Here is a 57,671-nt window from a genome sequence, read left to right as displayed (position 1 = left end):
GTGACAAATCCATGGAAATAGTTGTATTTAAACAATTGGGACACGATATACTTGATCATCTCACGCATCTGCATTTCCGGTTTACCATCTTTGATTGTATCGGCAAATTCAGAAAAATTTTCTCTGGTTTTCAGTACCCGATACTGATAGAGGTAAGACATCATTTTTTCCTTTGAGCCAAAGTAATAGGAAATCATCGCGACGTTGATATTGGCCTTTGAGCAGATATCTCTTACAGAAGTTCCTTCATACCCTTTTTTAGCAATAAGTTCTTCGGCAATATCGAGTATGTGAATCTGTTTTTCTGTAAATTTTTTTTTCATAAAGTGCAGTTTGAGTAAAGTTAAGAAATTTTTAACACATTTATAAACGTATGTTTAATAATTTTCTATTAACTGCAAATAATATTATTTTTGAAAATGGAGTTTTTTGATTTTCACCACCATAAAAATTATGTCAGAGACGGAATTTACAATTTAAACATTGGGGAAATACCACCGGATATACCATATTCCATAGGCATTCATCCTAATGATATTGATATTCGCCATAAAGAACAGCAGGTTGACTGGCTGAGAACTACCATGTTTGAAAATTGTTTTGCGATAGGTGAATGCGGCTTAGATTCATTGGTTCCTATTGATCAGAAAATACAGGAAGATTTTTTTTTACAGCAAATAAAAATTTCCAATGAAGTAAAAAAACCGCTTATCATACATTGTGTGAGAAAATTTTATGAAGTCATTTCTTTCAAAAAGAAGGCTGAACAAGCCATGGTGATACATGGTTTTAACAAAAAAAAACAAATTGCAGAAGATCTTCTCGCTCATAATTTTTACCTGAGTTTTGGAAAAGCTGTTTTGTATAATCTATCTTTGCAGGATATTTTAAAAAACACTCCAACGGAAAAAATCTTTTTGGAAACTGACAATGAAGATTTTAAAATCGAAGAATTGTACCGGAAAGTTTCTGAACTGAAAGGAATTTCTTTGGAACAACTCAATAAGCAAATTGTAGAAAACTTACATACGATAACAAATGGATAAATACTGGCTGGAAAGAACGGAGCTATTGGTAAAGGAGAAAGGATTGGAAAAGCTTAAAAAAGCCAACGTCCTGGTTGTAGGACTGGGTGGTGTAGGGTCTTTTGCCGCTGAATTCCTTGCCAGGGCCGGAGTCGGGAATATGACGATCGTAGATGGGGATACCGTAGATATTACGAACATCAACAGGCAGCTTCCTGCATTGCATTCCACAGTGGGGAAGCATAAAGTGGAAGTGGTAGCAGAAAGGCTTCTCGATATCAATCCGCAGCTTAACCTTATCAAAATCAATGAGTTTCTTAATCCTGAAAGAATGGATGAAGTGCTGGATTCAGAAAAGTTTACTTATATTCTGGATTGTATCGACAGTGTTACACCTAAAGTCTGCCTGATGAAAGCAGCAAGAAGGAGAAAAATCAAAATTGTAAGCTCAATGGGAGCAGGTGGGAAGGTTGATCCAAGTAAAGTTGTGGTAAGAGACATCAGTAAAACTCATAATTGCTTCCTGGCGAGACAGGCGAGAAAACGATTAAAGAAGGAAAAAATAAATAAGGGAATAAGATGTGTATTCTCCACGGAGATTCAGAACGAAGAAAGCCTGAAAATGACCGACGGAACAAACTACAAAAGGTCTTTCTACGGAACCATCAGCTATATTCCTGCTATTTTCGGGCTGTATGCTGCTGCTGAAGTAATTAATTATTTAGTGAAAAAAGACTAATGCAGAATTTTAAATATCCAGTCGCCGAAAAACTCAAAAAAAAGATCGAGATCGGTTTACTTTTCGAAAAAGGTAAATGGCGAACCTCCGGAAATCTGAGAATAATTGTTCTGAAAGACAAACCGGCACTTCCCGTAGAAGATGGCAAATTTGGAGTTTCTGTTTCGAAAAGATACTTTAAGAAGGCCGTTCACAGAAATCGTGTAAAAAGGCTTCTCAGAGAATGCTACCGACTGCATAAGGATATATACCGGGAAGCTTTCGGTGAAAAAACGCTGGCCATGTTATTCTGGGTTTCTGCAGAGATGCCTGAAAAGTTTCAGGATGTGGAAGCACAGTTTTTAAAGCTTTGTGAAGCACAAAAGAAATAATCATTTTTAGTACAATATTGGTCTACCTGCTGTTTTTACGGCAGGTTTTTTTGTAATGTAATTTCCTTCAATATGGCTTACATAAAATGTATAGATTTCCAAACCGGTACTATTTATTATCTTTTTAGCCAGAAGACAGGGTACGTCACCTATTGTCCTGATCGTGGTATTCTTACGTTATCTTTTCTTTTGCGCATTGTATATCACTTACTTTTTGTAATTTTAAGGAAAACAATAAATCTGAAAATTAATATGTTAGACAATATTCCCTATTTTTCGTATATCATCAGTGCCTTTATAGGTATCGGATTGGCGGCTGCTACAGGTTTCAGGGTCTTCCTCCCTATGTTCATCGTCAGTCTTGCATCTTACTTTCACTGGATTCCGATGAATCAGGAATTTGAGTGGCTTGCAGGGTTACCAACCCTTATCACCACAGGAATTGCCACGGTAGCAGAGATTCTGGCATATTATATTCCTTTTATAGATCATTTACTGGATACTATTTCCATTCCTTTGGCAACTGTAGCAGGCTCTCTGTTATTTGCCAGTCAATTTGCAGAACTGGGAACCTTTCCACAATGGGCACTGGCATTAATTGCCGGGGGAGGAACTGCTGCAACCATCAGTTCGGGATTTGCCGGGATACGGGCCGCATCTACTGCAACGACGGGAGGGCTTGGAAATTCTGTAGTAGGAACCACTGAAACGGCGGGGGCAGGAATTATGTCTGTTCTGGCGATGGTGATGCCCGTTATAGCAGCTGTTTTTGCTATAATTCTATTAATTCTCGTCATTGTTTACGGACGAAAAGCGTGGAGGAAATTAAGACATAAAAAGAAAATCACTGATCCGTCATAAATAAAAAAGGTGCAGTTTTATTACTACACCTTTTATTTTAGTTTTTACTTCTGAAATCTTTTATTTCCTGAATTTTAGATTCAAAATACTTCTTTTTCTCAGGATTTTTCTTAATTAATATTTCAAATGCTTTGATCGCTTTTGTGTAAAGCTTTTGCTCAAAATACAGATTAGCCAGTGTCTCGGTCATCAAATGTGAAATATCATCATTTTTTTCTTTAACAACGTATGAGCTTTCTTCTTTTAACTGACTGATTTTTGGATTATTTTCGATGAATGTTTCGATCGCTTTTTCCTTGATGACTTCTTTTTCCTTTTCAATTTCATCGGTTCTGCCGATCTTCAGCCAGCTTTGCCATGTATTGATAAAACCAGGAACATTACTATCAACAGGAGAGGTGGTATTTTTCATAGTTACTTCCTGCTCTTTTTCATTTTCTGCAGCTTTTTCTTCACGTTCCTTCTTCTTCTCTTCAACGTTTAACGTTGAAATATCTGTACTAAAGAATGAAACGTTCATCACTGGTGCTTCCCCTTTTATACTTTCTGTATCGGAATTTTGTTTACTTTCTGCACTACTTTCCGGTTTCATCTCCGGAGCATCGGTTATTTCCTGGGACGCCGGAGCTTCATGGGAAGGCTTTACATCAGCAACAGGTACTTCAGGTGTTTCTTCTGCTTGTTTTTCAGGATGGGAAGGAGCTTCTTTTACCGGTGAAGCTTTTTCTACAGGAGCTGGAGTTTCCGTCTTTTTATGAATTAATGAATCAGGCATATTAGATTCTACATGCATCGGTCTCCAACCGGTTGACACTTCAGGTTCAACCTTTGCCGGCTCTTCTGCCACTTTCGGCATAACTTCTTCCGGAGATGCCTGCACTTCATTATTTACTTCTTCTTCAGGTTCAGATGGCGGTTCTTCGGTCTTTGGAGCTTCTTCTTTCTCTGTAGACCAAAAATGGAAACTTTGGGTATCTGCAAAACTGATTTCATGATCTTCAACTAATTCCGGATCTGCCTTTTCTTCCAGAGAAACGGATTTAGTTTCTTTCATTTTTTTCTCAACTTCTTCAATCAGACGTCTCATTTCGTCTTCATGTTTATTGATATTCTGCTGAGAAATATCGGCAAAGCCAGTAGTTTCTTCGGTGTTGACCTGTATTTTAACGTCAGGCATAAATTCCTCCGTTTTATGAAAACTCAGCTCAGCATCGGATTCTTCAGCTTCCTGTTTCTGATCAACAGGTGAGAAGTCTTTATTTTCAGCAGTGGTTTCAGGTTCTACAACTTCTTCAACTCCAGTTTCTTCAGTATTTGTTTCAGGTAATAAAGATTCTGTTTCGTGAAAACTTACATTCTCTTCATTATTGATTTTTTCTTCCTCTTCTCCTGTAGAAATCTGATCTTCATTGACGATGGTTTCAGCGCTGAAATCTTCCCCGGCAGCCTCTTCAATTTTCTGTTGACTGTCTTCTTCTAAAGGTTTTTCTGCTGTAGGTTCTGGTTTCTGGGTTACCAGCGTTCCAGATTCCAGGGTAGATTCAATATCTATGGTGTCAGTATTTTTATCATCAAGGAAATTTTCTTCCCCTTCAAATAGAATTCTGTTACGTTCGCCGTTCACATAGATGTGTTCTGCTTTATTCAGCGTTGGTACTATACACTGTTCTTCTTTTACTTCTTCAACAGGCGCAGATTCCTGTCTTTTAATAGGGAATCCTTTATAATAAGGATGTTTGGCAGGTTTATCATCTGCTTTAACAGGTTGTTTCTCCGCTACGGACTCAGCTGGTTTAGGCTCTTGTGTGATTTTACCGTTGATCAGCTGATAAAGAATCTTTTTATCTGTAGTGTACGCAGCCGTTGTAGAAAGTTCCTTCTGATAATTTTCTTTTTCGTACAGATGAACTCCATACAGATGAAGTGCCCTGATATTTTGAATATAAGGAAAAGCATGAATTTCTTCTTTCAAAAGACCAAGATCTTCCGACTGAATATTTTTCGGATTTTTTATTAACTCTAATACTCTGGGATTCATCTTACCAATTCGCTACAATATCGTTAAATATCTTATTTATAATTCTTTCGGTCACAATCTTCACTTGGGAAGCTTCGATGTCACTTTGTGATAAGTTGCTGTTAAAAGCGGCTTCATCACTATAGGTTCTGTCAAAACTGGAATCCGGATGTATTTTATTTTCATAATGTACTTTCACCGTGATTGTCAGTTTGTTCTGAGCCTGTTGTATTACTCCTCCGGATGGATTAGTCGTTGTATTGGAGCTGATTGTGGTGGCCCCTATGGTATAATCTGTAATTTCTCCTTCGATGAGAATATCAGGATTTTCTTTCGTTCCTTTCAATGTAGTTCTCTGAAGAAATCTGTTCTGAATATCAGTAGAAAACTGTTGTGACAATGCAGGGTTTACAAGAGAAGCATTGTTAGGAAACTCATTGATCTGAACCGTTTTCTCATCGGTCAGTGAGGATCCTGTAAAGCTATAGCATGAATTTAAAACTCCCAGCAAAGCAAAGAGCATCACCATTACTAATGGCTGTTTCAGATTTATATTTTTTATTCTAGTATTCATTTTTAGATCCGATTTCAGTAATTTCATCATGCTCGATTTGGTGGATAGCATCTTCATAAGCAAAATAATTGGCGGTATACATAAATGGCATCGTCAGAAAAATCCCTATACCACAAGCCAGAACACCTATCTGTGATAAAAGACTCACAACCAGCGAAAACAGAAAAATAGAAAGTAAATTTCCTTTGGTCATCACCTTTGAAATATTCCAGGCTGTTTTGATATCATTCATTCCTTTTAAACTGATTAATGGAACGATGTAAAATGCCTTCAGCACAAAATAATAAATAGCCGCCACCATAATAAATATATACGGAAAGACAAAAATCATAGCCGCAGGATTGGGATTATCCGGCTGTGACATCGCTCCTGTTAATGCCAATATAATAATCAAAGGAATATACAGCAATGCTATTCCTCCAAAGATAATAAGCTGCAGTATAAAATACGGCATAAAATCTTTAAAATCAAAAATATCCCCGGGACTTGCAGGTTGGTTTCTATGGATTCTCTGAAGGTATTTATATAGATTACCCATCGCTAATACTGCACAAAAAGGAATAATGGACATAATACAGCATACCAAAAATGCTACAAAAATATTTCCGAAATCTTTCTTTAACAGTTCAAATCCTTTATTAATGTATTCTCCGAGTTTAAAATCGACCGGTTTAGGCATTACATTTACTTTCATTATTTAGTGTTTTGTTTAATCTTCCAGGTTGTACTGTTTTATTTTTCTATATAAAGTTCTCTGTGAAATTCCCAGTTCGTCGGCGGCTCTGTTTCTACGTCCCTTATGCTTTTCTAACGCTTTAATAATCAAATCCTTTTCATTATTCTGAAGAGAAAGAGATTCCGGTCTGTTTTCTTCAACTTCAATATCTTCCACATCTTCATAGCTGTCATCAGGATTTGAAATAATCGTTGGATTCTGCACTACCGGCTCTTCATTATTTTCAAAATAGAGCAAAGATCCTGAATTTACCTGAGGCTGGGTTTCAGGGGTATAAATTCTGTTGATCAGATTTTTCTCATGGCTGCTCAGATCTCCTGTTCCTCTGTTCTTTATCAATTCCGAAGTTAAGGATTTTAAATCATTGATATCATTTCGCATATCAAAGAGAATTTTATACATAATTTCCCTTTCACTTCCGAAATCGGTCTGTTTTGATGTATTGGGCGTATTCAACACCATTGGAAGGTGGGTTTCCATCGGAATATACTCGGAAAGTTTTTCTGCACTGATATTCCTGTTTCTTTCCACAACGGTCATTTGCTCAACAAGATTTCTCAGTTGTCGGATATTCCCCGGGAAAGCATAATTTTCGATGTAGTGGACGGCACTGGGCTCCAGTTCCAGTTCAGGCATTCTGTATTTTTCTGCAAAGTCAATTGCAAACTTTCTGAAGAGCAGATGAATATCTCCTTTTCTTTCCCTTAAAGGAGGCATATCAATCTGTACGGTATTCAAACGATAATATAAATCTTCCCTGAATCGTCCGTCATGAATAGCCTTCATCATATTGACATTGGTGGCGGCTACAATTCTGACGTTGGTTTTTTGAACCTGTGATGAACCCACTTTCATAAATTCACCGCTTTCCAGTACCCTTAAAAGGCGAACCTGCGTTTGTAAAGGAAGCTCACCTACCTCATCTAGAAAGATGGTTCCTCCGTCCGCGACTTCAAAATATCCCTTTCTTGTAGTTGTTGCCCCTGTAAATGCTCCTTTTTCATGTCCGAATAATTCGGAGTCTATAGTTCCTTCAGGTATGGCACCACAGTTTACGACAATATAGGGTTGGTGTTTTCTTCTTGATTCTGAATGGATAATTTTTGGAATAAACTCTTTTCCTACTCCACTTTCTCCTATTACAAGAACAGAAATATCCGTAGGCGCTACCTGAATGGCTTTTTCTAAAGCCCGGTTAAGTGCCGGGAAATTCCCGATAATTCCGAAACGATTTTTTATGCTTTGTAACTCGTTGCTCATAAGTAAATTTTTGATTATTGATTTAATGGTAATCTACAGTTCTTCAATCTGTTTTCTGTAGATTTTGTTAAAATGATGCGTGTAGCCATCTTTCATGGTCTTACCGGCATCGTACGTCTGCAATGCTAACGTTTTTAAATCCAAATAATCCTTGTTTCTGATTTTAGAAACTTTACTTTTAAAGTATATATTCTCGGCAAAGTCGTATTCTCTGCTCTGTTCTTCAAAATTTTCAAGGGCTTTGTCATACCTTCCCAACTCGAAATAGGTCACTCCCAGTTGGTAATGGTCATACATCCCTTTTACATAGGCTTTTCTAGCCAGCAGCCTTTCAATAATCCCGGCAGCTTTCTCTTTTTGCCCTAAGGCGCTGTAAGACATAGCCTTTACTAAGCCTAGATTATAATCTCCATTCTGAGACCTTCCAAGATCTTCAGGATAGTATTTTTTTAAGGCTTCAAGATCCCTGATGGCACCACTATAATCACGAAGAAACTGGAATTTACACCAGCCCCTGTAGCCCAGGTTTTTCTGAGGATCCAGCTCTACAGCTTTATCAATGAGTTTTTTCCAGGTTACAAAATCTCCGGATTTAAGGTATGGAACGGCTTTTTCTTTAAAAGCAAAATCATTGGTAGGGCACAATTTTATCGCTTCGTCAAACAACTCCTGCGCATATTGTGTCCACTGAATTTTCTCAGCAAAATTAGATTTCTCACAGGATTCCCTGCACTGGTCTGTTGTAAAAGTATTACAATTGACCTGCGCCAAAGAAGTACTGTATATCAGTAAACCTAAAAAACTAAGGCAAAACTTCAACGATTTCTCCATTTTCTATTTTATAGGTCAAATATTGATAATAATCTATTTTTTTACTTTCCATTTGCTTTATTACCCAGCCATTCAGAGATTTTGTAAAGTTTAACAAGTTTGTTGCTAAGCTTTTATCTAATTCCCTTTCTTCATATTCCGGATTCATTTGCTGAACTCTGAATAGTCCGGATTTTCCTTCACAATTTACTAAAAATCTGACGGTAATATATCCGTTAGTATCTTTATTTCCTTTTATTTTTGATTCCTTAAGCTGTTTTTCAATAGAAATTTTTTCTCCTTCATACTCAAATCCCTTAGAATCATTATAATACTGACAGGTAGTATCCGGATCACAGATTTTAAAATGAATATCATCTTTCTTTTTATCAAACTCAATATCACCGACATGTCGATTATATTTTGATAGTTTACCAGCAATCTGACAACTTACCGTAGTGATGAAGATAAAAAGAGAAACAACATATTTTAAAATCATGCTTCCAGCCTGCCTAAAAGCGTACCCTGTGTGTTGTCATAAACAAAAACATCCACGAGGTCACCAATTTTCTGGCCTTCCAGTTTATCAAAAACACAGACAGCATTCTGAGAATTTCTTCCTTTCCATTGGTTTGCGTTCTTTTTGGAAGTTCCTTCAATTAAAATCTGATGTACTCTTCCTACGTAAGACTGCATTCTTTGTCTTGAAAGCTCTCCCTGTAGTGCGATCACTTCCGCAAGACGTCTCTGCTTCACCTCTGCTGGAATATTATCTTCCATCTTTTTGTGAGCAGGAGTTCCCGGTCTTTCTGAATAAGCAAACATATAACCGTAATCATATTCTACTTCTCTCATCAGACTTAAGGTATCCTGATGATCTTCTTCTGTTTCGTTGCAGAAACCTACGATCATATCCTGAGAGAAAGCTACTTCAGGCACAATTTCCTTAGCTTTTCTGATCAGATCAAGGTATTCTTCACGGGTATGCTGTCTGTTCATCGCTTCCAGCATGTTGTTGCTACCACTCTGAACAGGAAGGTGTACATATTTACAGATATTATCATGTTTTGCCATCATTCTGAATACTTCAAGGCTCATATCCTGAGGATTGGAAGTAGAGAATCTGATTCTTAATCCAGGAACTGCTTTAGCGACCAGATCAAGAAGTTGTGCAAAATTGACAGCCGTAGCTTTCTGCATTTCAGAAGCTTTGGCAAAATCTTTTTTAGGACCTCCTCCATACCATAAGTAGGAGTCTACGTTCTGTCCTAAAAGGGTAATTTCTTTATATCCGTTATTCGCCAGATCTTTACATTCTTCTATGATGGAATGAGGATCACGGCTTCTTTCTCTTCCTCTGGTAAAAGGAACTACACAGAAGGTACACATATTATCGCAACCTCTCGTAATAGTTACAAAAGCTGTAACACCATTTCCTCCCAAACGAACCGGATTAATATCGGCATATGTTTCTTCTTTTGAAAGAATAACATTAATGGCATCTCTACCATCGTCTGTTTCTTTTAAAAGATTGGGAAGATCTCTATAGGCATCAGGACCTACTACAAGGTCGACAAGTTGTTCTTCTTCCAGAAATTTGGTCTTTAGCCTTTCCGCCATACATCCCAAAACGCCTACCGTCATATTCGGTTTCTCTTTCTTAAGATTTTTGAACTGTGAAAGACGCATTCTTACGGTTTGTTCCGCTTTTTCACGAATGGAACATGTATTTAAAAGGATAAGGTCTGCCTCTTCAACCTTCATTGTAGTATTATACCCTTGTTCATTAAGGATAGATGCAACAATCTCGGAGTCAGAGAAGTTCATCTGACAACCGTAGCTTTCTAAAAATAGTTTTTTAGAGTTTTCAGGTCTTTCAGCAATCGCAAAAGCTTCCCCCTGTTTTGTTTCGTCTATATATTTTTCCTGCACGATAATCAATTTAAGGTCCGGAATTTAAAACTCAGGAGATTATATAAGATGAATTTTAAAATACGAACAGATAAGTTTGCAAAGATACAAAATATTGTGACAGAATGGCAGCGGTATCTTTTTCTAAATATTGCAGGAAATATTTGCCGGTATTCTATTGAAATTTAGCTGTATACTTTTATTTTAACTGAATATCGTTAAAAATGCATTTTACTAATAACCATTCCCAAAATTAAGAACTATCCGTAGATTTGTCTGTACCGGAATCCCATTTTTCGTTGCAGGAATCCATTTCTGTTTCACCTTTTTAAAAGCAAATCTGATTTCTTCCATCAGTTGTTCGCTATTGGCTACTTTAGGTTCTATATCGCGAACCTTGGTTGAACCGTCTGTTTCAACAGTAAAGAAAACCGTGAATTTCCCATTAATTTTGTAAGCATCAAAATCAACATATCCTTCAACATTTTTACGGACTTCGTCACTGAATGACAACACTCCGTTGTTTGGAGGAAAAGATGCTCTACTTATAAAATGACCGGTATCATAATTTTCTTTAAAGTTTTCAAAAAAATCGGAAGGAAAAAAAGGAAAATCGAAATAAGCCGTTACTTTCTTTTCATTAATTTCTGCAGGTTGCCAGTTTCGAAGTTGACCTAGTGCTTTCACAATCAAATTATAGGCACATTTATTTTTTTCAGCTTTTTCTATATCTGTTTTTTTACGTACCAAAGCCGGTTTAGAATTCTCATCAATTCTTAAAGTCACCCAGTACATTTCCTTTTTATTCTCACAGCCGGACATATTGTTTTTAACAAAAACATCCTGAATATCTTTAAACATCTGAACATTTCCTCCCTTGTAGGCATTCTGGCCCGGAGGATAGTCTCCAATCTCTTTCCTTTGTGCTGAAATAACAAAAAGAGAAAATATTGAAAGAACAATAGTTAATAGTTTTTTATTCATACTTATATATTACATATCTACTGAAACAGAAGTAAAGTTCATTTTAAGTTTCAAATCAGACTTTACAGGTTGTCCGGCACATGTTGCAGGTTTCCAGTCTTTCTTAATTCGTCTTATCACGTATTGCATATCATCGAAGAATACCTTACTGTTTAAAACTTTGGGAGATCCGGTAATATTACTCACCTTCCCCGCTTCATCAATCGTTAAGGTAAATGTAAAATCACCTGTCAGGGTATAGAAATCTGCATTGAGATAGGTGTACATATATTTACTCAAAAGATCTTTATATGCGGCAACACCTCCTTCAAAAGACACAGGCTTAAAGTCATTACATTTAACGGCGATCTGCAGGAAAGGTTCCTGAATGTCAATTTTAAAAAGATTCTTATTGCTCTCCACGATAAAAGAATCATCCCTTTCCTCAATATCCTGGGCAAAAGAAAAATTTGCGACGCAAAGAGCAAAAAATAAGAATATAGTTTTCATAATTTAATTTGGACCATTAATTATTGAGCAAAGGTAAATATTTACCGGGCTTATTAAAAAGAAAAACTTCACACAAAGTATGAAGTTTATATGGATATGATTGAAAATTAAAATTGTAATCCTATTTCTGAGTTATTACAAAAGACCTTTTATATGTTTATAGTTGCTTTTTACCGTCTCGAATACTTCGTCCATTTTTCCGCCGAGCATCAGTTGTGCCATAGATTTGGTCATTCCCAACACCTGATCAAATTCAATTTTAGGAGGCAGGGCCAGCGCGTTAGGGTTTGTAAATATATTCAGAAGATAAGGGCCATTATAATCCAGGCATTCCCGGATGGCATTTTCCACCTCTTCGGGATGATGTACATTTTTTCCCGGATATCCCATTGCCTGTGCGACCATAGCAAAGTCCGGATTGATCATGTCGGTTTCATTGTCGGGCATCCCTCCTACTTCCATTTCCAGTTTTACCATTCCAAGGGCCCTGTTGTTGAATACAATTAGTTTTACCGGAAGTTTATACTGAAAAATTGTTGCCATATCTCCCAGCAGCATAGAAAGTCCACCGTCACCACACATGGCAATAACCTGCTTGTCAGGATGAGCTAGTGAAGCTCCAATTGCCATAGGCATCGCATTAGCCATAGATCCGTGATTAAAGGAGCCAAGCATTTTCCTCTCTCCGGTTCCTGTAATAAATCTGGCACCCCAGACACAGCACATCCCCGTATCTACTGTGAAAATAGCATCTTTCTTCGCAATTCTGTCTAAAGTATGAGCAACATATTCCGGCTGGATCGCATTCTCTTTCCCGAAATCTTTAACATATTCGAGTTGATTTTCTTTTACTTTTCCATAAAATTCCAGTTGTTCATTGAGAAAATCAGCATCCGTTTTTTCATTCAATAAAGGAATTAATGCTTTAAGGGTTTCTTTGACATCTCCCGCAAGCCCAAGCTCCAGTTTTGCTCTTCGTCCCAGTCTTTCAGGGCTTTCATCGATTTGTACAATCTTATTTTTTACGGGCATAAACTTCTGATAAGGGAAATCCGTTCCCAGAAGAATCACCAGATCCGCTTCATGCATGGCGTGATAAGCCGAAGGAAATCCCAATAGCCCTGTAAGACCAATTTCATTAGGATTATTAGGCTGGATCGCCATTTTTCCACGAAACGAGTACCCAACCGGAGATTTTAAGAGCTTAGACAGTTGGATAACTTCAGAAGCTGCTTTTTCCGCGCCTATTCCACAATAAAGGGTCACTTTTTTACTTTCATTGATCAAGCCGGCAAGATTCTTCAATTCATCATCTGACGGTCTGATGACAGGATTTGTTTTGAAGATTTGAGTTGAAGTCGTTGCCTCTTCCGCATCCAGTTCTGATACATCACCGGGAAGGCCGATCACAGCAACCCCTTTTTTAGAGATAGCATGCTGAATGGCCGTCTGGACGGTCCTCTGCACTTGTGCAGGCCGTGTAATCATCTGGTTATAGTGACTGCAGTCGTCAAACAATTTGATGGTATTGGTTTCCTGGAAATAATCCATTCCCATTTCATCGCTGGGAATCGTAGAAGCAATCACCAACATCGGAACATGGGATCTATGGGCTTCGTAGACGCCGTTAATTAAATGAACATGCCCCGGGCCGCAACTTCCCGCACATACTGCAAGACCATCAAGCTCCGCTTCTGCAGCAGCAGCATAGGCACCTACTTCCTCATGTCTCACATGAATCCATTGGATGCTGCTTTTTTTCACTGCTATATTAAGGTGATTAAGACTATCTCCTGTTACCGCATAAATTCTTTTCACATTAGCTTCTTCGAGCATTTCAACGATCTGCTCTGCAATATTTTTAGCCATAATTCTTTGATTTGATGATTATTTCAGGTAAAACAACGTCATTAAAAGTTGTCTTTCTATCAAATTTAGCTAATTAAATTGAACCTGCCGTAGCGTTTCAATGTTAAAAATTTGTAATTTTTCCAGTATTAGATCTACTATGTTTTGAAAACCTGTTAGGTTTAGCACCAGAAATATCTGTTACTATAATCAAGATTCATCATAATGAAACAATCAAAGTGGGTATTGAAAATAAAAACGGCTGCCCGATGGGCAGCCGTTTACGTTATATTTTTATGTTTTAGATAACTTCGATCTGGTTTCTCAACAAATCTTCGAATTCATCTCTTTTACGGATCAGGTGAGCTTTTCCGTCAAGGAATAAAACCTCTGCAGGCTTCAATCTCGAATTAAAGTTTGAACTCATCTCAAAACCATAGGCTCCTGCATTATGGAAAGCAAGAATATCTCCTTCTCTTACTTCGTGTAATTTTCTGTCCCATGCAAATGTATCTGTTTCGCAGATATTTCCCACTACCGTATAAATTCTCTCTGCTCCTTTTGGATTGGATAAGTTTTCGATCATATGGTAAGAATCGTAGAACATCGGACGGATCAAATGATTAAATCCGGAATTTACTCCTACGAAAACAGTGGCTGTCGTTTGTTTGATCACATTAGCTTTTACCAAAAGGTATCCGCTTTTTCCAACTAAAAATTTACCCGGTTCAAACCAAAGCTCGAATTTTCTTCCTGTTGATTTTGAGAAATCGCCTAAAACTTTTTCTACTTTTTTACCTAAGGTTTTAACATCAGTTTCTTCTTCCGTATCCTGATAAGGAATTTTAAAACCACTTCCCATATCCAGGTATTTCAGATTTGGAAAATGCTCGGAAAGCTCCAGCATAATGTCCAGGGCCTGTAAAAATACATCGGGATCTTTAATTTCACTTCCCGTGTGCATATGAAGTCCCTCCACGTTCACGTTTGTACTCTTCATCACTCTTTCTATGTGACGAAGCTGGTGGATGGAGATTCCGAATTTGCTATCGATGTGTCCTGTTGAGATTTTATAGTTTCCTCCTGCAAAAATGTGCGGGTTGATCCTTACAAAAATCGGGTATGAATTCCCGTATTTATTCCCGAATTGCTCAAGAATAGAAATATTATCAATGTTAATATGAACTCCGAAAGTCATGGCTTCCTCTATTTCAGCAAGATCAACGCAATTGGGAGTAAACAGTATTTTTTCTTTTGGAAATCCTGCCTTTAATCCAAGCTTAACCTCATTAATAGATACACAATCCAAAGAAGCACCCAGGTTCTTGACATACTTAAGGATATTGATGTTTGTCAACGCTTTTGCTGCGTAGAAGAACTTTGTGTGTTTTAAAAAAGAAGATGTAAGTTTCTCGTATTGACCTTTGATGGATTCAGCATCATACACATACACCGGGGTGCCAAACTCATTGGCAATCTTTAATAATTCTTTTGAATTCATAATTTCATTTTAACATAAAAAAAGGCAGATCCTTCGAAAAAAGAGTCTGCCACATTGATTATTTTTTATGCAAGACAACTCTTTTAAATATTCCAAACCTTAGAAAACCTAACGGCTCCCTTTTTTCCAGTTTTAATTTGTTTAAAATTTTGCATTGCTTGTATTTATTTTTTGCAAAAATACTATTTATTTTTTATTTTTAGAACATTGATTTGAAAAGGATTGGCCCCGGATCAATTTCTAACCTCTCAGTTTTTCTATTATTTAGGTAGCGGCAACGTTTCAAAATCACCCCGTAGCAGAGCCAGTTGTAATTCATTATTCAGGTCAGCGGAAGACATCGGAAGGTCGATTTTGAGTTTTGCCAGCTTACTCAGCGTTTGAATCTGTGTAAACAGCTCATAGAAGCCAAAAGACAGAACTTTTCCGTTTTCAATGATCAAAAATAATTTTTCACCCAATTTTCTTCCTGTACCCAGCCATAATTCATTTCTTTTTTTGAATTCTATTTTTTGCTTAAGCACTGTAACCTCGTTAAATTCTTCTTGAGCGCCAATAAACTGAACTGCTTTTGTTCCCTGAGTGAAAGACCTGAACTTGAGCAAAGGTTTTTCCGTTTTATTCAGGTTATTTTTTTCAACGACGTATTTATTGTTTCTGAAATAAAGACCGAACGGAAACACTTCTTTCTTTTTGATATTTTTAGAATTAAGAATAAGCTTGGCAATAATATCCGTGCCGGTAAGTTCAAAGTTAATCTGCTCTACACCACTCTGGATTTTTTCCCATTTTTTGGATTTGGAATTAAAAACTTTCTTTGAAAATTTATTAATGTCCTGAACGTAATCTGAGAAAATGATTTTTCCGGCTTCATCCTGAAAATAAACAAAACCTTTATCATTTGGAAGATCCTGGGTTAATACTTTGATCTTGTTTATGTACGTTTTTGCATTGGTCTCCTCATGCTGCTTCTGAATGATCTCGTTTTCGGTATCTTTTGATATCAAAAGCTTAAACAATTCCAGGGTAGCCCTTGCATCGCCTTCAGCCCTGTGATGATTGGTCAATGGAATACCCAGTGATTTTACAAGTTTTCCCAGTGAATAGCTCACCTCATCAGGGATCAGTTTTTTCGCTAAAGGAATGGTATCTAAAGTATTGATTTTAAAATCATAACCGAGTCTTTTGAACGACTGGCGAAGCATTCTGTAATCAAAATCAATATTATGACCTACCAGCGTCGTATTCTGAGTAATTTCAATGACTCTTTTGGCCAGTTCGTGAAATTTCGGAGCAGTTTTAACCATTTTGGGAGTAATACTGGTTAATTTCTGTACAAAGGGAGTGATATCACTTTCAGGATTTACCAAAGAGATAAACTGGTCAGTTATTTTCTGACCATCATACCTGTAAATGGCAATGTCTATAATGCACTCATTTCTATAACCTGCACCATTACTTTCTATATCTATAATCGAATACATTGATTTCCCGTTAACTGCTGTTTTATTTATTTAATTTCTTACCTCTACCTTTTATGCCTGAATATGGCAATATTTTTCCCTATCAGTAAAGTATAACCTGCTAAAATAACAAAAAATATATCAAATACAGCAGGCTATAAGACTTTATATCCTGAGACTTACCTCCTTCTTCCTCCTAAACCAAACATTCCCAGAATGGCTTTAGCTCCTTCTCTCATTAAGGTATTGGTAAAAGTTCTTCCTGCCTGACTCTGTAAAACCTGCTCAAACATGCCTGGTTCTTCTTTTACAGGTTTGGTCTTTTGTGTGGGTGCAGAATTTTGTACTGCCTGTTCCATTCTGCTGGTTAGCATTTCATATGCAGATTCTCTGTCAATAGCTTCTTCATATTTTGCTACTAATGCAGACTTCCCCGTTAGTTCGGATATTTCGGCCTCATTCAAAACATCCATTCTTGATTCCGGAGAGATCAAATAGGTGTGCACCAATGGTGTCGGAATACCTTTTTCATCCAACGCTGTAACAAAAGCTTCCCCGATACCTAAACTCTGAATCAGTGTTGAAGCATTATAATATTCTGTTGTAGGGTAATTTTCAACCGCCTTGGAAATTTCTTTTTTATCTTTAGCCGTAAACCCTCTCAATGCATGTTGTATCTTTAAACCTAACTGAGACAGTACATTTTCGGGAACATCACCCGGAATTTGTGTAATAAAATAGATTCCGACACCTTTGGAACGGATCAGTTTTACCATGGTTTCAATTTGTGACAGGAGAGCTTTTGACGCTTCATCAAAAATCAGGTGGGCTTCATCAATGAACAGCACCAGTTTGGGTTTTCCGCTGTCTCCTTCTTCAGGAAATGTCATGTAGATTTCTGCGAAAAGCGAAAGCATAAAAGTAGAGAACAACTGTGGTTTATTCTGAATATCCGATACTCTTAAAATATTAACGACACCTTTTCCATCTCTTGTCTCCAGTAGATCCTGTACATCAAAGCTCAGCTCGCCGAAAAAGTCTGCTGCTCCCTGCTGCTCCAGTGCCACAATAGATCTTAAAATTGCTCCCAGAGAAGCTGACGCTATTGATCCATAGTTGGCTGCAAGTTCTGCTTTTCCCTGAGCGTTATCAGTCACATATTGCAATACTTTCTTTAAATCTTTAAGATCAATCAATGGAAGACCTTTGTCATCGCAATATTTGAAGACGATAGACATAATGCTTTGCTGGGTATCATTAAGCTCAAGGATCTTACTGAGTAACACCGGTCCGAATTCTGTAACCGTTGCCCTCAACTTCACCCCTTTTGCTCCTGAAATGGTCATTAATTCTACCGGAAATCCCTGCGGAGTATAAGGCAGCTGGGTTTTTGCATATCTTTCTTCAATAATGGAATTCATCTGGCCGGCTTCTGCAATCCCGGAAAAGTCGCCTTTTATATCCAGCACCATCGAAGGAATTCCCTGATGTGAAAGTTGTTCTGCAAATACCTGCAAAGTTTTTGTCTTTCCTGTTCCGGTAGCTCCTGCAATAAGACCGTGGCGGTTAATGGTTTTCAAAGGAATCGTAACGTTGACTTCAGGAACTACTTCCCCGTTCAACATTCCTTTACCCAATATAATATGATCTCCTTTTGGAGTATATCTAGCATTTAGTTCTTCAATAAATTGTGTTTTGTCTGCCATCTGATCACTTTTTTTAACTTATAAATATAAAAGTTTTTGTAAAATATTTGGTGATATTTCCCGTCGAAATTCTATTACCATTGGAAATATTTCGCATGACATAAGCAAAATCCAAACCATCTCTGCTGAAATATTGATTCCAGCCGTTAAGAAAGCATTTATAAATATTGAACATGATAAAAAACAGTATTTGTAAATTGTCACTATGTAAGGCATTCTTTTTGCTTAAAAACAGGGATCATTAAACATTCGTTTAACATAGTATTGAAAGAAACTATCAATGGAATTTAACATTTCATTTAGAATCTATCTAATACTTTGTATCTTTAACTATTAAAAATAGACCCAATGAAAGTTGAACAAATATATACGGGCTGTCTGGCTCAGGGAGCTTATTATATTGTATCAGAAAATGAGGCGGCCATTATTGATCCGCTCAGAGAAGTCACTCCTTATCTGGATCGTCTGAAAAAAGACAATGTCACTTTGAAATATATTTTTGAAACGCACTTCCATGCAGATTTTGTCTCGGGACACCTGGATCTGAGTAAGAAGACAGGAGCTCCTATTGTATACGGACCTACTGCTGCTCCGGAGTTTGATGCTATCATTGCGGAGGACGGGCAGATTTTTAGCATCGGAAATGTAAAAATAAAAGTATTACATACTCCCGGCCACACTATGGAAAGCAGTACTTATCTTTTAATAGATGAAAATGGTACTGAAACAGCTATTTTTACAGGAGATACTTTATTTTTGGGTGATGTAGGGAGACCGGACCTTGCTCAGAAGGCTACCAATCTCACTCAGGAAGATCTTGCAGGAATTTTATACGACAGCCTTCAGAATAAAATCATGCCGTTACATGATGATATTACTGTATATCCGGCCCATGGTGCAGGATCTGCCTGTGGAAAAAACATGCAGAAAGAAACAGTAGATATTCTTGGAAATCAAAAAAGAACAAACTATGCCCTTAACCAGCCGGACAAAGAGTCATTCATCAGAGAAGTGCTGGATGGACTGACGGCTCCTCCGAAATATTTCGGAATGAATGTAGCCCTTAATAAAGGCGGATATGAAAGTCTGGATGTTGTGATGGACAAAGGATTACAACCCGTTGCACCTGAAGATTTCGAAGCTCTGGCAGAAGAAACAGGCGCCTTGATTCTCGATACCCGCGGAGCTGCTGAATTTCATAAAGGTTTTGTACCCAATTCCATCAATATAGGCCTAAAGGGAGATTTTGCACCCTGGGTCGGAACATTAATTGTAGATGTAAAACATCCCCTGTTACTGATTACCGATGAAGGAACCGAAGAAGAAGTTATCACAAGGTTAAGCAGAGTCGGATTTGATAACGTTGCAGGTTATTTACAAGGAGGATTTACAGCATGGAAAAATGCAGGTAAGGAGATTGACGAGATTAAAAGAATTTCACCTTCAGAATTTGCAGAGCAATTTACAGACAAATCAACTGTAATCGATGTACGAAAATTGACAGAATATTCAGCAGAACATATTGACAACGCTTACAACAGACCACTCGATGCTATAAGTGAGTGGGCACGTACTATTGATGATTCGGAACATTTTTTCCTTCACTGTGCAGGAGGATACAGAAGTATGATTGCGGCCAGCATCCTTAATTCACATGGCATCAGGAATTTCACTGAAATCGAAGGTGGTTTTAACGGAATTAAAAAAACAGAAAAGTTTCCGACTACTGATTTTGTATGCCAATCCAAAACCTCTTAAAATGAGAACTAAATTTTGGGGATTACCGATGATTATAAGCCTTATTGTAAGTGCCTGTAAAACAAATCAGTCGGGAAATATTTCTACAACCAACATCAAAGAAATAGTAAAAAGCTCCGATGTGACATTGGTTGATGTTAGAATTCCTGAGCAATACACTGCAGGAACAGCAAAAAATGCCATTAATATCCCTTTGGGTGAGCTTCAAAATAATATTGAAACTCTTAAAGGAAAAAAAGTTGTTGTTTTCTGCAATAAAGGGATACAGGCATATCAGGCGATGGAGATCTTAAAGAAAAACGGCGTAGAAGCTTATGACGGAACCACCTGGAAAAATGTAAAAGCAATCCAGGACGAAGGGGTAAAAAAATAAACTGATAAAAAACTTAACTATGTCACAAAAATTTCAGGAAATAATCAATTCCGAAAGACCTGTACTTATCGACTTTTTCGCTACTTGGTGCCAGCCATGTAAAGTACAGTCTTCTGTTTTAAATACAGTAAAGGAAAATATCGGCGAAGGAGCCAGAATCATCAAAGTAGATGTGGATCAATACCCTGCTATCGCCGCACAATATGGTGTACGCGGAGTACCTACCCTGGCCATTTTTAAAAATGGGGAGCTTTTGTGGAAAGAAAGCGGAGTACATGATGTCAATACATTAACTCAGCTTCTGCAGCAATATATCTAATAAACAAAAGGCTGAGAAAGGATTATTTTTATCCTGCTCAACCTTATATTGTTACCACTGGATTGAAAACCGGTCCCGATCATTTAAAAAACTGAAATGTTCCCTGAAATCTATTAATTCATCCATATTCAGATCGGCGGATACTATATTTCCATTTTTATGGGAAATCTCTTTTCCATCAGCAAAAAAACAGTGAGAACTTTCCTGATATACCAGATTATTTCCGTCTGTTCCTATTCTGTTAAGGCCAAAAACAAAGGAAAGGTTTTCAATCGCTCTGGCTTTTAAAAGATGTTCCCATGCCCCTACTCTTTTTTCAGGCCAATTGGCAACATACAAAATGGCATCATAGTCATCATTATTTCGTGCAAAGACAGGAAAACGAAGATCATAACATACCTGAAGCAGGAACCTTATTCCTTTATATTCAACAATAATCCTGTTTTTTCCCGGTGTGTATACCTTATCTTCCCCGGAAAATGAAAATAGATGTCTTTTATTATAGAAAGCAGTTTCGCCATCCGGCTGTACAAAATACATCCTATTGTAATATTTGCCATACTGTTCTACAGGAGCACTTCCGCAGAATGCTGCATTTTTCTCCTTTGAAATCTTTTTTAAAAACTCAAAAGATTCTTCGTGTCTGTCCGATACTTCAGAAGCTTCCATACAGAATCCTGTTGAAAACATTTCAGGCAGAATAAACACGTCAGCATCCTGGTTTTGAAGCCCGCTCTCTATTGCTTCAAAATTTTTAGTCTTATTTTTCCAGATGATATCTAAATTGAGTCCGGCAACTTTCATCTTTTTATTTTTAAATTATTATACGATCTATGTATAAAAATACAATTTTATAATTACAAACAACAATTGTACAAATAGAATCACATGGAAAAGCTGCGCTTTTACAATAAAAATTTAAAAACCAAGGGTAATTTTCTTAATAATATATTAAAGTCAATCAAATTTATAGCAATATATATCTTTCGGTTTTATTTTTGATGCAGATATTTTTTATTAAAATCATTAAAATTTAAAAAATTTATGAAGAAATTGGTTTTTATGGTGATGGTTTTCTTCTGTGGTGCAATGGCTAGTGCGCAGGCATATACAGGTAAAGGAGATCAAAAAATTCAGCTGGGTCTGAGTGCCTGGGGATATGGAACCGGGGTAACAGGAACTTATGATTACGGTCTCAACAAATTAATCTCTGTAGGAGGTGGTCTTAATGCTTACTTCAGCAACTATAAAGACAATGATAAAGACAACAGGGTTTTTGTTTTCGGGAGGGTAAATTTTCATTTAAATGAAGCATTAAATCTTCCTGCAAAGTGGGATATCTATCCCGGCGTTGATGTGGGAGTATTGGGAAAAGACTTTGGAATAGGAGCTCACATTGGGGCACGCTATTTCTTCACTGAAAAAATTGGTGTATTTGCAGAGGTAGGTAATAACGGAAGCCTTGGAGTTTCTTTCAATTTATAATCAAAACGTCTTTAAATATGACAAAGCTTCTCGTTTTAGGGGAGCTTTTTTATTTGGCATAGTTTTGATAATTGTTACCTTTGCAAATTAAAATCTAAAATTTATTAATGGAAATAGCAATCAAACTCTTTCAGTTCATTCTGAGTATCTCTATATTAGTACTTCTTCACGAGCTTGGGCACTTTTTACCTGCGATATGGTTTAAGACCAGAGCAGAGAAATTTTTCCTGTTTTTTGATCCTTATTTTTCCATTTTCTCTATGAAGAAAATCAATGGAAAATGGCAATATAAATTCTTATCAAAGAATCTGCCTGATTCAGAAGTTATAGAAGTTAACGGAAAGAAGGAAGAAGTCCCTATCGATATATCAAAACTTCCCGATAATGACTGGAGAAAACATCCTGAACAGACAAAATACGGAATCGGATGGCTGCCTTTCGGTGGATATGTAAAAATTGCCGGGATGGTAGACGAAAGTATGGATACCGCTCAGATGAAAAAACCGGCAGAACCCTGGGAATTCAGATCTAAGCCGGCATGGCAAAGATTAATTATCATGTTGGGCGGGGTTACCGTAAACTTTTTCTTAGCATGGTTGATCTATAGCTGCCTTTCTTTCTTTAACGGAGAAACGTATACAGATATTACAAAATTCGATAATGGAATTGAAGCCAGTGCAGCCGGAAAGAAAATGGGATTCCAGAATGGGGACAAAATCATCAGCGTTGACGGAAAACCGGCAGAAAGACTAGAAAACACCTCCATTAATATCCTTTTAGGAAATAACGTTACGGTACAAAGAAACGGACAGGAAGTAACGTTCCCGGTTAATGCAGACGGTGTAGCAGATGTTTTAAAGCAAAAAGAAGCAAAACTGTATATCAGTCCAAGAATCCCAATGGTTATCGACTCCTTGGCGACTCCATCTTCCCAAAAATCAGGATTGGCAAAAGGCGATAAGGTGGTAGGAATCAACGGAAAAAAAGCCGCATTCTTTGACGAAGTAAGTACACTTTTAAATGAGAATAAAGGAAAAACCATCACAGTAGAGGTTGAAAGAAATGGTGCTTTACAAACAGTACCTGCAGTTTCTGTTGACCAGAACGGAAAACTGGGGGTTGCTCTGGATACAAAATCCATCGCAAAATCTATTGTAACCAATAAAAAATATTCGTTTGGAGAAGCTATTCCGAGAGGATTTGTAAGATCTATCGATGCACTGACTACACAGGTTAAGCAGTTCAAGATCATGTTCAATTCTAAAATCCAGGGGTATAAAAATGTAGGCGGGCCGATTGCCATTGTAAAGAATATGCCTGTTGATAAGGATGCCAATGGAAGTTTTACCATTAACTGGGCTGCGTTCTGGAGTTTTACCGCCATGTTTTCAGTATGGTTGGCTTTCCTGAACCTTATTCCTATTCCGGGTCTTGATGGTGGACATGTTTTATTTACATTATATGAAATTATCGTTGGAAAACCGGTTCCTCAGAAAGTGTTGGAAAATGCTCAAATGATTGGAGTTATCTTCCTGTTAGGCTTGATGTTAGTGATTTTCGGAAGTGACATTTTCAAGATATTTACAGGGAAATTATAATTTTTTGAAAATTTTTCTAAAAAATATTTGTAGGGTATAAATATTCGTCCTATATTTGCACCACTTAAAACAAAGGACATTCCTCCTTAGCTCAGTTGGTTAGAGCATCTGACTGTTAATCAGAGGGTCGCTGGTTCGAGCCCAGCAGGAGGAGCAAAAAGACTTACAGAAATGTAGGTCTTTTTTTATTTTTGACTATTTATATTTTTGTAATTGTATTAAAATGACTTCAATACAATAGTTTAGGGATTAATCTCAAAAGTTGTGAACAACACAAAAAGTTTGTTTAATCTAAATAAAAAACATTCTGTACTTTACATCTCTAAGCTGTTTTCTAAAGTTTTACAAAACTCAAAGATATGATGCGATTCCTTATTAAACTGCATGGATATGTGTGCGCTCAGAAAGAATCAATGAAATTGATTCCAACCTTTGCTTGCTCAAAATATAAATAAGAAATTTAAACCCTTGCGTTATATTTTTTAAATAATATCGTTATCAATTTTCTAAATTTCCCAGTTTTTAAGACTGACCAAAAAACGTACTGAAGCGTTGGGTTTATCAACGCAACTCAGCCCATTATTTTATCTTAGTGCTACAGTACAGGATGACTTAGAAGTTGGCTACAAGATTTTTTTATGATGATAACAATACAATCCTCCTCGCACTTAGTAAATCAAAAAATATCATATTGCCATTAAGTAAAGTATAATTATCCCATTTAATCCTCCACTAATTTCATAACAGCTTTTAAACTGGCGAAAAAAAACAAAATATTTCTAAGTGATTTTCAATAACTTTAGTGAAAAATAGGCTGGAATAAAGGAGAAAACTTGCTTCGTACGGATATTCATATTATATTTGCAGCACCTTAAACAAAGGAAATTCCTCCTTAGCTCAGTTGGTTAGAGCATCTGACTGTTAATCAGAGGGTCGCTGGTTCGAGCCCAGCAGGAGGAGCAACTGAAAATGAAACACTTACATTAATTTGTGAGTGTTTTTTTATTTTTTCTAAGTACAACGACGCCAGATCCTATACAACTGATTTTCAGATATTATATTAATTCAAAATCTCTAAAAGAGGAAAATATGTTTTAAATTTCATAAAGTGATAGCTGACCTTCACAAAAGTATTAAAGAAAAGCATAATCATTTCCTGGAACCACTAAACGACCGGCATGAAACATCAGTACAATGAGAGTGGATGATGATCATAAATCTCTAACAGATTTTCACTGTTAGTCGGGCTAAAATTAAGAATGTCGATAATACGCAATAGCTATCTTAGGATGAAAAGCATACATAAAAGTTTCAAGATGATCTTGATCCGTGCCTTTACTGAGAAGATATTTGTTGTCGATAATATCAATAAGCAAAAGAGTCGGAGTGTAAAATGTGATCCCCAGCTTGTGTTTCGATGCTTCTTTTATATTGGAACTGATAAGATCAAGCCTGAAAGTCTCAATCGGGAAAAATGTAGTTCCTAAAACATCAGGCAGACTTTTGATACTGCCATTGAGCTGGGCAACATAATTGGAGACGACAGCACTTAATAAAGGTATTTTTGCGGCACTGGGATTCTTGATCAAAAGTTCCCAATAATTGTCTACAGTATCTTTTTTATCATCAAATACCTGATGCTGAACTCTATATTCAAAATGTGTATCTTCAAAAATATATTTATCCCAAGCCAACGTAGAGCTTTGGTCAATGATAAGTCGGAAAGCGAGTTTTATCTGAACCATAATGATTCTGTTTAATTATTGTTGTAATTAATTTTTCACTGAATAACCTAGATTTCAAGAAAAACAATCAGTAAATTTTCACTCAAAGCATCAAAGTCTAATGTTTTAATGTCTTGCAATAGAATAGCATCCCGCGTTTCCATGAGTCTGTCCTGAAATTCACATGCGCCATTGATAACGATTCCGAAAATTGATTTGTTTTCTTGCTTCAATTCGTACTTTTGTTTTTTTCTTCCGTCATAAAGCCCGATAAAGGCAGGGAAACTCAAGCTTCCTGAGAGTGAAAACAATTCATTTTTTTTCTTAATATGTAAATTTTCCAAACAGATAAAACTCTCACTATTCGGATTATGTATTTCAAAAATAATTATATCCGTACACTCATCAATAGAAGCGTTTTTAATTTCTAACCTGTCTTTTTGAATAGGGTTTAAAATAATAATCTGGTCTGAATGAATCTCGTGCGGGAAAGGATCAGTAATGATTTTACCATAGAGAACGAGAATAACGATTTGGGAATGTGCTTCATAATCCAGATAAAATGTTTGTCCTTCATTGAGGATAACTTCAACAAATTTTTTAAGCTTCAATTTTTCATCTGTCAGTTCTATGGTACTGATGATACAAGCATGTGTTTTGCGCCAGGATCTTGTATCGGAATTAAATATAGTCGATTTTTCTGTTGTTAGCATAGCATTATATTTAATAATTACACAAAAACCCATTGTGTATTTTGAATGTAGCTCTCTCGTTTATAATATTTTAATAAAAACAATATCAGATAGAAGAAATGGATTTCTTACATTAAATTATCCTACTTTAATAAGCTATTTTAATTCTAACTATTAATTTTTGAACCAAATTATCAAATACACAACGAGTTAAGTCAATGCTTTAAGCAGAAACTATGAGCGTGATCGCTCCCACATAGCCGTCATTAATATTTCCTGAAATATTCAAAAGTTGTGCAGATACTCCATCATAGAAAAAATCGTCCTCCGAGTTGTATCTGTATCCATGCATTCCTTTGTAACCGGGAGATTGATTCACTTTCACTACGGCGCTGTTAGGGTCATCCGGGAAAGCTAATTGAGTAACCAGTAGAGAATTGCCCTTGCTGTTGTAGATGTGAATATGCAAATGGGTAGCTCTTGTTACGTCTTCTACCGTATACCATCCGGGAAATATCGAGGTGAATTTTACTTCCCCATTCACGTTTGTAACTTGCCTTCCTCTTAGAAAATGCAGGTTTGTGTAGTCTATAATTTGGAGTTCGTCTCCTCCGTATTCCGAATAATTGCCATCTTTGTCACATTGCCATATATCAACAAAAACACCTTTCAGATTGGAGCACTCTGTATTTCTGTTTTTAATTGTAAGATGAATTTCAAAAGGGACACCGGTTCTGTCGCCAACAATATTTATCCGCTCTAATATCGATGGAGTTTTTGTAGGAAACGGTCCTTCCAGGTCATAATTGGTAAGATTACAGTTTGTATTTTCTCCTGTAATTTCATTTTCACAACTGATCAAGACAGGGGCGGCAATTGCCGTGACTCCGGCCAAACCAAGATTTTTTAAGAAATTTTTTCTGTTCATAATTTTTGTTTTTTATTTCATGAAAAATAACCATATGTTTCACAAAAAATTGATGAGTCCTTTTTTGTGGAAAATGTGGTAAGGAGCTTTCAAAGAGTAGATATTAAAAAAGAGGTAATATCTAATCCAATTGAATGAATGTCAGCGGCAATATACAAAAAATAAAATATCACACAATGTGGAAATAATTTCAAAAAAATTGCTGAGAATAGCGTACCACATAGTTGATTTCCTTAAATCTATGATTTTTATCTGTTAGTCAGGAGGGTCGCTGCTTCGGGCAGGAAGAGCAAAGGCACTTACAGAAGTGTAGATCTTTTTTTATGCATTTCCGGGATCTGCAAATTATTAAAAAGGCTGTAATTATAATTTTATATTAATTCACTGATTCTTTTTATATTAACCCGTTAAATTCCATCTTTAATTATAATAAATCTAGTATAATTTTCGTTACATTTGCGGTCTTACGTGATAGATTAATTTTTTTTTATTTTTTTTCTACTTTTTTTAAATAAACTGCATACTTTTTGTTTGTGCTAATTGCTTGAAGAACCGAATGATGTTAAATAATAACCTTAAACACAATTTTTTATTTTTTTTCCTGTTTTTGACCGGCTTCTTATACGCTCAGAACAAAGCCAGCGGCAAGGTTGTTGATGCCAAAAATAAGAAAGAACTCAACAAAGTTGATATTTTTATCAACAACGAAAAAACTCCTGTCCTCACAACGACAACCGGTAGTTTTAGTGTTCAGTCAGACAGCATTATCCATAAGCTGAAATTTTCCAGAAAAAATTATGCTGCAGAAACAGTAGAAATCACCCCTGAAAATGCAGAGAATATTTTCGTTCAGCTCTCACAGGCTAAAGTAAGCGATATCCAGGAAATTGTTATCACCAGCGGAAAATCTAAATACAAAAACAAAAAAGAAAACCCTGCCTACGCCATCATGCAGAAGGTATGGGGACACAAAAGAAATAACGGTCTCGAAAAATTTGACACCTATTCATACAAAGAATACGAAAAGACTCAATTTGATCTGAATAATCTCGACAGTGCATTTATGAAGAAAAAAATCTTCAAAAAGCTGGACTTTATTTTTGATTATGCAGACTCTACGGCAACCGGAAGACTTGGGCTGCCTATTTTCCTGAATGAAGCCGTGTACGAAAATTATGGTAAAAACAAACCTGACAAAGACAGCAAAAGAACACTGGTTGCTCAAAAAACTTCAGGATTTCAGGATAATCAGGTGATCACGGTATCAGCTAAAAACCTTTATCGCGATATCAACATTTATGATAATACCCTAAATTACTTCGACATCGGTTTTCAAAGCCCGGTAGGAACCGACGGGTTCAGCGTATACGACTACAACCTTACAGACACTATCAGCATTCGAGGCGAGAAGGCTTTTCAAATAAGATATCAGCCTAAAAGAAAAGACATCCTGGCCTTTCAGGGAAATCTTTATATTGATACAGATACTTATGCCGTTCTCGGAGCGACATTGAAATCTACCCAAAAGATCAATGTGAACTTCGTTAACAGCGTATATACCCAACTGGAATATGATAACCCCGACGACGCTACATTTCTTCCTAAAAAGCTTGTAACAGAGTTTGAAATGAGCCCTTTTTCAAAAAAGAAAGGCTCCAAGAGTATTATTGCCAAAAGATCAGTGGATTATTCGGATTATCAATTTAATAAACCATTAGATCCTCAGGTATTTAAACGAAAAGAGGAAGAGTATGATGATAAATTTGTTAATAAAGATGATGCCTATTGGGTAAAAGCAAGACCTGACACGTTATCCAAATCAGAACAGGGTGTTTACAAAATGCTGGATCAGCTTCAGCAGACCCCGAAATTCAACCGGATGGTCAAGCTATTTGAAACCCTTGGTTCGAGGTATTATAATGCTTTTAAAGGAATCGATATCGGTCCTATTTTTTCAATCTACGGAAGAAATGAAGTGGAAGGAGACAGAATCAGGCTGGGAGCCAGAACTTATTTCGGGCTTAATGATCCGTGGAGAGTTCAGTTCTATACCGCCTATGGATTCAAGGATCAACAGGTAAAATATGGCGTTGAAGCACGCTATATGTTTAACAGGCTTAACCGGTTTATGATCGGAGCCGGAACCAGCAGAGATATTGTACAGCTTGGAGGGCAGCTTACATCAGGAGATGGTGTTGCTTCCCGTTCTTTATCTTCCAGTACTTTTTTTGCAAGAGGAGAAAACATTTCGTTAAGTTCTGTCAATCAGACCAGCGTTTTTGCAGCTATTGAACCCTGGAAAAACATTCAGATAAGAGTAGACGGAGTGATGCAAAGTATCAAATCTGCCATTCCGGAGAAGTTTAATCTTATGTATTATCAGAATGGTCAGCTTAGACAGACGGTGAACGATTCACATGTTACCTTCAGCATCATAGCCAAACCTGGGGCAAAATTCTCTCAAACCGGGATAGACCGATATCAGGCAAGAAACCTTGCTCCGACAATTGTTTTGAGGTATACCCGGGGGATCGAAGGATTGTTCAATGCTGACTTTAATTATGACAAATTACAGTTCATGTTTTACAAACCGTTTTTACTTGGAACATTGGGAAAGACGATTGTTAATTTCGAAGCCGGTAAAAATTTCACTACCGTTCCTCTTGCCTTACAGAATATCATTCCTGCTAATCTTTCATACGGTTTAGCGCCTAATACATTTTCACAGCTTAACTATTACGAGTTTGTGGCAGATGCATATACGACCCTGCATTTAGAGCATCATTTTAACGGGAAAATACTTTCGTACATTCCTTTGATTAAAAAATTAAAACTAAGGGAAGTAGCGTTTATCAGAGGAGCTTACGGAACATTAAGCGATGCCTCTAAAGCCATCAACGTAGAAGGTTTTAAATATTCTGCACCAAGTGAACATATCTACTATGAGTACGGATTTGGTATCGAAAATATAGGAATAGGAAATCTGAGAATTTTCAGGGTAGATTTCAACTGGAGAGGAAATTACCTCGACAGACCGGGGATTTCAAAATTTGGTATTAAAGCCGGATTCCAGGTAGGATTCTAAATAGATAAATATAAAGTTGGGCGGCTTCTTCGAAGCCGCCCAACTTTATATAAATAATTTTAAATTATACTCTTATCTTCAGCACGGACTACATGCTTCTACAAGTAAACAATGAGCCTTTTGCCAAGGGGTCCATCTGCACCAGTCCTCACAGGTATCTGTAGGTGAAGGGCAGATTCCTACGCCCCCTTTAATTGTTTTTAAACTTTGCTTTGCAAGCTTTCTTAGATTTTTCATACGTATTAGTTTTAATTTGGTGCCTACTCTCTATGCTTTTCGGCTTCCGCAATGTATTTTCCTCTGGTCATTCACAAATATAAAAATATTTCACATCCGGCAGAATATTTATAAAAAAATTAACTTTTGGAGTGAAAACAAAAAAAATCCTCAACAAATGTTGAGGATTTAATTTTATAAAACGCTTATAACTATGCGTTTGGCTCTACAGATACAAAAGATCTGTTGTTTGCTTTCTTTCTGAAAACTACTTTACCATCTACTAATGCAAACAAAGTGTGATCTTTACCGATTCCCACGTTATCACCTGGGTGGTGCTGAGTACCTCTTTGTCTAACAATAATATTTCCGGCAATAGCTGCTTGTCCTCCGAAAATCTTCACACCTAATCTTTTAGAGTGAGACTCTCTACCGTTCTTGGAACTACCGACTCCTTTCTTGTGTGCCATTTTATTACTGGATTATTTATTAAGTGCTTTAAATTGATCGATATTCTTAATGATTGCAGCATCTACTTCCTCATGAGTAAGAATATTCTTTTCTAATTCAACTTTAACCGCTTTACCTAAAGTAATTAAAGTTTCTCTGTTCTCTTTAGACTGAGACAAATTGTTTTTCTTTAAGTGATAGTTCAACTCGTGATCTTCACTAAAGTTAACAGTTGCGTTGTCAGAAAGAACTTCACCTTTCACAGTTTCTTTTTTAGCAGCTTTTTTAGCTCCTCCTTCAAAACCTGTAATACCAGTGATTACGATTTGAGTTAAAGATTGTCTGTGACCATTTTTCACTTGGTAACCTTTTCTTCTTTTCTTTTTGAAAACGATTACTTTATCAGCTTTAACGTGGTCAAGAATCTCTGCTTCTACAGTGATCCCACTTACAGCTGGGGCGCCTACAGTGATTGCTCCGTTTACAGTAAGAAGAACTTTATCGAAAGAAACTTTTCCTCCTTTATCTCCTTTTAAACGGTTCACAAACAACTTTTGGTCTTGCTCAACTTTATATTGAAGCCCTGCTATTTCTACAATTGCAAACATTGTTTATAAATTTTTAGTTATTTCGAGGTGCAAATATAAGAATTATTTTATAAATAGCTTACAATCAAACTAATGTTTTTTTGATTTTTTTCTATTCACTCCATTTTGAATAATTTTAACAATAATATATTCACACGTATGAGAATATTTATTAACTTCGTTTCACCAAAATTGAATTTAATATGAAAAAATTTAATCTCTGCTTACTAGCAGGCGTTGTTGCTGCAACATTCCTTACAGCATGTAGCGATGACAAAATGGACGACGCTGTCCCATCACAACAAGAAACTCTGAGCGCAAAAATTGAACAACCCACAGATCGTGAAAAATCCTGTGCTTATGTAGACAACAACTGGAGTTCATCAGCTGTATTGCTGACCGGGCTACAGAATTCTACAGACACCAGTTTTATGAACGGTCAGATGACTAAAATTGCCAGCATGTGGGGTAGAAGCAATCCTACTTTGAGGTTTGTAAATGATCCTTCCAATTACAATTCCACCTATAATGCGATCTCCTACTCTACAGGAAAGATCTATTATGGTTATGCAATCTATTATGATGCTAAAGCAAAAGGTGGAGACATCGTAAACGCCATGATCCTTGCTCATGAGTACGGACACCAGCTGCAGTACATCTTCGGGCTTCCTTCGGTAAATGAAAATACCGCAAGACCAAATGAGCTTGAAGCAGACGGGTTTGCAGGATATTATTTAAGAAGACCAAACGGATACAACAAAACGAACTTCTCTGAAATTGCTGCCGCTTACGAATTTGCACAAAGCATCGGAGATTATCAGACCACAAGCCCCGGGCACCACGGAACACCGGCACAAAGAAGATCGGCGGTTCGTTTAGGATTCCTTCTCGGTCAGTACGATCTTAATGCTTCGAATTTTGATTATAACTTCTTCTATTATTATCAAGGTGTTTTAAATGGCACCTACAAAATGGCAAAAAACACTGTTAATCCAGAGATTGATGCTTATATGAGCAAATATATAGATGAGTTGCGAAAAATTCAAACCGGAGAAATTTCTGCGGAAGAATTTAAAAATCTTAAATAGACAACACATTCATTTTTAGCATATTTAAGAAAGGAGGCAGACATTAAGTCTGCCTTTTTTTATTGATTTTATTAGCATATTATTGCCTATATTAGCAGCCTTATTATGCTGTGAATAATTTTTAATAATAAAAAACTCACACTTAATTGAATATTTCATATATTCGTTGTACACAAAACATAACATGATAAAAAAATCATAAATCCCTATTTATCAGCAGTTGTGGTTGAAAAATTCATAAAACACACTGTCTGATAAAAATTTTACATAACCGAACACATTCATTTTAGCATATTTAAGAAAGGAGGCAGAATTTAGTTTTGTCTCTTTTTTATGGTCTTGGGAAAATAGCGAAACTTTATTTACTTTTGATCCATATCTACTATTATGAACAGAGATCTCTATATTGATTTTGCCAAAGGGCTGGCCACCTTATCTATTATATTCATCCACACTGCTTTCTGGTCGGGCCAATTTTATATTCCTGCAGAAGTGAGGGTATTTTCTCTGGTTTTTGATGTCGCTCTTTTTTATGCCTTAAGCGGCATTACTTCCGGATCCAATATTGAGAAAACTTTTTACAGATTATTAAAATTACAGATCACTTATATGATCTTTGTAACCTTTTTATTTTTTCTGGATTATTTTTTCAAAGTTTTTGGCTTAACATTCTTTTCAATGGATTGGCTACAGCATTTTTACTCAACCTTTGGATCTAAATATGCAACAACCAGCATTTCAACATCTCCTCAATGGCAGAATTTAGGCAACTGGTACCTTCATCAATATACCAATGCAGATACTTTCCCGGTTGTCATGGGCAGTTTTTGGTATCTGAAGGTCTATTTTGTCCTGACCGTCTTTGGAGTATTAATTTTAAAATTCTTTCCGAAACACATCAATTGGTTTATCGGGGTTTGTGCAGTCCTTACTCTCCTATTCAATATTTTTCCGGAATATTATCCAACCGGACAGGTGGGTTATGTGGCATTTTATCTTGCCGTATTTTTAATAGGAAACAGAATGCGGGGGAAAAAAATTCCTCCCAAAACAATTCCTGTACTGTATGCTGCTGTCGCCGGAATATTGGTTTGGATGTTCTGGTATTACGGAAACGATATCTTTTATAAAATCAATAAAAATAAATTTCCACCTAAGATCCCTTACATTATCTGGGCTCAATTCTCTCTTGTGACCTTATTTGTTCTTTATAACAGATTAAAAATCACCAAGGAAAATTGTATAACCTATATTGGGAAAAATGCTATTTTCTTTTATTTCGCACAGGGAATCAGTTCTTCGCTGATCTATTTTCTGGTCGTTCCCTTGAAAGAAAACATGCCCTGGTGGGCTTTGATGATCATTATTTATGTCATTAATATCATTTTGGCATTCATCATCTCCGCAGGGTTGAAAAAAATAGATTCTCTGGGTTGGAATATTTTGGAATTCCTAAGAAGAAAAACGAGTTTTTAATACTTTATCGATCAAATTGAAATAAACTCAGCATTCTTACTTCAATTTGTTTAAATTTACAAAAAATTTACAACATGTTTAAGTTGAAACTACCTACCGACCCAAGGTGGGCAAATATTGCAGAAGGAAACATTGAAGAAATTTTAACGGATCATGCCTGGTGTGAACAAAAAGCGGCAACCAATGCGATTACATTAATCACCATGCTGCCTGAATATCCGGAAATTGTCACAGAACTTCTCGCTATTGCTCAGGAAGAGCTGGATCATTTCCAGCAGGTACATGAGATCATTAAGAAAAGAGGCTATACCTTCGGAAGAGCAAGAAAAGATGATTATGTCAATCAGTTGGCTAAGTTTATCATCCAGGGAAGCCGGGAAGATCTGATTGTAGATAAAATGCTTTTCGCCGCAATGATTGAAGCCAGAAGCTGTGAAAGATTTAAAGTCCTTACTGAAAACATTAAAGATGAAGAATTAAAGGTTTTCTACAGAGAATTAATGATTTCCGAGGCCAATCATTATACGACCTTCATCGGGTTTGCCAGAGATCTGGGAGAAAATCCCGAAAAAGTAAATAAACGTTGGGAAGAGTGGCTGGACTACGAAGCCAGCATTATCAAATCCTTTGGAAACAAAGAAACCATTCATGGATAATAGATAACGGTAAAGAATATACATTGAAGAAATCAAGCTTTGAACATATAGCCAATTTATTTCTGAAAAACTTTTTTCAGGGATTGCTTATTATTGGACCTATAGGACTTACCATTTTTGTGATCTGGTATATTGTAAGCGCAATTGATAATCTTATCCCTTCGCTTGCCCATCAGATTCCGGGGCTTGTTTTTGTATCAATAATATTATTTACAGCTATTTTAGGATATTTGGGAAATAAATTTGTGGTAGGAAGATTCTTTTTCGACACCATGGACAGTCTCCTGGAAAAAACGCCCGGTGTAAAACATATTTACACCCCCACCAAAGACGTCATGTCTTCATTTGTGGGAGATAAGAAAAAATTCAACGATCCTGTATGGGTAAAAACCAATGAGAATCCGGAAATCTGGAGAATCGGCTTTTTAACCCAAAAAGAAATGTCAGACGTTGACAAGCATAATTATGTTGCAGTATATTTACCCCATTCCTATGCTATTTCCGGGTGGGTAATTGTTACTGAAGAAAAAAACATCAAACCTGTAGTGGGGATGACTGCAGCTTCGGCTATGAAGTTTGCAGTAAGCGGCGGTGTAGCCGGATTTCATTCTGACGAAAACATCTTTAAGGCTCCGGAGTAATCCTCTCCTCTTTCCTTACCGTACATTGATGAATTTGAAATTATTTTCAGACAGATTTTCTTTACAAACAATTTAAAAACATACTTTAACACATGAATTTACCGTACGCGGAACCTTTCCGCATCAAAATGGTGGAAGAAATCCGCCAATCTACAAGAGAAGAAAGAGAACAATGGCTTAAAGATGCCAATTACAACCTTTTCAATCTAAAATCTTCTCAGGTTTTTATCGATCTTTTAACGGATTCAGGAACAGGAGCTATGTCTGACAGACAATGGGCTGCGTTGATGACCGGAGATGAAAGCTATGCAGGATCCCGTTCTTTTGAACAGCTTCAAAATACAGTGGAAAGAATTACCGGTTTCAAATATTTATTACCCACTCACCAGGGAAGAGCAGCAGAAAATGTTCTATTCTCTGTATTAGTCAAAGAAGGTGATGTAGTTCCCGGTAACTCTCACTTTGATACCACCAAAGGACATATTGAATTCAGAAAGGCCCATGCGATCGATTGTACGATTGACGAAGCTTTTGATATCAATGACCTTCATCCATTCAAAGGAAATATTAACCTTGAAAAACTGGAAGCAGTTTATAAAAGTCATCCCAAAGAAAACATCCCTTTCTGCCTTATTACTATTACCTGCAACTCTTCAGGAGGACAACCTGTTTCTCTTGAAAACATGAAGGCTGTAAAAAAACTTTCCGATCAATATGGAATCCCTGTATTTTTTGATTCAGCAAGATTTGCAGAAAATGCATATTTCATCAAAAAAAGAGAACAAGGTCAGGAAAACAGAAGCATCAAAGAAATCTGTAAAGAAATATTCTCGTATGGCAACGGAATGACCATGAGTTCTAAAAAAGACGGACTTGTAAACATAGGAGGGTTTATTGCTTTAAATAGTGAGGAAATCTTTAGAAAAGCATCCAATTTCACGATTATATATGAAGGGTTTATCACCTATGGAGGAATGGCCGGAAGAGATATGGCTGCGCTGGCTGTAGGCCTTGATGAAGCAACGGAATTCCCTTATCTTGAAAGCAGAATCTCACAGGTTGAATACCTTGGAAATAAACTGATTGAGTATGGAATCCCTGTTCAGAAACCGATTGGGGGCCATGCCGTATTTATTGATTCTCTAAATTTCCTTCCCAATGTTTCCCGTGAAGAATATCCTGCACAGACGTTAGGACTTGAAATTTATAAAGAAGCTGGAATCAGAACGGTAGAAATCGGAACCCTATTGGCAGACAGGGACCCTGAAACAAGACAAAACCGTTATCCCAAACTGGAACTGGTACGTCTGGCAATTCCGCGAAGAACATATACTAATAACCATATGGATTATATTGCTGCAGCAATAAAAAATGTATATGAAAGACGCGAAGAGGTAGCAAAAGGATATAAAATCACCTGGGAACCTGAAATATTAAGACACTTTACCGTACAGCTTGAAAAAGCTTAACATATAAACCGGACTTAGTTCCGGTTTTTTTACGACTACGCATATCCGGAAATTTAAAAGAAAGACCTCAGCTGAAAATATCTAACCCATTGTGATTACTATAGTTCTCACCTATAATTTTTTTAACATTCCGATTGTATGGTCCTTAAAATCCTATGCTCTTCATTTAAATTATTAAAAATCAGCAAACAAATTAATTTATTTTTTAAGAATAGTGAATGTTTTTAATTTATTTTTGCACCAGTCTAATCAATAGGCAAAATATTTTAAACACTAACCTGAAAAAATCCTTTTATTCCGAAAATGAACAAAATTGCTGTCGTAGGCGCCGGTATTTCCGGCTTAAGCATAGCGAATTACCTGGAAAAACACAAAATAAACTATCATATTTATGAAAGAAGACAAAAAGAAGACCTGGCAGGTCATGGTTTCCTTATTCCACAAGAGGGATTCGAATACCTGAGTCAGATCATTGATCCGTCTTTGCTGTTTAAACATGGCAGTTTTTTAAAAAAATACACCCAATATTCTCATCAAGGAAAAGTACTTGGCGAAAAGGACCTCAACAACGTTTTTGCTATTTGCAGATCTTCACTGATAAGGCTGTTATCTCAACATATATCTCCGGAAAAGATAAGCTACGGAGAAACACTTGGTTTTGACAGTACAGATAAAGGAAAACTTATATCCAGTGAGGGAACTGAGATTACTGCAGATGTTATTATTGTTTCCGACGGTTCAAAAAGCCGTATCAGAAGAGAAATTTTCAAGAATGAGAAAATGAGGGCCGTCAGGGAGAATGAAGTAGTTAATATCATTACAAACCGGCAAATTGCAGATAGCATTGATCATGACTTTATGAAATTCCATCATGAAGACGGCGGATTAACTTTTGGCATTCTTAAACTTTCAACGGACACCATTCTCTGGTATTCACAATTTGATAATGAAAAATACCGGATCAATGAATGTTCTCCTGACCATTTAAAAAAATATATGCTTGAAGTCTTTGATGAATGGCATCCTCTGGTGGTATCGATCGTGAGGAAATCAGATTATGAGAACGTTCATTTATGGAGAGTTTATGAATTGGAAGAACTCAATCCGTTTTATAAAAATAATGTTGTTTTTATAGGAGATGCAGCTCATCCCCTCATTCCTTTTACAAGCCAGGGCGTTACCTCCGCACTGAAAGATTCTTTTATTTTAACTAAACACCTCGTTGAAGAAAGCAATTTACAGGAAGCCTTCAGAAAATATGAATCGGATAGAAAACATGAAGTTGAAACCCATATCCAAAACGGAAGAACCCTGTTGGATCAGTTTCTCCTTCCAACAAGCCAACAGACAGAAAATATTTTACCCATTTCTTATAAATAAAAAATATGTTTACCAACAACGATATCAACTTTGAAGCATTAAAAAGAAAGGCCTATAACGGAAGATGGGCAACACTGGATGACGGGATTATTCCTTTAACGGCTGCTGATCCGGATTTCAGGACGGCCCCGGAAATTGAGCAGGGAATTATTGAATATATTAAGGATGGCTATTTGAGTTATGGTCCGTTCTCTGGACTTCCTGAGTTTAAAAAAAGCGTTGCGGATCATTTTAATACAGAAAAGCACGGTTCTTTTACTCCCGAAAACGTACTGGCGGTCAATAGTGCAGCGCAAGGAATGTACCTGGTTGCCTCGTATGTCCTGAAGCCGGAGGACGAAGCTATCATTTTAGATCCGGTAGATTTTTTGTTTAAAAAGTCCGTGGAAGCTGCCGGCGGAAAGGTAAAACTTTGTCCTGTAAATACCACAACCGGGGTTATCGATTTTGAAAAATTATCAACATTGATTACACCGAAGACCAAACTTATCAGCATATGCAATCCTCATAATCCCTTAGGAAAAGTCTATTCTAAAGAAACATTAAAAAAGATTTCAGAAATTGCATCTGCGCATGATTTGTGGGTGATGAGCGATGAAATCTGGAGCGATATCATCTATGACAACAAAGAATTCTACACCTACTCTTCCGTTTCTGAAGAAGCAAAGAGGAAGAGCTTTACGGTCTATGGGTTTTCGAAGTCATTTGGAATAGCTGGATTAAGAATTGGTGCTGTTTTATGCAATGATCAGGAAATTCTGGAGGATTTTACGGAAAAATCAAATTTCAATTCCACTATAGAAGGGGTTTCCACCTTATCACAGATTGCCGGAAGTGTAGCATTGGAAAGAGCAAAGCCATGGTATAAAGAATTTCTGGCCCATTTACAGCACAACCGAGATTTTGCCTGTAATATCATAAATCAATCTGAGATCTTTACAGCAAATCTTCCTGAAGCTACTTTTGTCGTATTTCCAAAAATAAAAAATGGAATGACCAGTGAAGAATTTGCCAAACATGCCCTCCAACAGGGCAAAGTAGCAATTGTTCCCGGCTCGGAAAGGTGGTTCGGAAAAGGGGCTGAAGGACACGTTAGGATCTGTTTCTCAACCTCTCAGGAAATCCTGGAGGAAGGACTTCACCGAATTATCTCTAGCTTTTAATATTAAAATTTTTCACTAAAATTCATTAAAAAGTTATTTTTATACTAGATTTTATTATTAACAATAAAATTTTAAAAATTTCATAACAAATAAATATTTTCAATGATATTTTCAATGATATTTTAAATAATTATTGATATTTTTGAATTAACCACTATTCAAAACCCTCAATATGAAAATAAAATACATCAGCATTATTTTTCTTGGTGTCTCTTCACTATCATATGCCCAACAGGTACAGGATACCATAAAAGAATCAAAGATAGATGAAGTAGCCATCACCGGAAGCCGGAATAAAAAAAGAACTGTCATCAATACTCCTGTCCCTATTGACATCATTGATATCAAGCAGGTCAGCCAGTCGACAGGCCAGGTGGAAGTGAATCAGCTCCTGCAGTTTGCCGCCCCGTCTTTTAACTCCAATAAACAATCGGGTTCCGATGGTGCTGATGCAGTAGATCCGGCGACTTTACGAGGTCTCGGACCCGACCAGACTTTGCTTCTATTGAATGGAAAAAGATATCATCAGTCTTCTCTGATTAATCTTTTCGGGACTAAAGGGCGAGGAAATACGGGATACGATATGAACACCATTCCCATCGGTGCTATAAAAAGAGTGGAAGTTCTGCGCGACGGAGCTTCAGCTCAATATGGGTCAGATGCGATTGCAGGGGTAATCAACGTCATTCTGAATGATCGTAATAAAGGCTTTGAGGGAAATGCATTCTATGGGATGAATCTTTTTAAAAGCCCCGGAAACAATGATGTGGTTTCGGATCACAAAATCGATGGAATAACATTTAATTTTAACGGAAACCTGGGAACCCAGATAGGATCTAAAGGTGGATTCGGAAATTTCACTGCAGAATTCAGCACCAAGGATTATGCGATAAGAAACGCAAATCCGGAAATCTATAACGATCCTGATCCTGCCCCCAGACAACGTTTCGGAGATGCCAAAGCGCAAAATGTATATTTCTTTGGCAATATTGAACTTCCTCTGTCTGACGGTCTTAAGTTTTATTCCCGTCAGGGGTTTTCACGTAGAAATACAAAAGCTTATGCATGGACAAGAACAGCGGCTGCCGATGGAAACATACCGGGGATCTATCCGAACGGATTTAATCCCATTGAAAACACAAGTATCACCGACTTCACTTTTGACAATGGTTTAAAATTTAAAGTAGCTGACTGGGAGGTAGATTTTTATAATGCATTTGGAAACAACAGGTTTACTTATGAAATTGATGATACCGTCAATGCTACTTTAGGATTAAAATCTCCTACCAGCTTCAATGCAGGCGGACACTCTTTACTCCAAAATACTACCGGATTTAATGCCGTCAGACAGTTCAAAGTATTGGAAGGGTTAAACATTGCCTTCGGATCAGAGTTCCGATATGAAAAGTTCAATATTATCAAAGGAGAAGAGGCTTCTTATACCATGTATGATATTAACGGAAATATCGTAACCCGTGATACTCCGACAAATCTACTGGTAACCAACCCGATAAGCGGAGCTGTAAGACCGGGCGGCTCCCAGGGCTTTCCTGGATATTCCACCGATATTGGAAAAAGCAGGAATAATTTTGCAGCGTATGTAGATACTGAACTTGACATTACAAAAAAATGGATGATAAGTCTGGCGGGAAGATTTGAGAATTATAACGACTTCGGAAGTACTTTGAATGGAAAGTTTGCCACAAGATATGCCTTTACTCCCCAGTTTGCTTTCCGGGGGTCTTTTTCTATGGGCTTCAGAGCTCCTTCATTGGCACAGAAATATTACAGTCAGCAATTCACCAATTTCCAGGGAGGAAAATTGGTAACCATTCAATTGGCCTCTAATGACAGTGACCTGGCTACAAGGGTAGGCATCTCTCAGCTTAAGCAGGAAACCTCGGTAAATGGTAGTGCCGGATTTACTTTTAATACCGGAAAATTTACAGCAACGGTGGACGGGTATTATATCAATGTTAAAAACAGGATCGTTCTTACAGGGAATTTTTCAAGGGGTGACCTTCCTACAGATGTTCAGACCGATTACCCATATATAGATCAGGCGCAGTTTTTTTCCAATGCAATCAACACCCGTACTAAAGGAATTGATGTTATTCTAAGTTACAATGAAAATATCGGATCAGGAAAGTTAACGGCAACTCTTGCCGGAAATTACAATGATATGGAAATAACAAAAGTTAACACTTCTGACCGGCTGGCCGGCAAGGAAGACATTTACTTAAGTCCGCGGGAAAGAGCTTTTATCCTTGCATCTGCTCCGAAAACGAAAGTTAACCTAAACCTTAATTACAAAATCAGCAAGTTCAATGTTAATCTGCAAATGGTAAGATTTGATAAAGTTACACTGATTGGATATGATAACGCAGAACAGGTATACAACCCAAAGGTAACAACGGATTTATCTTTTGGTTATGAATTCTCCCAAAGCCTGAATCTGACGCTGGGAAGTAAAAATATATTTAACCGATACCCTACATTACAAAGTGCTCATGTAACAACCGGAAATACAGAAGCAGGAGGTATTTTTGACCCTGTACAAATGGGATTTGCCGGACGACAGGTTTTTGCCAGGTTGAACTTTAAATTTTAGAATAGCCAGAAGCCGGAAGAACGAGGTCAGATGTATCTCTTCATGCCTCAAGCTTCATTATAAAAATGTCCGGTTGATTTTTTCAACCGGACATTTTTCATTTTTTTGAAATCCTATACAGTTTCCCGCTATCGGTGACCGCATAAAGATTTCCGTCGCTTCCGTTCAGTACATCTCTGAAACGCTCTTTCTGATCTGCAAGAAGACGCTCTTCTCCTACTACTTTATTATCTTTCATTACAATTCTGTCAATATGCTCACCACTCAGACATCCAATGATCAGGTTTCCTTTCCATTCCTCAATATTCCCGGTGTAGAAAGTGATTCCGCTGGGAGAAATAACCGGATCCCAATAATAAACGGGCTGTACGGTACCTTCTTTCCGGGTAATGCCCTGCCCCACTTTATCTCCGGAATATTCAATACCATAGGTGACGTCGCCCCAGCCATAATTTTTCCCGGGTTCAATAAGATTAATTTCATCACCTCCTCTTGGCCCCATTTCCACATCCCAGATATTTCCGTTTGGATCTATGGCAAGCCCTTGCGGATTTCTTACCCCATAGGCATAGATTTCAGGTTTGTAGCCTTCTTTTCCGATAAATGGATTTCCGGGAGCAGGTTGACCTTCTTTTGTAATTTTTAAGATCTTCCCTAAATAATTATCTGTTTTTTGAGCATAAGCCCTGGTTACTTTATCAGACCGTTCTCCCGTACTCACAAATAAATTCCCGTCTTTATCAAAAGCCAGTCGGCTTCCATAATGCTTATCGCCGTCATAAGAAGGTTCTGCACGAAAAATAACCTTAATATCTGATATCTTTTTAAGATCCGTAGATAGCTTACCTTTAGCTACAGAAGTAAGGTTTCCTTTTCCGAAAGGTTCTGAAAAGCTAAAATAGATCACATTATTAGTTTTAAAATCAGGATCAAGAGCCACATCCAGCATTCCGCCCTGCCCTTTTGGGTCCACTTTTGGAAACCCTTCTATTTTTGAAACCTGTTTTCCATCCTTTGAAACCACATTCATATAACCTCTTTTATCCGTAATGAGAAAACTTCCGTCCGGTAAATTGATAATTCCCCATGGCTTCCCAAGGTCTTTATTCAGAATTTCCACAGCATAAGAAGTCTTTGTTTTCACTGCTTTGATCCTTGTCTGGCCCTTGAATGCAGGTTGATACTCAGAATTGGGTCTTTCAGTTTCCACACTTCCGTCATTTCCGGTTTGTTGTGCACTGATCTGATTCTTCTTACACGAAGACAGCATAAGAAAAACACTGATTAATGGAACATAAAATTTACTGATTTTCATAACGTTATGATTTGATGGTGTAAAATGAATGGAAAAATAATGCCATAAAATTTGCGTATCAATAACGATCAAGATGAAAAGTTTACTATCTTTTTTGCAATCAAAAATTTAGACGGAAAAAAAATTACTTATCAGAATTGTAATGTACTTCTTACAAAGAATGATCTTGCGCCATTTAGCTTCTGGAATATATGGGAGACAGCTATGCAAATGACGGCAATATTGACCCTAGAATTTACAGCTGCTAATATTTCCGCACAAAAAGGGATTATAAAATCTGTAGCTTACATTCATATTGATGCCACCGGAAAAACAACAGACATCCATGTCTCAGGGGAAAATGAAACTTTTAACAAAGAGCTTCTCCAGACAGTCACCGGGATAAACAATGAAACCATGTGGATACCTGCAACAGAAAATGGTAAAGCCGTCGCCGCAGTATTAAAACTGCCGCCAACGATGTCCTTCGGTCACCAGTAGAAGAAAAGCACCTTTTGGGCGCTTTTTTATTATCCCTTTTTTAAGCTATCTATTCGGATAATAAAATACACTCCCAAAATGCGTTAAATTTTCCGGGAACAAAAGATTCAGCTTCAAAACTTTATCAAGCCTAATAATATCTTTCGTATTTTTGTTGTATACATTCTCTTTCTATGAATTTTAAGCTTCAATCTGAATATAAACCTACCGGAGATCAACCTCAAGCCATCGAAAAACTGACCGAAGGAATAGAGATTGGTGAGAAATACCAGACTTTACTTGGGGTAACGGGTTCCGGGAAAACATTTACCGTGGCTAATGTTGTACAAAATGTTCAACGACCGACTTTGGTTTTAGCCCACAACAAAACTTTAGCGGCCCAGCTTTTTATGGAATTTAAAGAATTCTTTCCTGAAAATGCTGTGGAATATTTTGTCAGTTATTATGATTACTATCAACCCGAAGCCTATATCGCAACAACGGGAACTTATATTGAAAAGGACCTGAGCATTAATGAAGAGGTTGAGAAGCTGCGTCTTTCCGCAACGGCAAGCCTTCTTTCCGGAAGAAGGGATGTTTTGATTGTGGCTTCTGTTTCCTGCATTTATGGTATCGGAAACCCCATAGAATTTCACAAATCATTAATTTCAATAGCAATTGGAGAGAAAGTCACCAGAACAGCACTCCTGCACTCTTTAGTAAATGCACTCTATGCCAGAACACTCAATGAATTCCAAAGAGGAACATTCCGTGTAAAAGGAGATGTGATTGATGTTTTTCCCGCCTACGCAGATAACGCGATAAGAATTCAGTTTTTCGGAGATGAAATTGAAAAAATACAAAGCTTTAATCCCGTAAGTGGAAATGTGGAAGCCAATTTTGACCAGATCCAGATTTATCCTGCCAACCTGTTTGTCACCTCAAAAGAAACCCTTAATGGTGCTATCCGAGAGATCCAGGACGATATGGTAAAGCAGGTAGATTTCTTTAACTCCATTGAAAAGCCTTTGGAAGCCAAAAGACTTCAGGAAAGGACAGAACTCGATCTGGAAATGATTAAAGAATTAGGATATTGCTCCGGAATTGAGAACTATTCAAGATACCTTGACGGCAGACTGCCTGGAACAAGACCTTTCTGTCTGATAGATTACTTCCCAAAAGATTTTTTGATGGTGATCGATGAAAGCCACGTGACAGTTCCTCAGGTGCATGCCATGTATGGTGGTGACCGTAGCAGAAAGGAATCATTGGTAGAATTCGGATTCAGATTGCCGGCTGCAATGGATAACAGACCATTAAAGTTTGAAGAGTTTGAGGCCATGCAGAACCAGGTAATTTATGTTTCCGCAACTCCGGCAGATTATGAGCTGGAAAAAACAGGAGGTGCTTATATTGAGCAAATCATCAGGCCGACAGGGCTTTTAGATCCAATTATTGAGGTAAGGCCGAGCTTAAATCAGATTGATGATTTAATGGAAGAAATCCAAAAGAGAGCTGATGCTGACGAAAGGGTTCTGGTAACGACCTTAACGAAGAAAATGGCGGAAGAACTTACCAAATATTTTACAAAATTCGGGATCAGAACAAGATATATTCACTCTGATGTTGAAACGCTTGAACGCATTCAGATTATGCAGGACCTGCGTTTAGGCCTTTTTGACGTTTTAATCGGAGTAAATCTATTGAGGGAAGGTCTGGATTTACCGGAAGTTTCACTGGTTGCTATTTTAGATGCTGACAAGGAAGGGATGCTAAGAAGCAGAAGATCAATGATCCAGACGGTAGGGCGTGCGGCCAGAAATATCAACGGAAAGGCCATCATGTATGCGGATAAGATCACCAAATCTATGCAGGCAACATTAGATGAAACTGAATACCGCCGTGCAAAACAGATGCAGTACAATGAGGATAACGGCCTGGTACCAAAGGCTCTTAACAAAAAGATTTCTGGAAATCTGGTGGGAAGAAGCAAAGACTTCCCAGATGAAAAATATACCCAGAAAGAGATCTTACAGAAGGTTGCCGAAGTTAAGGCCACCTATGCCAGCGAAGATGTCGAAAAAATAATTGAACAAAAGCAGAAAGAGATGGAAGCAGCAGCCAAGAATCTTGATTTTATCAAAGCTGCTAAACTAAGGGATGAAATTGCTGCTCTGAAGAATTAATTAAGGATGAACGGAAGAGGATTTATTCTCTTCTAACCTCTTTTGACTCATTAATCATTCTATCTATAAAATTTAGGGCGGCATCTTCGATGCCGCCCTAAATTTTATGTTATCCCCATTTTCTTATTTCCCAGTTTTTACCGATGCTCTGATCGGTATCAGCAGATCCATCAATCCGTTCAGCTTTATTTCATACACTGTTGACAGCTGCATTCCCAATTTTCCTTTAGGCATTCCTGTTCGGTTAAACCATTCAAGGTAACTTACCGGAAGATCGGCAAGAATGGTACCTTCATATTTTCCAAAAGGCATTTTCATAATGCAGATTTCCTTTAATATTTCTGTATTGAGTCCTTCCACTTTTTATATCATTAAATCAGTTTATTTTCTGGATCGTTACCATTGGGTAATTCAAGATCAGGAGGTGCATTTTCGTCTGCAAATTCATTCCGGTATACCTGTATCAGGAGTAAGGTAAGTGAAATTAAGATAGGACCAAAAATAAGGCCCATAAATCCAAATAAATTCATCCCCATAATAATACCAAATACAGTATTGAGCGGGTGAATATTCTCCAGTTTCTTCAGCAGGGTAAAGCGAAGTAAATTATCCGTAAGACCTACGACAACAACACAGTAAGCCGCCAGACCTAATCCCGGACCGGTATTTCCCTCAGCAATCATAAAAATACAAACCGGAACATAGACTATTGCTGTTCCTACAACCGGAATGACAGACGACGCTGCTGTAAGGGCAAAAAGCAGTACAGGCCCCGGAGCCCCGAATATAAGATATCCTATCAGAGATACAATACCCTGACCTATAGCTACCACAGGTATCCCTATTGCATTCGCCATGATCAGCTTTCTCATTTTATCGCCGATCAAAGATACATTTGATCTCTTCAGTGGTGCGGAAGAGGTAAGAATCTTCTCAAATAGCCTTGGTTTTTCCAACATGAAATACAAGATAAAGTACATCGACATGATCACTGTAAGGGTATTGAAAGTGCCACTCAATGCTGACGTAGAAAACTTACCTACAAAATTCTTCAGCTTGTTCATATTTTCTGCACTGAGAATATCAAAACCAACTTTGGAATAAATATAGGAATGTATTTTGTCTAAAAATACATTGAATTTTGTCATGTAGGCCTGTGCATTCCCGAGTTTATCAATAAGCAGGTCAGCGATGAAGTAAATCGGTAAAATCAGTACAATAAGGCTGGCAAACATTAAAAGAAAAGCGGCCAGTGATGGTTTCCATTTTTTTTCTTCCTGAAGATAAAAATTATACTTTCTACAAACGACATAGATCGTTATTGCCCCCAAAACAGAAGGGATAAACAATGCAAGGTTAAAACAGATCAACCCGGCCAGCACCAAAATAATGGCCAGCAATAATATCTGTTTAATGGCTACACTACTGATCTGTTTTTCCTTGTCCATTATATATTTTTATTATTTGTTGTACATTATTTGTCTTGGTTTTCCCAGAAAAGCACAATAGGTTGAATACATGACAACCATCATGAACGGTGCTGTCAGAATAATTCCTATTCCGCAAAGAATAACCCCGGCTAAAGATATTAATGCTCCAAGAAAACCTGTTAATAAGAAAACACCATAATTCTCTTTTGCAATATTGAAAGACTTGCTTAATGCCTCTGTAGCTGAAGCGTTTTCAAACAGTAGAATCGGGTATCCTATTAAAAGAAACGGATATACAAAAATAACCGGGAAAAAGCACAATGCTGCTGCCACAGTAGAGATAAGCCCGGAGAGGAAGCTATATATCAGAATATTCACAAAATTCTGACGATATCCGATAAAAAGATCGGAAAACTCAACCGGATTTTTCGTGTTATACTTATTAACCATATAGATCAATCCTACATACAGAGGAGCCAATAAAAGTCCGAAAAGGCTGGAAGCACCCATATACAAAGAGAACCCCGGAGCATTCCAGTAATTAAAATCTCCACCTGAAGATTTCATCTCTTCCAACATATTTGCAGAATTAAATCCTGTAACACTCTGGATCACAACACCTCCTATCAGATAAATGATCATCGCCACGATACCGTAGCCAAAAACTCCTTTGTACATTTCAAAGGCGTGCGAAATAATTGATCCCGTATCTCTATTGGGAACAGAACCCTGCTGGTCAAATTCGTTAAATTCAGACATAGTTTAATATTTAATGATTTTATCAAAAATAGCTTTTTTTAGCAAAAAATCATATTAAACAGAGGTGAATTTTAACCTTTTTCTGAAAAGACCGTTTTATATAATGAATAGATCATGGCATTCCAAAAAGGAAATGTAAAAAGCCCGCCCACTAAAAACAGGGTAAATCCAAGATATTTAAACAATACTGCCACAATCACACACACGATAATCTCAACAAAAAACATTCTAAGCGCTTTGAGGTTTAAAGAAATAGCCTCAAATATCCTTTTATTGGTAAAAAACATCAGCGGTGCAACAAATATTGTCATAGCGACCCAGATTACTGCCAGGAAAATCGTAGGAATAGTAAACCTGTAGATCAGAAACCAAAAAATATAATACCCCAGATATTTAAAAAAATTAAGTCCATTGTAGCCTACAAAAAGGTCACTCAATTCAATTTTTTCTTTTAGATCAAGCTTTCTGAAAATCTGGAACATTCCAAGATTCAATGGATATAGAAATGCCATGGTTGCCCAAATAGCAAGGGTAAACATCTGATAATTTTCAGTAGCACTCAGTTCCGCAATTTTTTCCATGTAAACTTTTGTTCCCTGTTTAAAAGCTTCTGCCAACATCTGATTCTGCTCTAATATCCCATATCTTTCACCGAAGAAAAATAATGAGGTAAGGAAGATTCCGAAGAAAATCATTGAAAACATCAACTGATAAACCAGTGTTTTATTCCAGTAAAAAAAAGCCTGCTTCAGTATAAAATCCAGTCCCGGTTTCTGAGGATATTTTGTCTGCATCATAAAAATTTTATGCAAAAGTAAACATCAATAAGTATTTTTGCCGAATGTTTTCAGTGAATCATCAAAAATTTATGGAGATGGACGAACTTTCCCTTCAGAAAGTTCCCTATTTTTTCGTCATCGACTTTCTGGCAGAGAATGTTGAGATATATCCGGAAAGTGAAATTGAAAAATCAGGCTTAATAATTGATTTTCAGAACTTTTCAACCATAAAAAACAAACATACATTAGATAAAAAAATAGAATGGAAAGCATTTCCTGAACCTATGGAAAGCTTTCAGAAAGGCTTTGAGCAGGTTCAAAAAAATATTCACCTCGGAAATTCCTATCTGGTAAATTATACGAGAAAAACTGAAATTAAGACCAATTTAAGCCTTGAAGAAATTTTTTATCACTCGAATGCGAAGTATAAGGTATTTTATAAAGATTTTTTTGTATTTTTTTCTCCTGAAACTTTTGTGAAGATCTTGGACGGTAAAATTTTAACCTATCCCATGAAAGGAACAATAGATGCTTCTATCGAAAATGCAGCAGAAATTCTGAAGAACGATAAAAAAGAAAAAGCAGAACATTATACTGTAGTAGATCTGCTTCGTAATGATCTGAGCATGGTGGCAGAAGAGGTAAAAGTGGATGATTTTCAACATATTGACTTAATAAAAACCCAGCAAAAGGATCTCTATGCCATGAGCTCTGAAATTTCAGGAATAGTAAAGCCTGAGTTCAAGGGAAAAGTTGGAAGTATCATGAAAAAGCTGCTGCCTGCCGGTTCAATTTTAGGAGCGCCAAAACCTAAGACGCTGGAGATCATCCGGGAGGCTGAAGGATATGAAAGAGGCTATTACACGGGAGTATGCGGCTGGTTCGATGGTGAAAATGTAGACAGTTGCGTGATGATACGCTTTATAGAAAAAGAGGGCGAAAAACTCTATTTCAAAAGCGGAGGTGGTATTACCCACATGAGTAAATTAGAAGACGAATATCAGGAAATGAAAAATAAAATCTATGTCCCAATTCATTGAAAGCATTAAAGTAGAGGATCAGGAGATTTATCTATTGGAACTACATCAGAAACGTGTCAATCAAACATTTTCCCACTTCGGGAAAGAAGATTCGATTGATCTGGCTAAAATTTATAAAAATCTCGACCATGATGAAGACGGGCTTTTCAAACTAAGAATTGCTTATGACCTGGATAAAAGAATCAGAACTCAGATGATTCCTTACGCTATTCCTGAAATACAGGATTTCCAGCTCGTAGAAAACAACAGCTACGACTATTCATTTAAATTTGAGGACCGTAAGGAGCTTGACAAAATGAAAATGAAATCTAAAGCAGAAGAAATCATCATTGTCAGAAATAATCATATTACAGACACTTCTTTTTCCAATCTTTTATTTTTAAAAGGGAAAGACTGGTTTACCCCTACAACCTATCTTCTTAATGGAGTACAAAGACAATATCTTTTAAAACATAAAAAAATAAAAGAGGCTGAAATTACCTTACAGAATATAAAGCAATTCAGCCACTTTCAAATTATCAATGCCTTAAATGACTTTGATGATATGTTTATCTATCCGATTGACAGAATTATGAATTTGCCTGGAAATGAAGAGTATCTGGATCTTTAATTCTCTTTCATAAAGTTAAAATACGCTTTTTGCACATCTGCACTATTTTTTCCATAGGTATTTACTTCCAGGATTTTTGGCTGTGCATCAGGCTTGAAGAAATTCTCCAACACCCTGTCTAATGTAAGCTCATCCTCAACTTTGATATAAGAAAAACCGAAATGCTTGGCCAGATGCTCAGCATTTTTTTTATGTTTAGTAGCAATAAATTCGTCCAGTGTGTTCGGATTAGCGTTTCCTGGTCCCGGAATGATTTTAAAAATATTCCCTTCACCATTATTAAAGATCATAATCCTTACAAACGGGGGAATATATTGATTCCAAAGACCATTGATATCATAAAAGAAACTTAAATCTCCGGTGATCAACAAGGTAGGATTAGCATTCTTGATAGCAAATCCCATAGCTGTAGAAGTGGAACCATCAATTCCACTAGTTCCCCGGTTACAATACATTCTTCTCTTGCCAAAATCAAACAGCTGTGCATACCGGATCGCTGAAGAATTGGCAAAGTGAATATTATAGTTTTCAGGAACGGTCTGTGCCGCTTTATTAAAGAAATAGAAGTCCGAAAACTCAACTGTATTTAAAAACTGCTGGTGCTTTGCATCCTTCTTATCCCTTAAAACATCCCAGAGGTTGTAGTAAGGCCGCGGTTCTAAATTAATGTATTTCAATAATTTAGAAAAGAAAACTTCAGGTTTCACCTCTATTTTCTCTGTCAGGGAATAATAAGTATCTGGCTGCCAGATTTCATCCAGATGCCAGTGTTGCTTCGGACGCGCATTTCTCAGGAATTGTTTTACTTTTTTGGAAACTACGTTTTGTCCCACTGTAATTAATAAATCAGGAGCATATGTCTTGTAATCTTCTTCCGTGAAATTGAAAATATAACGGTCTATATGTCGGAAGAATTTCTCATGATACAGATTGGAGTTTGCTTCACTCAACACAATGACAGAATGGTTTTTAACCAATTGTGTAAGTTGATTTTCTAACTCAGGACTGTAATCTCTTGTTCCGACCAGGATCATAATTCTCTGGGAAGTATGCCAGTCAGCAATCAGATTGGAAGGAATTTCATACTCTTTATGCCTGATGGTTTTTTCAACCGTAGGAAAAGTAGGAAGCTCAGAAACCAGTTCATAAAGTGGTTCTTCCAAAGGTATATTGATATGTACCGGCCCTTGTTTTTCAAAACAAAGCTCGATTGCTTTTTTTATCGTGTCAAAATTAATTTCTTCTGCGTGCTCTTTGGTGTCTTCCAACAGCTGAAAGTCACCATAAGAGTGTTGATGAAAAACATCCTTCTGTCTGATGGTTTGCCCATCAAAAATATCAACAAAGTCCGTAGGCCTGTCTGCCGTAAGCACCAAAAGCGGAATATTCTGATAAAAAGCTTCCGTAATGGCAGGATAGTAATTAACCACAGCAGATCCGCTTGTGCAGGTAACAGCCACAGGCTTCTTCTCACTTTTCGCCATTCCCATGGCCACAAAAGCGGCACTTCTCTCATCCACAATGCTGAAACAGTTAAAACTATCTACTTCAGAAAAGTGAATCGCCAAAGGAGCATTTCTTGATCCCGGGGAGATTACCACGTCTGCAATTCCGTACTGTTGAAGAAGATGTGCAAGTATTTGGATACTTCTCTTGGAAGAATATTTTTTCATACAGCAAATTTAACTTATAAATAATGATTTTAAAATCATTTAAATTAAAAAAATGTAATTTTGCTGTTCGTAAATTTCTAAAAATGGATAAAATACCTAGTGTAGACCTGCGTGATTTCCTTTCGGGCAACCCGGAACGCAAACAGAAATTTGTAAATGAAATCGGAAAAGCTTATGAAGAAATTGGTTTTGTTGCCTTAAAAGGCCACTTTCTTGATGACAACCTTGTAGATGATTTGTATGGAGAGGTAAAAAACTTTTTTGAGCTGCCAGTGGAAACGAAACAGAAGTATGAAATTCCCGGAATAGGCGGTCAGAGAGGGTATGTAGGATTTGGTAAAGAAACTGCTAAAGGTTTCAAAAAAGGAGACTTAAAAGAATTTTGGCATTTCGGACAATATGTGTCTGACGATTCAAAATACAAAAAAGAGTACCCTGACAATGTAATCGTTGATGAACTTCCGAAATTCAACGAAGTAGGTAAAGAAGCTTTCCAGATGCTTGAAAAGACAGGACAGTATGTTTTAAGAGCTTTAGCCCTTCACCTTGGTTTAGATGAGTTTTATTTTGACGACAAGATCGCAGAAGGAAATTCTATCTTAAGACCTATTCATTATCCTCCAATCACTGAAGAACCGGATGATGCGGTACGAGCAGCAGCACACGGAGACATCAACCTTATTACCCTTCTTATGGGAGCTCAAGGTAAAGGTCTTCAGGTTCAGAATCACAAGGGTGAATGGATCGATGCTATTGCAGAGCCGGATGAATTGATGATCAACGTTGGAGATATGTTATCAAGACATACCAACAACAAATTGAAATCCACTATTCACAGGGTTGTAAACCCACCAAGAGAAATGTGGAGTACTTCAAGATACTCAATTCCCTTCTTTATGCACCCGGTGAGCGGAATGTCTTTAAATGCTCTCGACAACTGTGTGGATGAAAACAATCCAAAATTGTATGAAGATACCACAGCAGGAGAGTTCTTACATGAAAGACTTGTAGAGCTGGGATTAATTAAAATATAATCATAGTAATAGTCAGTAATTGAAATTACTGACTATTATTTTTCTAGCCTGTTATACAATAAAATTCAGGACAGGGAGTAGACTGGGTAAAAGTTCCCCACGGACAAATACAGGTGTAAGTATCACCTCCGCCACCGCCCGGGCCATCGCCGCCGCCTGGATTTATATAAGGTACACATTGGCCGCTTGAACAAATGTATCCTGCAGCGCAACCACCGGTCCCCGGCACCTCACCATCAAAACAGTAGGCAGGTCCTATATCACCCGCAACCATACTTTTTTGTTCATCTCTGGAAAGTTTTTTGAAATTTTTCATAGTTTTTGAAATTTTAGTTTTTCCTACTCTATAAGCTTTTCGGATCTCGCTTTTTTCTAAAATTAGAACTTATTTATCTATTATTCAAATATTTACAGTAAAAAATACACCAGTGTTATTTTTTTTTGAATAAATTTATTTTTTTTCATACCTTATTTTATTTAATTAAAAATATTTTATTTAATTTTGATTTACTATCAAATTTTTAATTAAAACCATATGAAAAATTTAAAAAAACTTAGAAAAGACCAATTAAAAGGAATATCTGGAGGAGCTCATCTTCCTGAACCTGAATTCTGCATGTACTATTGCAATGGCACTGTGATTTGTGCAAGCTGTAGTGATGATTTTAAATGTCCGGTGACAAACAACGATATGTAAGATTGAGTATCAAAATGTAATAAAAAAAGACCGTTTCCTATAAAACGGTCTTTTTGATGCTTTCCTTTTTAAGATGGCCGTTATTTATTTCCAATATACAGCTGGTATACAATCACTTATTTTTTTCAGTATCTTTAAGACATCTCAAATTAAAAAAATATGAAAAATCTAAAAAAGTTAAACAAAAACAAGCTAAAGGAAATTTCCGGAGGAATAAGCTATCCATACCCGGGAGAATGTTTTTATGTATGCAGTGATGGTATTCAATACCGGGAATTATGCAGGGTTGAATTTATTTGTCCTGACGGAGAACAACCCATTATTTATTAAAATAATCTCAATTTTGAAACAAGACCCGTTCTTTTTAAGAGCGGGTTTTTATGATCAGAGTTAATCTCATTCTATAAAATAATAATCGATTTATATTAAAAAATCAATAATTGAGTACAAATTAAATCAAAAAAAAAAACACATCATAAAATCAATTATATCCAACATTCTCTTCACAATTAATCATATATTTGTTAAGAAACCAACAAAAAAAACAATTATTATGAAAAGAACATTTCGATTCACAGCAGGGATTATTGTGTTTAATTTCTTGACAATTAGCGCCCAAGTAGGGATTAGTACTACTTCACCCAGAACTACGTTAGACATCATCGCAAAAATTCCAACAGGAACAGCAACCCCACAAGTAAAAGACGGGCTTATCATTCCCAATGTAGACAGAGCACGGGCTCAGGCGATGGGAGATAATACCACCACATCAACTCCATTTTCCACTTTAATCTTTGTCAATAATGTGACAACCGGAACAGCTGCCGGATCCGCTGTCAATATAACAGCTCCGGGTTTTTACTATTTTGATACTACGTCCCTTCCTGCACCTGGTTTATGGCAATCCATAAGACCCACAAATGTGGATTTGTACGGAGCACAGCTGAGAATACCACCACATAATCAATACACTGCAGATTTTACAAACCATTCCAATACAGGATATGACAGTGATAATTGGTGGGTTATTTCGAAGTCATCCGTAAACTCTACAACAAATCAGACGGCAAGAATGACGATCGTATATGAGTATCAAGGCACTCCTTTCAACATCAATAATTTATATCCTCAGTTAACTGCCGGAAACAATTCAGGATTTCCGGATATTTATACAGCTAATGTTGTCGCATTAGCCAATAATGGAACAGCCGGCAGAACCAGACTTACGGTATCAGTAGGAAGGGTTGATTCTTCAGCAAGTAACTGGCAGGGTACTTTCTTCCTCAATGTTCTCCTCGCTAGAAAATTAAATTAAAAGCTATGAAACATCATTCCTGAGTACTAGTAGACTTGAAACTAAACGATAAGAAGTAAGCATTTATTTATATAGATGCTTATTTTTTGACAATTAATCAAACAGCCTTAATTGCTGGTCCTTGCTTCCTGTAAAATTAGACGTCGAAAGTTTGGGAAATTCCTTTCCTTCAAAAAATTTTTTCCTGCCGACTTTAAAAGTTGTATGAATCATTTCTGCAATATTCCCTTCGCCTTTTTGTCTCTCGAAATACCTTTTGTCTCCAAGTTTTCCTCCCCGCATAGAACGTATCAAGTTCAAAACTTTCCGGGCACGGTCAGGAAAATGTGCTTCGATCCATTTGACAAATACTGGTTCCACGGTGTCATTTAACCTTACTAAAGTATATCCAAATCCCTGCGCTCCGGCATCAGAAATAGCTTTTAATATGGTAAGCGGCTCGTCACTATTCAACCCCGGAATAATAGGGGCAACCATGACATGAACGGGAATATTATTTTCAGAAAGTACTTCTATGGCCTTCAATTTATTAGCCGCCGAACTGGTTCTTGGTTCCATTTTTCTTCTCAACTCTTCATTAATTGTCGGAATACTTAATGAAACAGAAACCAGGTTCTGTTCTGCCATCGGTTTCAAAATATCAATATCCCTCAGTACCAAAGCGTTCTTTGTCAGAACATTCACGGGATGCCTGTACTCAAGACATACCTGCAGAAGTTTCCGGGTAATTTCAAATTGTCTTTCAGCAGGCTGATAGCAATCTGTATTTCCGGAAAGTAAAATGGGAGCAGCCTGATATCCTCTTTTTTGAAAAAATTTTTCCAGAAGCTCCGGAGCATTCTTTTTAACCATGATTTTTCTTTCAAAATCAATTCCTGCACTATAGCCCCAATACTCATGAGTAGGTCTTGCAAAGCAATAAGCACAACCATGTTCACATCCCTGATAAGGATTCATAGAATACTCCATCGGAAGATCTGCACTCTTTACCTGATTGACAATTGTTTTAGGAAAAACTTCTGTGAAAGAAGTCTTTATGGTTTCGAAATCTTCATCATCAGGTTCATAGGTATACCTGTCGAAACGGTTGATAACGTTTCGCTGAGCTCCCTGACCTTTTATGAAATTTTCGTTTGACATTCTGATGTAAAATTATAATGCTTTTTTCATAAAGTAATGATTTTTAACACTAAAGTTTTCCACAAAAAAAATCCAACACTTTCAAAAGTGCCGGATTTAAACATAATTAAATATATTTTTTTACTACTTCACTGCGTATAGTTCCACTCCGTGAAATTCTTCGTCGTGGCCTTTTTCATCAAAGTGTCTGTGATAATCCGCGTAGGTATCACTGTATTTTTTATCTTTTTTTGTCAATATTTTCTTGATACTAATTAAACTTAATACTGCCAAAAGACCAACTCCTCCTGCCAGTAAAACTCCAACTTCTTTTTTCATATTTTCTTTGATTTATTATTGATACCATTGCAAAAAGCATACCTATTTTGCTTTTGCCGATTATAAATTTTGTTAACATTAAAGTTTATTTTTAAGAAAATTATAATCCGTTATTTTTCTTATATTTAGAAATGTAATGGTTTAATTATTGTACTAATAAAGAAAAATATTATTATGGAAAATCCAGAAAACATCGACAGAATGACCACCTTAAGCCAGGTAATGAAAACACTTTCTGAAAGAGGAATTCACAGGGAATTCAGGATGAACGACAATTGTGAAATGAAGTTTGAAAACTCTGAAAAAATTTACCAGCCTTCTGAACTTACCATTTTAAAAACCTACCGCTTTGAAGGAGACAGCAATCCTGATGATAATGCTGTATTATATGTAGTAAAAGACGATGCAGGAAACCGTGGGATGATCATCGATTCTTATGGAGCTGACAGCAATTATCCTGGACAGGAATTTGATGAATTTTTAAGAAAGATTCCTATTTTGGAAAGTGACGAATTTAATTTTTAATTCCACACTATTCAATATTAATTTTTTAAACCATTAAGGCTGTTTTCATTAAAATTAAATTTTAGTTTCCCGCTATTGACCAAACTTATGGATAGCAATCACATCCTGATGGTTTAAAAGATTATTCTGCTTCAGAATTTTCTTTCTTTTTGAAAATCCCTTTCAGAAATCCCTTTTTTTCATTTTGGGGTTCTTTCTGTTTCAATTGTGTCTTATTTTTGATTTCCTGTTTTACTTCTTTCACAGATTGCTTCATTTCTTTCACGGAGGAAACGGCGTTCTTTACTTTTTGTTCTGTCTTTTCCACATTTTTACCGATTAACGTTTTCTTTAACCCTTGTTCAATTCCTTTCCAGAAAAGATTAAAGAATGACTTTGTAGGATCACGCTCCACGTT

58 protein-coding genes and 2 tRNA genes (2 of these 60 cut by a window edge) are annotated in these 57,671 nt (G+C 36.9%); 29 read left to right on the top strand and 31 right to left on the bottom strand.

Translation table 11 applies throughout. The features are described from left to right. Positions 1-323, bottom strand: the 5' portion of a protein-coding gene (locus tag M030_RS0107615) for a TetR/AcrR family transcriptional regulator (RefSeq protein WP_027372956.1). Its footprint begins 307 nt before the window's first position; only the first 323 of its 630 coding nucleotides appear in the window; the start codon lies at positions 321-323; its stop codon lies beyond the left edge, outside the window. A 96-nt stretch (positions 324-419) separates the two neighbouring features. Between M030_RS0107615 and M030_RS0107610 the strand changes: the two genes are divergently transcribed. From M030_RS0107610 to M030_RS0107595, 4 genes are all read left to right on the top strand, one after another. Continuing rightward, the gene (locus M030_RS0107610) at positions 420-1,046 is read left to right on the top strand and encodes a TatD family hydrolase (RefSeq protein WP_027372955.1); all 627 of its coding nucleotides are present in this window, start codon (positions 420-422) and stop codon (positions 1,044-1,046) included. Then, positions 1,039-1,764 (top strand): ThiF family adenylyltransferase, encoded by a 726-nt coding sequence (locus M030_RS0107605; RefSeq protein ID WP_027372954.1) that lies wholly within the window; start codon positions 1,039-1,041, stop codon positions 1,762-1,764. Before M030_RS0107610 ends, M030_RS0107605 begins: the two co-directional genes overlap by 8 nt. Next, positions 1,764-2,135, top strand: coding sequence for a ribonuclease P protein component (gene rnpA / locus M030_RS0107600; protein ID WP_027372953.1), 372 nt, complete (start codon positions 1,764-1,766; stop codon positions 2,133-2,135). Before M030_RS0107605 ends, rnpA begins: the two co-directional genes overlap by 1 nt. Before the next feature lie 252 nt (positions 2,136-2,387). Beyond that, positions 2,388-2,996, top strand: a complete 609-nt coding sequence (locus M030_RS0107595) for a DUF4126 domain-containing protein (protein ID WP_027372952.1) — start codon at positions 2,388-2,390, stop codon at positions 2,994-2,996. Between the two features lie 37 nt (positions 2,997-3,033). Here the strand turns inward: M030_RS0107595 and M030_RS0107590 are convergent, their stop codons facing one another. From M030_RS0107590 to M030_RS0107530, 13 genes are all read right to left on the bottom strand, one after another. After that, positions 3,034-5,034, bottom strand: coding sequence for a hypothetical protein (locus M030_RS0107590; RefSeq protein ID WP_027372951.1), 2,001 nt, complete (start codon positions 5,032-5,034; stop codon positions 3,034-3,036). Between the two features lies 1 nt (position 5,035). Further along, positions 5,036-5,587: an LptE family protein gene (locus M030_RS0107585; RefSeq protein WP_051584945.1), complete on the bottom strand. Its 552-nt coding sequence runs from the start codon at positions 5,585-5,587 to the stop codon at positions 5,036-5,038. Beyond that, a complete protein-coding gene (locus tag M030_RS0107580) occupies positions 5,577-6,281 on the bottom strand; it encodes a DUF4013 domain-containing protein (RefSeq protein ID WP_027372949.1) in 705 nt (234 codons plus the stop codon). Before M030_RS0107580 ends, M030_RS0107585 begins: the two co-directional genes overlap by 11 nt. A 15-nt stretch (positions 6,282-6,296) precedes the next feature. Continuing rightward, on the bottom strand, positions 6,297-7,583 hold the full coding sequence (locus M030_RS0107575; protein WP_027372948.1) for a sigma-54 interaction domain-containing protein: 1,287 nt from the start codon (positions 7,581-7,583) through the stop codon (positions 6,297-6,299). 33 nt (positions 7,584-7,616) lie between these two features. Next, complete coding sequence (locus tag M030_RS0107570; RefSeq protein ID WP_034722297.1) at positions 7,617-8,414, bottom strand: tetratricopeptide repeat protein; 798 nt, start codon at positions 8,412-8,414, stop codon at positions 7,617-7,619. Then, positions 8,386-8,892, bottom strand: a complete 507-nt coding sequence (locus M030_RS0107565; RefSeq protein ID WP_027372946.1) for a hypothetical protein — start codon at positions 8,890-8,892, stop codon at positions 8,386-8,388. The genes M030_RS0107570 and M030_RS0107565 overlap by 29 nt, the downstream gene beginning before the upstream one ends. Continuing rightward, positions 8,889-10,325, bottom strand: coding sequence for a tRNA (N6-isopentenyl adenosine(37)-C2)-methylthiotransferase MiaB (miaB, locus tag M030_RS0107560; protein WP_027372945.1), 1,437 nt, complete (start codon positions 10,323-10,325; stop codon positions 8,889-8,891). Before miaB ends, M030_RS0107565 begins: the two co-directional genes overlap by 4 nt. Positions 10,326-10,538: 213 nt before the next feature. Beyond that, positions 10,539-11,288 (bottom strand): energy transducer TonB, encoded by a 750-nt coding sequence (locus M030_RS0107555; protein ID WP_027372944.1) that lies wholly within the window; start codon positions 11,286-11,288, stop codon positions 10,539-10,541. Positions 11,289-11,297: 9 nt separating this feature from the next. Further along, complete coding sequence (locus M030_RS0107550) at positions 11,298-11,777, bottom strand: energy transducer TonB (protein ID WP_027372943.1); 480 nt, start codon at positions 11,775-11,777, stop codon at positions 11,298-11,300. A gap of 135 nt (positions 11,778-11,912) precedes the next feature. Further along, complete coding sequence (locus M030_RS0107545; protein WP_027372942.1) at positions 11,913-13,646, bottom strand: thiamine pyrophosphate-dependent enzyme; 1,734 nt, start codon at positions 13,644-13,646, stop codon at positions 11,913-11,915. A 280-nt stretch (positions 13,647-13,926) separates the two neighbouring features. Continuing rightward, positions 13,927-15,126: a diaminopimelate decarboxylase gene (lysA, locus tag M030_RS0107540; protein WP_171032576.1), complete on the bottom strand. Its 1,200-nt coding sequence runs from the start codon at positions 15,124-15,126 to the stop codon at positions 13,927-13,929. A gap of 260 nt (positions 15,127-15,386) precedes the next feature. Further along, positions 15,387-16,610: a PolC-type DNA polymerase III gene (locus M030_RS0107535; protein ID WP_027372940.1), complete on the bottom strand. Its 1,224-nt coding sequence runs from the start codon at positions 16,608-16,610 to the stop codon at positions 15,387-15,389. Positions 16,611-16,768: 158 nt separating this feature from the next. Beyond that, positions 16,769-18,295, bottom strand: coding sequence for a helicase HerA-like domain-containing protein (locus tag M030_RS0107530; protein ID WP_027372939.1), 1,527 nt, complete (start codon positions 18,293-18,295; stop codon positions 16,769-16,771). A 348-nt stretch (positions 18,296-18,643) separates the two neighbouring features. On the opposite strand from M030_RS0107530, the gene M030_RS0107520 reads away from it, so the two are divergent. From M030_RS0107520 to M030_RS0107510, 3 genes are read left to right on the top strand one after another with little or no spacing between them, the layout of a single operon-like run. After that, entirely contained in the window at positions 18,644-20,053 is a 1,410-nt protein-coding gene (locus M030_RS0107520; protein WP_027372938.1) for an MBL fold metallo-hydrolase, read from the top strand. Between the two features lies 1 nt (position 20,054). Beyond that, entirely contained in the window at positions 20,055-20,426 is a 372-nt protein-coding gene (locus tag M030_RS23855; protein WP_051584935.1) for a rhodanese-like domain-containing protein, read from the top strand. Positions 20,427-20,445: 19 nt separating this feature from the next. After that, positions 20,446-20,745, top strand: coding sequence for a thioredoxin family protein (locus tag M030_RS0107510; RefSeq protein ID WP_027372937.1), 300 nt, complete (start codon positions 20,446-20,448; stop codon positions 20,743-20,745). A gap of 51 nt (positions 20,746-20,796) precedes the next feature. Here M030_RS0107510 and M030_RS0107505 read toward each other — a convergent pair whose 3' ends face one another. Further along, entirely contained in the window at positions 20,797-21,549 is a 753-nt protein-coding gene (locus M030_RS0107505; protein ID WP_027372936.1) for a nitrilase-related carbon-nitrogen hydrolase, read from the bottom strand. Between the two features lie 240 nt (positions 21,550-21,789). Here M030_RS0107505 and M030_RS0107500 point away from each other — a divergent pair, with 240 nt between their 5' ends. From M030_RS0107500 to M030_RS0107485, 4 genes are all read left to right on the top strand, one after another. Next, complete coding sequence (locus M030_RS0107500) at positions 21,790-22,230, top strand: DUF6646 family protein (protein ID WP_027372935.1); 441 nt, start codon at positions 21,790-21,792, stop codon at positions 22,228-22,230. A 107-nt stretch (positions 22,231-22,337) separates the two neighbouring features. Continuing rightward, on the top strand, positions 22,338-23,828 hold the full coding sequence (gene rseP / locus M030_RS0107495; RefSeq protein ID WP_027372934.1) for an RIP metalloprotease RseP: 1,491 nt from the start codon (positions 22,338-22,340) through the stop codon (positions 23,826-23,828). A gap of 80 nt (positions 23,829-23,908) precedes the next feature. After that, positions 23,909-23,982 (top strand) — tRNA-Asn (locus tag M030_RS0107490). Positions 23,983-24,714: 732 nt separating this feature from the next. Then, positions 24,715-24,788 (top strand) — tRNA-Asn (locus tag M030_RS0107485). A gap of 293 nt (positions 24,789-25,081) precedes the next feature. Here M030_RS0107485 and M030_RS0107480 read toward each other — a convergent pair. The 3 genes from M030_RS0107480 to M030_RS0107470 form a co-directional block, all read right to left on the bottom strand. Next, positions 25,082-25,573 carry a hypothetical protein gene (locus M030_RS0107480; RefSeq protein WP_027372933.1) on the bottom strand — a complete coding sequence of 164 codons (492 nt, stop codon included), beginning with the start codon at positions 25,571-25,573 and terminating at the stop codon, positions 25,082-25,084. A 47-nt stretch (positions 25,574-25,620) separates the two neighbouring features. Beyond that, positions 25,621-26,265 (bottom strand): hypothetical protein, encoded by a 645-nt coding sequence (locus M030_RS0107475; RefSeq protein ID WP_027372932.1) that lies wholly within the window; start codon positions 26,263-26,265, stop codon positions 25,621-25,623. 202 nt (positions 26,266-26,467) lie between these two features. Continuing rightward, positions 26,468-27,172, bottom strand: coding sequence for a hypothetical protein (locus M030_RS0107470; RefSeq protein ID WP_027372931.1), 705 nt, complete (start codon positions 27,170-27,172; stop codon positions 26,468-26,470). 556 nt (positions 27,173-27,728) lie between these two features. Here M030_RS0107470 and M030_RS0107465 point away from each other — a divergent pair. Continuing rightward, entirely contained in the window at positions 27,729-30,257 is a 2,529-nt protein-coding gene (locus M030_RS0107465; RefSeq protein ID WP_228375193.1) for a DUF5686 family protein, read from the top strand. A gap of 78 nt (positions 30,258-30,335) precedes the next feature. Here M030_RS0107465 and M030_RS25465 read toward each other — a convergent pair whose 3' ends face one another. The 3 genes from M030_RS25465 to rplU form a co-directional block, all read right to left on the bottom strand. Continuing rightward, complete coding sequence (locus M030_RS25465) at positions 30,336-30,494, bottom strand: bacteriocin-like protein (RefSeq protein ID WP_155860238.1); 159 nt, start codon at positions 30,492-30,494, stop codon at positions 30,336-30,338. 191 nt (positions 30,495-30,685) lie between these two features. Continuing rightward, positions 30,686-30,943, bottom strand: coding sequence for a 50S ribosomal protein L27 (gene rpmA / locus M030_RS0107460; RefSeq protein WP_027372929.1), 258 nt, complete (start codon positions 30,941-30,943; stop codon positions 30,686-30,688). A 12-nt stretch (positions 30,944-30,955) separates the two neighbouring features. Further along, a complete protein-coding gene (rplU, locus tag M030_RS25245) occupies positions 30,956-31,531 on the bottom strand; it encodes a 50S ribosomal protein L21 (RefSeq protein ID WP_074942095.1) in 576 nt (191 codons plus the stop codon). A 182-nt stretch (positions 31,532-31,713) separates the two neighbouring features. On the opposite strand from rplU, the gene M030_RS0107450 reads away from it, so the two are divergent. The 8 genes from M030_RS0107450 to M030_RS0107415 all read left to right on the top strand — a co-directional run bounded on the left by M030_RS0107450 (position 31,714) and on the right by M030_RS0107415 (position 41,994). Continuing rightward, positions 31,714-32,598: a metalloprotease gene (locus M030_RS0107450; RefSeq protein ID WP_027372928.1), complete on the top strand. Its 885-nt coding sequence runs from the start codon at positions 31,714-31,716 to the stop codon at positions 32,596-32,598. 387 nt (positions 32,599-32,985) lie between these two features. Continuing rightward, positions 32,986-34,074 carry an acyltransferase family protein gene (locus M030_RS0107445; RefSeq protein ID WP_027372927.1) on the top strand — a complete coding sequence of 363 codons (1,089 nt, stop codon included), beginning with the start codon at positions 32,986-32,988 and terminating at the stop codon, positions 34,072-34,074. 74 nt (positions 34,075-34,148) lie between these two features. Next, a complete protein-coding gene (locus tag M030_RS0107440; RefSeq protein ID WP_027372926.1) occupies positions 34,149-34,730 on the top strand; it encodes a tRNA-(ms[2]io[6]A)-hydroxylase in 582 nt (193 codons plus the stop codon). A 23-nt stretch (positions 34,731-34,753) separates the two neighbouring features. Next, a complete protein-coding gene (locus tag M030_RS0107435) occupies positions 34,754-35,371 on the top strand; it encodes a DUF502 domain-containing protein (protein WP_027372925.1) in 618 nt (205 codons plus the stop codon). A gap of 92 nt (positions 35,372-35,463) precedes the next feature. Then, on the top strand, positions 35,464-36,840 hold the full coding sequence (locus M030_RS0107430; protein ID WP_027372924.1) for a tryptophanase: 1,377 nt from the start codon (positions 35,464-35,466) through the stop codon (positions 36,838-36,840). A 303-nt stretch (positions 36,841-37,143) separates the two neighbouring features. Further along, a complete protein-coding gene (locus M030_RS0107425; protein ID WP_027372923.1) occupies positions 37,144-38,220 on the top strand; it encodes an FAD-dependent monooxygenase in 1,077 nt (358 codons plus the stop codon). A 5-nt stretch (positions 38,221-38,225) separates the two neighbouring features. Beyond that, the gene (locus tag M030_RS0107420; protein WP_027372922.1) at positions 38,226-39,383 is read left to right on the top strand and encodes a pyridoxal phosphate-dependent aminotransferase; all 1,158 of its coding nucleotides are present in this window, start codon (positions 38,226-38,228) and stop codon (positions 39,381-39,383) included. A 172-nt stretch (positions 39,384-39,555) separates the two neighbouring features. Then, a complete protein-coding gene (locus tag M030_RS0107415) occupies positions 39,556-41,994 on the top strand; it encodes a TonB-dependent receptor plug domain-containing protein (RefSeq protein ID WP_027372921.1) in 2,439 nt (812 codons plus the stop codon). A 97-nt stretch (positions 41,995-42,091) separates the two neighbouring features. Here M030_RS0107415 and M030_RS0107410 read toward each other — a convergent pair whose 3' ends face one another. Beyond that, positions 42,092-43,309 (bottom strand): PQQ-dependent sugar dehydrogenase, encoded by a 1,218-nt coding sequence (locus M030_RS0107410; RefSeq protein ID WP_027372920.1) that lies wholly within the window; start codon positions 43,307-43,309, stop codon positions 42,092-42,094. Positions 43,310-43,360: 51 nt separating this feature from the next. Here M030_RS0107410 and M030_RS0107405 point away from each other — a divergent pair, with 51 nt between their 5' ends. Beyond that, positions 43,361-43,789, top strand: coding sequence for a hypothetical protein (locus tag M030_RS0107405; protein WP_027372919.1), 429 nt, complete (start codon positions 43,361-43,363; stop codon positions 43,787-43,789). Between the two features lie 173 nt (positions 43,790-43,962). After that, positions 43,963-45,954, top strand: coding sequence for an excinuclease ABC subunit UvrB (gene uvrB, locus M030_RS0107400; RefSeq protein ID WP_027372918.1), 1,992 nt, complete (start codon positions 43,963-43,965; stop codon positions 45,952-45,954). 123 nt (positions 45,955-46,077) lie between these two features. On the opposite strand, the gene M030_RS0107395 is transcribed toward uvrB, so the two are convergent. From M030_RS0107395 to M030_RS0107380, 4 genes are all read right to left on the bottom strand, one after another. Next, positions 46,078-46,314, bottom strand: coding sequence for a DUF3820 family protein (locus tag M030_RS0107395; protein ID WP_027372917.1), 237 nt, complete (start codon positions 46,312-46,314; stop codon positions 46,078-46,080). Between the two features lie 11 nt (positions 46,315-46,325). Continuing rightward, complete coding sequence (locus M030_RS0107390; protein ID WP_034722288.1) at positions 46,326-47,402, bottom strand: AI-2E family transporter; 1,077 nt, start codon at positions 47,400-47,402, stop codon at positions 46,326-46,328. 12 nt (positions 47,403-47,414) lie between these two features. After that, positions 47,415-48,143, bottom strand: coding sequence for a beta-carotene 15,15'-monooxygenase (locus M030_RS0107385; RefSeq protein ID WP_027372915.1), 729 nt, complete (start codon positions 48,141-48,143; stop codon positions 47,415-47,417). Positions 48,144-48,214: 71 nt separating this feature from the next. Continuing rightward, positions 48,215-48,940, bottom strand: coding sequence for a hypothetical protein (locus M030_RS0107380; RefSeq protein ID WP_027372914.1), 726 nt, complete (start codon positions 48,938-48,940; stop codon positions 48,215-48,217). A 44-nt stretch (positions 48,941-48,984) separates the two neighbouring features. Between M030_RS0107380 and M030_RS0107375 the strand changes: the two genes are divergently transcribed. Both M030_RS0107375 and M030_RS0107370 read left to right on the top strand, forming a co-directional pair. After that, entirely contained in the window at positions 48,985-49,962 is a 978-nt protein-coding gene (locus tag M030_RS0107375) for an aminodeoxychorismate synthase component I (protein WP_027372913.1), read from the top strand. Continuing rightward, positions 49,946-50,572 carry an aminotransferase class IV gene (locus tag M030_RS0107370; protein WP_027372912.1) on the top strand — a complete coding sequence of 209 codons (627 nt, stop codon included), beginning with the start codon at positions 49,946-49,948 and terminating at the stop codon, positions 50,570-50,572. The genes M030_RS0107375 and M030_RS0107370 overlap by 17 nt, the downstream gene beginning before the upstream one ends. On the opposite strand, the gene menD is transcribed toward M030_RS0107370, so the two are convergent. Continuing rightward, positions 50,569-52,245, bottom strand: coding sequence for a 2-succinyl-5-enolpyruvyl-6-hydroxy-3-cyclohexene-1-carboxylic-acid synthase (menD, locus tag M030_RS0107365; RefSeq protein ID WP_027372911.1), 1,677 nt, complete (start codon positions 52,243-52,245; stop codon positions 50,569-50,571). The genes M030_RS0107370 and menD overlap by 4 nt on opposite strands. Before the next feature lie 83 nt (positions 52,246-52,328). Here menD and M030_RS0107360 point away from each other — a divergent pair, with 83 nt between their 5' ends. Further along, positions 52,329-53,279 (top strand): isopenicillin N synthase family dioxygenase, encoded by a 951-nt coding sequence (locus tag M030_RS0107360; protein ID WP_027372910.1) that lies wholly within the window; start codon positions 52,329-52,331, stop codon positions 53,277-53,279. 43 nt (positions 53,280-53,322) lie between these two features. On the opposite strand, the gene M030_RS0107355 is transcribed toward M030_RS0107360, so the two are convergent. Continuing rightward, positions 53,323-53,553, bottom strand: a complete 231-nt coding sequence (locus M030_RS0107355; RefSeq protein WP_123861786.1) for a hypothetical protein — start codon at positions 53,551-53,553, stop codon at positions 53,323-53,325. A gap of 261 nt (positions 53,554-53,814) precedes the next feature. Here M030_RS0107355 and M030_RS25730 point away from each other — a divergent pair, with 261 nt between their 5' ends. The 3 genes from M030_RS25730 (at position 53,815) to M030_RS0107335 (ending at position 55,291) form a co-directional block, all read left to right on the top strand. Continuing rightward, a complete protein-coding gene (locus M030_RS25730; RefSeq protein ID WP_164464870.1) occupies positions 53,815-53,976 on the top strand; it encodes a bacteriocin-like protein in 162 nt (53 codons plus the stop codon). A gap of 159 nt (positions 53,977-54,135) precedes the next feature. Beyond that, positions 54,136-54,306 (top strand): bacteriocin-like protein, encoded by a 171-nt coding sequence (locus M030_RS25460; RefSeq protein WP_115596884.1) that lies wholly within the window; start codon positions 54,136-54,138, stop codon positions 54,304-54,306. A gap of 223 nt (positions 54,307-54,529) precedes the next feature. After that, entirely contained in the window at positions 54,530-55,291 is a 762-nt protein-coding gene (locus tag M030_RS0107335) for a hypothetical protein (RefSeq protein ID WP_027372907.1), read from the top strand. 93 nt (positions 55,292-55,384) lie between these two features. On the opposite strand, the gene M030_RS0107330 is transcribed toward M030_RS0107335, so the two are convergent. Both M030_RS0107330 and M030_RS0107325 read right to left on the bottom strand, forming a co-directional pair. Further along, on the bottom strand, positions 55,385-56,431 hold the full coding sequence (locus tag M030_RS0107330) for a PA0069 family radical SAM protein (RefSeq protein ID WP_027372906.1): 1,047 nt from the start codon (positions 56,429-56,431) through the stop codon (positions 55,385-55,387). A 123-nt stretch (positions 56,432-56,554) separates the two neighbouring features. Continuing rightward, on the bottom strand, positions 56,555-56,749 hold the full coding sequence (locus M030_RS0107325; RefSeq protein WP_027372905.1) for a hypothetical protein: 195 nt from the start codon (positions 56,747-56,749) through the stop codon (positions 56,555-56,557). A gap of 174 nt (positions 56,750-56,923) precedes the next feature. Between M030_RS0107325 and M030_RS0107320 the strand changes: the two genes are divergently transcribed. Then, the gene (locus tag M030_RS0107320; RefSeq protein WP_027372904.1) at positions 56,924-57,274 is read left to right on the top strand and encodes a hypothetical protein; all 351 of its coding nucleotides are present in this window, start codon (positions 56,924-56,926) and stop codon (positions 57,272-57,274) included. Positions 57,275-57,395: 121 nt separating this feature from the next. Here M030_RS0107320 and M030_RS0107315 read toward each other — a convergent pair whose 3' ends face one another. Then, positions 57,396-57,671, bottom strand: partial view of a hypothetical protein gene (locus M030_RS0107315; RefSeq protein ID WP_027372903.1) — the 3' end only. It continues 2,376 nt past the right edge of the window; 276 of the gene's 2,652 nt are visible here — the last part of the coding sequence; its start codon lies beyond the right edge, outside the window — the gene reads right to left on this strand; it ends in the stop codon at positions 57,396-57,398.

The sequence above is a fragment of the Chryseobacterium sp. UNC8MFCol genome (assembly GCF_000482305.1).
Taxonomy (GTDB): Bacteria; Bacteroidota; Bacteroidia; order Flavobacteriales; family Weeksellaceae; genus Chryseobacterium; species Chryseobacterium indologenes.
The sequence above is the reverse complement of the archived record's forward strand: the minus strand, read 5'-3'. Positions and strand labels throughout refer to the sequence as shown.

Bases quoted from the DNA above. Each gene is read 5' to 3' on its own strand.
- M030_RS0107470 (WP_027372931.1), bottom strand. From the start codon at position 27,172: ATGAACAGAAAAAATTTCTTAAAAAATCTTGGTTTGGCCGGAGTCACG.
- M030_RS0107550 (WP_027372943.1), bottom strand. From the start codon at position 11,777: ATGAAAACTATATTCTTATTTTTTGCTCTTTGCGTCGCAAATTTTTCT.
- M030_RS23855 (WP_051584935.1), top strand. From the start codon at position 20,055: ATGAGAACTAAATTTTGGGGATTACCGATGATTATAAGCCTTATTGTA.
- M030_RS0107380 (WP_027372914.1), bottom strand. From the start codon at position 48,940: ATGATGCAGACAAAATATCCTCAGAAACCGGGACTGGATTTTATACTG.
- M030_RS0107585 (WP_051584945.1), bottom strand. From the start codon at position 5,587: ATGAATACTAGAATAAAAAATATAAATCTGAAACAGCCATTAGTAATG.
- menD (WP_027372911.1), bottom strand. From the start codon at position 52,245: ATGAAAAAATATTCTTCCAAGAGAAGTATCCAAATACTTGCACATCTT.
- M030_RS0107335 (WP_027372907.1), top strand. From the start codon at position 54,530: ATGAAAAGAACATTTCGATTCACAGCAGGGATTATTGTGTTTAATTTC.
- M030_RS0107570 (WP_034722297.1), bottom strand. From the start codon at position 8,414: ATGGAGAAATCGTTGAAGTTTTGCCTTAGTTTTTTAGGTTTACTGATA.
- M030_RS25460 (WP_115596884.1), top strand. From the start codon at position 54,136: ATGAAAAATCTAAAAAAGTTAAACAAAAACAAGCTAAAGGAAATTTCC.
- M030_RS0107555 (WP_027372944.1), bottom strand. From the start codon at position 11,288: ATGAATAAAAAACTATTAACTATTGTTCTTTCAATATTTTCTCTTTTT.
- M030_RS0107370 (WP_027372912.1), top strand. From the start codon at position 49,946: ATGTCCCAATTCATTGAAAGCATTAAAGTAGAGGATCAGGAGATTTAT.
- M030_RS0107520 (WP_027372938.1), top strand. From the start codon at position 18,644: ATGAAAGTTGAACAAATATATACGGGCTGTCTGGCTCAGGGAGCTTAT.
- rplU (WP_074942095.1), bottom strand. From the start codon at position 31,531: ATGTTTGCAATTGTAGAAATAGCAGGGCTTCAATATAAAGTTGAGCAA.
- M030_RS25465 (WP_155860238.1), bottom strand. From the start codon at position 30,494: ATGAAAAATCTAAGAAAGCTTGCAAAGCAAAGTTTAAAAACAATTAAA.
- M030_RS0107425 (WP_027372923.1), top strand. From the start codon at position 37,144: ATGAACAAAATTGCTGTCGTAGGCGCCGGTATTTCCGGCTTAAGCATA.
- M030_RS0107375 (WP_027372913.1), top strand. From the start codon at position 48,985: ATGTTTTCAGTGAATCATCAAAAATTTATGGAGATGGACGAACTTTCC.
- M030_RS0107505 (WP_027372936.1), bottom strand. From the start codon at position 21,549: ATGAAAGTTGCCGGACTCAATTTAGATATCATCTGGAAAAATAAGACT.
- M030_RS0107565 (WP_027372946.1), bottom strand. From the start codon at position 8,892: ATGATTTTAAAATATGTTGTTTCTCTTTTTATCTTCATCACTACGGTA.
- M030_RS0107535 (WP_027372940.1), bottom strand. From the start codon at position 16,610: ATGTATTCGATTATAGATATAGAAAGTAATGGTGCAGGTTATAGAAAT.
- M030_RS0107385 (WP_027372915.1), bottom strand. From the start codon at position 48,143: ATGTCTGAATTTAACGAATTTGACCAGCAGGGTTCTGTTCCCAATAGA.
- rnpA (WP_027372953.1), top strand. From the start codon at position 1,764: ATGCAGAATTTTAAATATCCAGTCGCCGAAAAACTCAAAAAAAAGATC.
- M030_RS0107445 (WP_027372927.1), top strand. From the start codon at position 32,986: ATGAACAGAGATCTCTATATTGATTTTGCCAAAGGGCTGGCCACCTTA.
- M030_RS0107330 (WP_027372906.1), bottom strand. From the start codon at position 56,431: ATGTCAAACGAAAATTTCATAAAAGGTCAGGGAGCTCAGCGAAACGTT.
- M030_RS0107320 (WP_027372904.1), top strand. From the start codon at position 56,924: ATGGAAAATCCAGAAAACATCGACAGAATGACCACCTTAAGCCAGGTA.
- M030_RS0107580 (WP_027372949.1), bottom strand. From the start codon at position 6,281: ATGAAAGTAAATGTAATGCCTAAACCGGTCGATTTTAAACTCGGAGAA.
- M030_RS0107510 (WP_027372937.1), top strand. From the start codon at position 20,446: ATGTCACAAAAATTTCAGGAAATAATCAATTCCGAAAGACCTGTACTT.
- M030_RS0107360 (WP_027372910.1), top strand. From the start codon at position 52,329: ATGGATAAAATACCTAGTGTAGACCTGCGTGATTTCCTTTCGGGCAAC.
- uvrB (WP_027372918.1), top strand. From the start codon at position 43,963: ATGAATTTTAAGCTTCAATCTGAATATAAACCTACCGGAGATCAACCT.
- M030_RS0107450 (WP_027372928.1), top strand. From the start codon at position 31,714: ATGAAAAAATTTAATCTCTGCTTACTAGCAGGCGTTGTTGCTGCAACA.
- M030_RS0107610 (WP_027372955.1), top strand. From the start codon at position 420: ATGGAGTTTTTTGATTTTCACCACCATAAAAATTATGTCAGAGACGGA.
- rpmA (WP_027372929.1), bottom strand. From the start codon at position 30,943: ATGGCACACAAGAAAGGAGTCGGTAGTTCCAAGAACGGTAGAGAGTCT.
- M030_RS0107390 (WP_034722288.1), bottom strand. From the start codon at position 47,402: ATGGACAAGGAAAAACAGATCAGTAGTGTAGCCATTAAACAGATATTA.
- M030_RS0107545 (WP_027372942.1), bottom strand. From the start codon at position 13,646: ATGGCTAAAAATATTGCAGAGCAGATCGTTGAAATGCTCGAAGAAGCT.
- M030_RS0107420 (WP_027372922.1), top strand. From the start codon at position 38,226: ATGTTTACCAACAACGATATCAACTTTGAAGCATTAAAAAGAAAGGCC.
- M030_RS0107415 (WP_027372921.1), top strand. From the start codon at position 39,556: ATGAAAATAAAATACATCAGCATTATTTTTCTTGGTGTCTCTTCACTA.
- M030_RS0107605 (WP_027372954.1), top strand. From the start codon at position 1,039: ATGGATAAATACTGGCTGGAAAGAACGGAGCTATTGGTAAAGGAGAAA.
- M030_RS25730 (WP_164464870.1), top strand. From the start codon at position 53,815: ATGAAAAATTTAAAAAAACTTAGAAAAGACCAATTAAAAGGAATATCT.
- M030_RS0107440 (WP_027372926.1), top strand. From the start codon at position 34,149: ATGTTTAAGTTGAAACTACCTACCGACCCAAGGTGGGCAAATATTGCA.
- lysA (WP_171032576.1), bottom strand. From the start codon at position 15,126: ATGAATTCAAAAGAATTATTAAAGATTGCCAATGAGTTTGGCACCCCG.
- M030_RS0107475 (WP_027372932.1), bottom strand. From the start codon at position 26,265: ATGCTAACAACAGAAAAATCGACTATATTTAATTCCGATACAAGATCC.
- M030_RS0107465 (WP_228375193.1), top strand. From the start codon at position 27,729: ATGATGTTAAATAATAACCTTAAACACAATTTTTTATTTTTTTTCCTG.
- rseP (WP_027372934.1), top strand. From the start codon at position 22,338: ATGGAAATAGCAATCAAACTCTTTCAGTTCATTCTGAGTATCTCTATA.
- M030_RS0107575 (WP_027372948.1), bottom strand. From the start codon at position 7,583: ATGAGCAACGAGTTACAAAGCATAAAAAATCGTTTCGGAATTATCGGG.
- M030_RS0107530 (WP_027372939.1), bottom strand. From the start codon at position 18,295: ATGGCAGACAAAACACAATTTATTGAAGAACTAAATGCTAGATATACT.
- M030_RS0107595 (WP_027372952.1), top strand. From the start codon at position 2,388: ATGTTAGACAATATTCCCTATTTTTCGTATATCATCAGTGCCTTTATA.
- M030_RS0107500 (WP_027372935.1), top strand. From the start codon at position 21,790: ATGAAGAAATTGGTTTTTATGGTGATGGTTTTCTTCTGTGGTGCAATG.
- M030_RS0107410 (WP_027372920.1), bottom strand. From the start codon at position 43,309: ATGAAAATCAGTAAATTTTATGTTCCATTAATCAGTGTTTTTCTTATG.
- M030_RS0107590 (WP_027372951.1), bottom strand. From the start codon at position 5,034: ATGAATCCCAGAGTATTAGAGTTAATAAAAAATCCGAAAAATATTCAG.
- M030_RS0107325 (WP_027372905.1), bottom strand. From the start codon at position 56,749: ATGAAAAAAGAAGTTGGAGTTTTACTGGCAGGAGGAGTTGGTCTTTTG.
- M030_RS0107355 (WP_123861786.1), bottom strand. From the start codon at position 53,553: ATGGTTGCGGGTGATATAGGACCTGCCTACTGTTTTGATGGTGAGGTG.
- M030_RS0107480 (WP_027372933.1), bottom strand. From the start codon at position 25,573: ATGGTTCAGATAAAACTCGCTTTCCGACTTATCATTGACCAAAGCTCT.
- M030_RS0107430 (WP_027372924.1), top strand. From the start codon at position 35,464: ATGAATTTACCGTACGCGGAACCTTTCCGCATCAAAATGGTGGAAGAA.